The sequence below is a fragment of the Bacillus sp. UMB0728 genome (genome assembly GCF_002858875.1).
GTDB lineage: Bacteria > Bacillota > Bacilli > Bacillales > Cytobacillaceae > Bacillus_AB > Bacillus_AB infantis.
This window is the reverse complement of sequence record NZ_PKLA01000002.1, coordinates 1-42,747: the sequence shown is the minus strand read 5'-3', so window position 1 is coordinate 42,747 and position 42,747 is coordinate 1. Positions and strand designations below refer to the sequence as shown.

The 42,747-nt window shown below is 48.3% G+C and carries 38 protein-coding genes and 1 rRNA gene; 10 read left to right on the top strand and 29 right to left on the bottom strand.

Annotation, left to right across the window (positions count from 1 at the left end):
* Positions 1 to 128 precede the first annotated feature (128 nt).
* From CYJ37_RS05890 to CYJ37_RS05805, 17 genes are all read right to left on the bottom strand, one after another.
* Entirely contained in the window at positions 129 to 2,666 is a 2,538-nt protein-coding gene (locus tag CYJ37_RS05890; protein ID WP_101548495.1) for an ABC transporter permease, read from the bottom strand.
* Positions 2,663 to 3,346, bottom strand: coding sequence for an ABC transporter ATP-binding protein (locus CYJ37_RS05885; protein ID WP_009794707.1), 684 nt, complete (start codon positions 3,344 to 3,346; stop codon positions 2,663 to 2,665). Before CYJ37_RS05885 ends, CYJ37_RS05890 begins: the two co-directional genes overlap by 4 nt.
* Before the next feature lie 86 nt (positions 3,347 to 3,432).
* Positions 3,433 to 4,434 (bottom strand): sensor histidine kinase, encoded by a 1,002-nt coding sequence (locus CYJ37_RS05880; protein ID WP_009794708.1) that lies wholly within the window; start codon positions 4,432 to 4,434, stop codon positions 3,433 to 3,435.
* Position 4,435: 1 nt separating this feature from the next.
* A complete protein-coding gene (locus CYJ37_RS05875; RefSeq protein ID WP_022544624.1) occupies positions 4,436 to 5,113 on the bottom strand; it encodes a response regulator transcription factor in 678 nt (225 codons plus the stop codon).
* A 397-nt stretch (positions 5,114 to 5,510) separates the two neighbouring features.
* The gene (locus tag CYJ37_RS05865) at positions 5,511 to 6,803 is read right to left on the bottom strand and encodes an adenylosuccinate synthase (RefSeq protein ID WP_009791711.1); all 1,293 of its coding nucleotides are present in this window, start codon (positions 6,801 to 6,803) and stop codon (positions 5,511 to 5,513) included.
* Positions 6,804 to 7,023: 220 nt separating this feature from the next.
* Positions 7,024 to 8,388, bottom strand: a complete 1,365-nt coding sequence (gene dnaB / locus CYJ37_RS05860) for a replicative DNA helicase (RefSeq protein WP_009791712.1) — start codon at positions 8,386 to 8,388, stop codon at positions 7,024 to 7,026.
* A 180-nt stretch (positions 8,389 to 8,568) separates the two neighbouring features.
* Positions 8,569 to 9,018, bottom strand: a complete 450-nt coding sequence (rplI, locus tag CYJ37_RS05855) for a 50S ribosomal protein L9 (RefSeq protein ID WP_009791713.1) — start codon at positions 9,016 to 9,018, stop codon at positions 8,569 to 8,571.
* On the bottom strand, positions 9,015 to 10,988 hold the full coding sequence (locus tag CYJ37_RS05850; protein WP_009791714.1) for a DHH family phosphoesterase: 1,974 nt from the start codon (positions 10,986 to 10,988) through the stop codon (positions 9,015 to 9,017). Before CYJ37_RS05850 ends, rplI begins: the two co-directional genes overlap by 4 nt.
* Positions 10,989 to 11,010: 22 nt before the next feature.
* The gene (locus CYJ37_RS05845) at positions 11,011 to 11,952 is read right to left on the bottom strand and encodes a YybS family protein (protein ID WP_101548493.1); all 942 of its coding nucleotides are present in this window, start codon (positions 11,950 to 11,952) and stop codon (positions 11,011 to 11,013) included.
* A 390-nt stretch (positions 11,953 to 12,342) separates the two neighbouring features.
* Positions 12,343 to 12,588, bottom strand: a complete 246-nt coding sequence (gene rpsR / locus CYJ37_RS05840; protein ID WP_009796290.1) for a 30S ribosomal protein S18 — start codon at positions 12,586 to 12,588, stop codon at positions 12,343 to 12,345.
* 52 nt (positions 12,589 to 12,640) lie between these two features.
* Positions 12,641 to 13,162 (bottom strand): single-stranded DNA-binding protein, encoded by a 522-nt coding sequence (ssb, locus tag CYJ37_RS05835; RefSeq protein WP_022544627.1) that lies wholly within the window; start codon positions 13,160 to 13,162, stop codon positions 12,641 to 12,643.
* A gap of 44 nt (positions 13,163 to 13,206) precedes the next feature.
* Complete coding sequence (rpsF, locus tag CYJ37_RS05830) at positions 13,207 to 13,494, bottom strand: 30S ribosomal protein S6 (protein ID WP_009796293.1); 288 nt, start codon at positions 13,492 to 13,494, stop codon at positions 13,207 to 13,209.
* A 179-nt stretch (positions 13,495 to 13,673) separates the two neighbouring features.
* Positions 13,674 to 14,831 carry a glycosyltransferase family 4 protein gene (locus tag CYJ37_RS05825; protein ID WP_101548491.1) on the bottom strand — a complete coding sequence of 386 codons (1,158 nt, stop codon included), beginning with the start codon at positions 14,829 to 14,831 and terminating at the stop codon, positions 13,674 to 13,676.
* Between the two features lie 12 nt (positions 14,832 to 14,843).
* A complete protein-coding gene (locus tag CYJ37_RS05820; RefSeq protein WP_101548490.1) occupies positions 14,844 to 15,374 on the bottom strand; it encodes a phosphatase PAP2 family protein in 531 nt (176 codons plus the stop codon).
* Between the two features lie 632 nt (positions 15,375 to 16,006).
* Positions 16,007 to 17,107, bottom strand: a complete 1,101-nt coding sequence (gene ychF, locus CYJ37_RS05815; protein WP_009796296.1) for a redox-regulated ATPase YchF — start codon at positions 17,105 to 17,107, stop codon at positions 16,007 to 16,009.
* Positions 17,108 to 17,272: 165 nt separating this feature from the next.
* Entirely contained in the window at positions 17,273 to 17,470 is a 198-nt protein-coding gene (locus CYJ37_RS05810) for a DUF951 domain-containing protein (RefSeq protein WP_022544631.1), read from the bottom strand.
* Between the two features lie 12 nt (positions 17,471 to 17,482).
* Positions 17,483 to 18,373 carry a mechanosensitive ion channel family protein gene (locus CYJ37_RS05805; protein WP_009796299.1) on the bottom strand — a complete coding sequence of 297 codons (891 nt, stop codon included), beginning with the start codon at positions 18,371 to 18,373 and terminating at the stop codon, positions 17,483 to 17,485.
* 439 nt (positions 18,374 to 18,812) lie between these two features.
* Here CYJ37_RS05805 and yyaC point away from each other — a divergent pair, with 439 nt between their 5' ends.
* The gene (gene yyaC / locus CYJ37_RS05800) at positions 18,813 to 19,451 is read left to right on the top strand and encodes a spore protease YyaC (protein ID WP_009796300.1); all 639 of its coding nucleotides are present in this window, start codon (positions 18,813 to 18,815) and stop codon (positions 19,449 to 19,451) included.
* Between the two features lie 37 nt (positions 19,452 to 19,488).
* On the opposite strand, the gene CYJ37_RS05795 is transcribed toward yyaC, so the two are convergent.
* The 12 genes from CYJ37_RS05795 to rpmH form a co-directional block, all read right to left on the bottom strand.
* Positions 19,489 to 20,202, bottom strand: a complete 714-nt coding sequence (locus tag CYJ37_RS05795; RefSeq protein ID WP_009796301.1) for a DUF554 domain-containing protein — start codon at positions 20,200 to 20,202, stop codon at positions 19,489 to 19,491.
* 63 nt (positions 20,203 to 20,265) lie between these two features.
* Entirely contained in the window at positions 20,266 to 21,123 is an 858-nt protein-coding gene (locus tag CYJ37_RS05790) for a ParB/RepB/Spo0J family partition protein (RefSeq protein WP_009796302.1), read from the bottom strand.
* Positions 21,116 to 21,877: a ParA family protein gene (locus CYJ37_RS05785; protein WP_009796303.1), complete on the bottom strand. Its 762-nt coding sequence runs from the start codon at positions 21,875 to 21,877 to the stop codon at positions 21,116 to 21,118. The genes CYJ37_RS05790 and CYJ37_RS05785 overlap by 8 nt, the downstream gene beginning before the upstream one ends.
* A gap of 178 nt (positions 21,878 to 22,055) precedes the next feature.
* Positions 22,056 to 22,613: a DUF4256 domain-containing protein gene (locus CYJ37_RS05780; RefSeq protein WP_101548488.1), complete on the bottom strand. Its 558-nt coding sequence runs from the start codon at positions 22,611 to 22,613 to the stop codon at positions 22,056 to 22,058.
* A gap of 110 nt (positions 22,614 to 22,723) precedes the next feature.
* The gene (gene noc / locus CYJ37_RS05775) at positions 22,724 to 23,602 is read right to left on the bottom strand and encodes a nucleoid occlusion protein (RefSeq protein ID WP_101548487.1); all 879 of its coding nucleotides are present in this window, start codon (positions 23,600 to 23,602) and stop codon (positions 22,724 to 22,726) included.
* Between the two features lie 177 nt (positions 23,603 to 23,779).
* Positions 23,780 to 24,496, bottom strand: a complete 717-nt coding sequence (gene rsmG / locus CYJ37_RS05770; RefSeq protein WP_101548485.1) for a 16S rRNA (guanine(527)-N(7))-methyltransferase RsmG — start codon at positions 24,494 to 24,496, stop codon at positions 23,780 to 23,782.
* Between the two features lie 26 nt (positions 24,497 to 24,522).
* Positions 24,523 to 26,412 carry a tRNA uridine-5-carboxymethylaminomethyl(34) synthesis enzyme MnmG gene (gene mnmG / locus CYJ37_RS05765; protein ID WP_009796307.1) on the bottom strand — a complete coding sequence of 630 codons (1,890 nt, stop codon included), beginning with the start codon at positions 26,410 to 26,412 and terminating at the stop codon, positions 24,523 to 24,525.
* 47 nt (positions 26,413 to 26,459) lie between these two features.
* A complete protein-coding gene (mnmE, locus tag CYJ37_RS05760; RefSeq protein WP_101548483.1) occupies positions 26,460 to 27,845 on the bottom strand; it encodes a tRNA uridine-5-carboxymethylaminomethyl(34) synthesis GTPase MnmE in 1,386 nt (461 codons plus the stop codon).
* A gap of 466 nt (positions 27,846 to 28,311) precedes the next feature.
* Positions 28,312 to 28,932 (bottom strand): RNA-binding cell elongation regulator Jag/EloR, encoded by a 621-nt coding sequence (gene jag / locus CYJ37_RS05755; RefSeq protein ID WP_009796309.1) that lies wholly within the window; start codon positions 28,930 to 28,932, stop codon positions 28,312 to 28,314.
* Positions 28,929 to 29,705 (bottom strand): YidC family membrane integrase SpoIIIJ, encoded by a 777-nt coding sequence (gene spoIIIJ / locus CYJ37_RS05750; RefSeq protein WP_022544633.1) that lies wholly within the window; start codon positions 29,703 to 29,705, stop codon positions 28,929 to 28,931. Before spoIIIJ ends, jag begins: the two co-directional genes overlap by 4 nt.
* A 200-nt stretch (positions 29,706 to 29,905) precedes the next feature.
* Positions 29,906 to 30,280, bottom strand: a complete 375-nt coding sequence (rnpA, locus tag CYJ37_RS05745) for a ribonuclease P protein component (RefSeq protein ID WP_009796312.1) — start codon at positions 30,278 to 30,280, stop codon at positions 29,906 to 29,908.
* A gap of 194 nt (positions 30,281 to 30,474) precedes the next feature.
* Positions 30,475 to 30,609: a 50S ribosomal protein L34 gene (rpmH, locus tag CYJ37_RS05740; protein ID WP_009796313.1), complete on the bottom strand. Its 135-nt coding sequence runs from the start codon at positions 30,607 to 30,609 to the stop codon at positions 30,475 to 30,477.
* A gap of 694 nt (positions 30,610 to 31,303) precedes the next feature.
* Between rpmH and dnaA the strand changes: the two genes are divergently transcribed.
* From dnaA to CYJ37_RS05695, 9 genes are all read left to right on the top strand, one after another.
* Positions 31,304 to 32,650: a chromosomal replication initiator protein DnaA gene (dnaA, locus tag CYJ37_RS05735; protein WP_022543190.1), complete on the top strand. Its 1,347-nt coding sequence runs from the start codon at positions 31,304 to 31,306 to the stop codon at positions 32,648 to 32,650.
* Positions 32,651 to 32,833: 183 nt separating this feature from the next.
* Positions 32,834 to 33,970, top strand: a complete 1,137-nt coding sequence (gene dnaN, locus CYJ37_RS05730; RefSeq protein ID WP_101548481.1) for a DNA polymerase III subunit beta — start codon at positions 32,834 to 32,836, stop codon at positions 33,968 to 33,970.
* A 278-nt stretch (positions 33,971 to 34,248) separates the two neighbouring features.
* Positions 34,249 to 34,461, top strand: coding sequence for a S4 domain-containing protein YaaA (yaaA, locus tag CYJ37_RS05725; RefSeq protein ID WP_009791670.1), 213 nt, complete (start codon positions 34,249 to 34,251; stop codon positions 34,459 to 34,461).
* A gap of 25 nt (positions 34,462 to 34,486) precedes the next feature.
* Complete coding sequence (gene recF, locus CYJ37_RS05720; RefSeq protein ID WP_101548480.1) at positions 34,487 to 35,605, top strand: DNA replication/repair protein RecF; 1,119 nt, start codon at positions 34,487 to 34,489, stop codon at positions 35,603 to 35,605.
* Positions 35,606 to 35,614: 9 nt separating this feature from the next.
* Positions 35,615 to 35,860, top strand: coding sequence for an extracellular matrix regulator RemB (gene remB, locus CYJ37_RS05715; protein WP_009791668.1), 246 nt, complete (start codon positions 35,615 to 35,617; stop codon positions 35,858 to 35,860).
* Between the two features lie 114 nt (positions 35,861 to 35,974).
* Entirely contained in the window at positions 35,975 to 37,897 is a 1,923-nt protein-coding gene (gene gyrB, locus CYJ37_RS05710; RefSeq protein ID WP_101548478.1) for a DNA topoisomerase (ATP-hydrolyzing) subunit B, read from the top strand.
* Positions 37,898 to 38,125: 228 nt separating this feature from the next.
* The gene (gyrA, locus tag CYJ37_RS05705) at positions 38,126 to 40,669 is read left to right on the top strand and encodes a DNA gyrase subunit A (protein ID WP_101548476.1); all 2,544 of its coding nucleotides are present in this window, start codon (positions 38,126 to 38,128) and stop codon (positions 40,667 to 40,669) included.
* Positions 40,670 to 40,759: 90 nt separating this feature from the next.
* Positions 40,760 to 41,848, top strand: a complete 1,089-nt coding sequence (locus tag CYJ37_RS05700) for an HD-GYP domain-containing protein (RefSeq protein ID WP_308302644.1) — start codon at positions 40,760 to 40,762, stop codon at positions 41,846 to 41,848.
* Between the two features lie 322 nt (positions 41,849 to 42,170).
* Positions 42,171 to 42,747, top strand: a 16S ribosomal RNA gene (locus CYJ37_RS05695); the annotation flags it as partial.

Here is a 42,747-nt window from a genome sequence, read left to right as displayed (position 1 = left end):
TCTAAAACTATTGCAACTTATTTTTTAAAAAATATTTTGCAAGCTAGAATGCCGCCTCTATCTGTATACCATTCTCAGCTGAAAGCAAACATATGCCTCTCCTTTTTGCACTGGAGAGGCATATATTTTTAGATATTTTCCTGCTTCAGGCCATCAATAATGTTCTGCTTTTTCACCTTTTGAATCGAGTAAAGCATGGCGGCGCTCACGATGATGAAAATCGCAGCGATGGCGATCAGAACACTTATCCATGGTACGGCGAATGAGTATTGGAATGTATTCTGCAATGACCAATACATGAGCAGCATAACACCGAGTGAGATCGGAAGCCCGTACAGCAGGGCCTTGAGTCCATAAAAGATGCTTTCATAGTTGATCATTTTATTAAAGCCCTTCGGTGTCATCCCGATTGATCTCAGCATGGCGAACTCCCTGCCCCTGAGCGCAATGCTCGTTGAAATGGTGTTAAAGATATTCGCTATTGAAATGGCGGAAATCAGCGTGATGAAGCCGTAGGTGAAAACTGACATGAACGTTACCATCTGTTCATCCCGTTCACGGTTTTGATAGACATTCTGGATCATAAGATTTTCTGACTCGATCTGATCAAGCTGATCCTGCATTTCTTCAGGCTTTGAGCTGTCCAGGAACAAGGAATAAGAAGTCTCTGCACTATTCTGCTTCAGCTGTTCGAACTGCTTCTGAGGCATCAGGAGATGAACTTCATAATTGCCTAGCGGCAGGATGCCCATCGGCGCCTCTACAGCAGCAAAGCCGATTTCAAGGGATTGAAATGGACTGTTCTCCTCTGGGAGATACAGATCCAGCTTATCTCCAGGCTTTCCGTTGATTCCGCCAGTTTCAATCTTTTTCCCCGTCTGTACGTCTTCGTACACAAATTTATTAAGGATGATTACTTTATCCTGGAGCTCATTCACATCGGCTCCGATCTTATTAGCATATGTTTTAAAGCTCTTCTCATCTATTCCATGCAGCACGAGAGAATAAGGATATTTCCCACCCTGGAGCATATCTTCATAATATTCCTGCGCCTTCACTTCATCCGGCAGCTCTGACTCATTGATCCATGTTGAAAAATAGGCCTCCTCCATTAAGGAAGCATCACTCACATAATTTAGATTCATATAAGGTTCAAGGGCTGCCTGATCTTCAGAACTGTATATCTGTACATCATAGTTATAGTTCACCTGTGTCATCGTAATCGACTGCTTCAGGTTTGCAGTAAAATAGGAAACTGCCAGGAAAAGAACAATCGTGATAACCAGCGAGAACACTGTCACTTGATATCTTCTTTTATTCCGTTTCAGATTCTTCAAACCAATTTCTGCTTCAAGGCCGAAGATTTTCCTGACCAATCTGGACGTTTTTACCGCTTTGCCGGTCAGCTTCACATCCTGGCTCTGCCTGATGGCGTCGATGGCAGAGACCTTTGAAGCCTTCCTCGCCGGCATATAGGTGGAGATGAAAATCGTCAGAATCGAGATCAGGCAAGAAAGCAGGATGGACATGGGTGTCACGGTTAAGGTCAGTCCATCGTCTATCCCCAGGGTATCGCCAAAGGTCCGATTCATTACCAGAAAGGTTGCAAAGATGCCGCCGATTCCTGCCAGCAGTCCAAGCGGGATGGATATCACCCCGATTACCGCCCCTTCAAAGAAGACAGAATTCCGTTTTTGTGTTTTGGTCGCACCGACACTGGATAACATTCCGAGATGGCGGGCCCTCTCGGAGACGCTGATGGCAAATGAATTATAGATCAGGGATACCGAACCGATGATAATAATTAATATGATAATGGCTGCAAGAGAATAAAGCGTGATAGCCAGATTATCACTATCGGTCACCCCATAATAACGAAGCAGTTCGCTATTGAAGCTGACTTTAGTAATTCCATTTTTTTCGGCCAGCTCTTTGGCATGCTCGTAGAGCGACCGGTTCACCTTTTTCACCGTTACACCGATATCAGCTGCTCCGCCCTTAAAGGGATCCTGCTCCATATAGCTAACGATTGTGTAGCCGGGTGCGGAGTATGGCTCCCATTCCGGACGCTCCATCGTACCGACAATTGTAAAGATGCCTTCCTCTTTTTTGCTTAATGTTTCAATTACTTCTGTTTCATCGTACTGCAGATAATCCCCCTGGCCAAAAGAGCGGTCATCATTTGGGATATGCCGGTCCCCAATTTCAAGAGTGATTTCATCGCCTATTTGGTAATTCTGCTTTTCCACGATTTCTTTTGGAAAAAGGACTTCGTTCTCCTTTTTTGGAAGGCGCCCTTCACTCAATTCAACAGGGAAGTGCTCCATTCCCTCTGAATCGAATTCCTTGATAAAAAGATAAGGCCTATTTTTATTGGAGGGATTTTCAAGCGATGAATATCCCCTGTCCCTTGTGAAAAACAGCTTTTCCGTCTGCTCGTCCTTTCGTATCGCTTCCATCTGGCTTTCTGACACATCACGGTAGATGACATGCCAATCCCCGGAATTCTGGATAGCTTCCTGCTTCATCATCCCGAGGAAGGAGACAAACAGGGTGGAAACCGCCGAAACCATGGCGACTGAGATGATGACGCCGATAATCGTGACAAGTGTCCTTCTCCTGTTCTTTTTCAAATGCCGCAATGTCAGCTTGTTTATGATATTCATGGCCGGATGACCTCATTTTTCGCAACCTTACCGTCTTCAATGGAAATGACCCGGTCAGCCTGCATCGCGATCCGCTCATCATGGGTGATAACAATCAGTGTCTGCTTATAAGTTTTATTGAACATTTTTAAAAGCTCCATGATTTCACCGCTGTTTCGGCTGTCCAGGTTCCCGGTCGGCTCGTCAGCAAGCATGATGGCCGGACGGCTGATAAGGGCACGGCCGATGGACACGCGCTGCTGCTGCCCGCCGGACAGCTGGTTTGGAAGATGGGACAGGCGATTCTGCAGTCCAAGGATCCCGACAATTTCTTCAAGCTGCCCCCGGTCGACCTTCTGGCCGTCAAGCAGCATTGGGAGCGTGATATTTTCCTCAACACTCAAGATCGGGATCAGATTGTAAAATTGGTAAATCAGTCCGATCTGCCTTCTCCTGAAGATGGCGAGCTGTGTTTCATTCAGTTTGTAAATATCAGTGTTATCGACCAGCACACGGCCTCCTGTAGGGCGGTCCACCCCGCCGAGCATATGAAGGAGGGTCGATTTCCCGGATCCCGATGGGCCGATGATCGCGACAAATTCTCCTTTATTGACACTAAAAGATACGTCATCCAATGCCTTTACAGCAGTATCTCCGCTTCCGTACACTTTAGACAGATTCTCAATTTTCAAGATTTCCATGCTAGAGCCTCCAATGATTTGATAGGTTCAGTATATCTGGCGAAAATGACTCTAGCGTGACTCTAAAGTGACAGTTTAGTCATCTGCTAAATGACCTGGTGGTAAAACTTCAGCGTAAATCTTGTTCCGACACCCTTTTTACTGGCCACTTCAATATCTCCGCCCTGCCTTTTCATGATCCCGTATGCCATGGCCAGCCCAATGCCAACGCTGTCTTCCGAGGCATTCTTGCCCCGGTAAAAGCGCTTGAAAATGTAGGGAAGATCTTCTTTTAGGATGCCCTTGCCATTATCCTCGATAATAATTTCGGTGAGGAGCGGATTTTGGCTGCAGCTGATGCTGATACGCCCTTTTTCACTGGAATGTTCGATGCTGTTTTTAATGATATTGATCAATGCTTCCTTCGTCCAATTATGATCGCCGGTGAAGAAGACGCCCTCTGCCCCTCTGACCTGAAGCTCCTGTTCTTTGAGCTCGATGGGAATCAGAAGCGGCTCAACAGCCTCCTTGATCAGCTGCGGGACATTCACTCTTTCTGTTTTAAAAAGGGCAGTGCCAGCGTCAATTTTTGAAAGCTTCAAAAGGGAGGAAACCAGCCATTCGATTCTTTCCAGCTGCACCTGAATGCGGCGGGTAAACTCTTTTCGCTTATCATCCGCAAGCGACATATCACTCAGCAGGTCTGACATGACCATCATCGAGGTAAGCGGGGTCTTCAATTGATGTGATATATCTGAAATCGCATCTGTCAGCTTCGTTTTATCTTCCTGCAGGAGGGCGCCCTGCTCTGAGAGCCTGATGGTCACCTTATAGATCTCCGATTTCAGAATGCTGAGTTCGCCCTCATGATTATCCCGGACATCGAGCATATAATCTCCGCTGCTGATCCTCCTTAGATAGCGTGAAAGCTTTTCAATCTCACGGTAGCGCCAGGAAGTGAAAATTAAAAAGGCAGCTAAAAGGAGGATAGAGGCCGTCCCTGCTGCCAGGGCTGCCTGCCAGGATAAAAGGGAGGATAGCAGCACACATAGAACTGCAAGGCCGATGCTTGTGAACAAAAAGGTCCTGAATTCTTTGTTCCGCAGCATCTCAGTCGCCTGCCTTATAGCCGAGACCGCGGACGGTCTTGATGATGGAAGGCTTTTGCGGATCGTCCTCGAGCTTTTCCCTTAGCCGCTTTATGTAGACGGTCAGTGTATTATCGTTCACAAAATCGCCGGCAACGTCCCAGATTTTATCGAGCAGCTGGCTCCTCGTCAGCACCTGCCCTTTATGGTTCGCAAAGATCAGGAGGAGGCGGTACTCCAGGGCCGTCAGCTGGATCTCTTCTCCATGCTTATAGACCTTCCCTTCGCCGGTATGAACCGTGATTGCCTGGAAGGTGACAGTCTGCCTGTCCTGCTTATCATAGCGGCGCAGCACCGACCTGATGCGCGACAGCAGCTCGCGGACCCGGAATGGCTTCGTGATATAATCATCAGCCCCCATATCCAGTCCCATCACGACATTCACTTCTTCATCCATTGCCGTGAGAAAAATGACAGGCAGATCGCTCTGCTTTTTCACAAGTGAGCACAAATCATACCCGCTTCCATCCGGCAGCCCCAGATCAAACAGGCAAAGATCAATCTCATCCAGCTTCGTCCTGATCAATTCCCGCGCCCCCGCGGCATCATGGCATACGAATGTACCATATTTCTCATTCTGCAAAGAATACTCCAGCCCCGCCGCTATCGTCCGATCATCCTCAACAACCAGAATGTTCATACTATCCCCCCTGACAAAATCTTCTTATGTATGCTAATCATAGGGGAAAATAGATTGGTTCGTCAAAATGTGGGTAGAGTGATAGCGTCCATATGTGGTCTGTTCGTTTCCGTTCCAGGCACTTCGCTTTCCGCGGGGCGACGCTGAGCCTCCTCACCGCTCCGCGTCTGCGGGTTCTCAGCATTGCCGCTGCAATCCCGCAGGATGTTGAATCCTCTTCCCCGAAATCACATCGCACGAAGAAAATGCGTATGCATTTTATGAGGAGTCTACGTGCCTTCCACTCCAATAAACAGAGGCTCCTGAAATTTTTAATTACTCTTAACAAAAAAGATCTGAATGTCCCCATCCTAAACCTTTCCATGAAAAAAAGCCCCCATAAAGAGGGCTTCAACTATTAATTCTGGCGCCAAGGGCTCATGACAACATTTGTCTGTGAGCGGTCCGGACCGACAGAGAAGATGGACAATGGAATGCCTGTCAGCTGGGCAACTCTTTCGAGGTAGTGGCGGGCATTGGCCGGAAGCTCATCCAGCGACTTGCAGCCAGTGATGTCCTCAGTCCAGCCTGGGAGCTCTTCATACACAGGCTCACATTCAGCAAGCACCTTCAGGCTCGCCGGGAATTCTTCGATCACTTCGCCTTTATAGCGGTAAGCAACACAGATTTTCAGCGTTTCGATGCCTGTCAGAACATCAATAGAGTTCAGGGACAGATCAGTGATGCCGCTGACCCTGCGGGCGTGGCGGACAACAACACTGTCAAACCAGCCGACACGTCGTGCACGGCCCGTAGTTGTACCATACTCGCGGCCAACCTCGCGGATCCTATTGCCGATCTCATTATCAAGCTCAGTCGGGAACGGTCCGTCACCGACACGTGTTGTGTAGGCTTTGGATACGCCGACAACATGCTTGATTTTCGTGGGGCCGACTCCTGAACCGATCGTTACGCCGCCCGCAACCGGGTTGGAAGAAGTAACAAACGGGTATGTCCCCTGGTCGATATCGAGCATAACGCCCTGTGCTCCTTCAAACAGAACACGGCGGCCTTCATCAAGGGCATCGTTCAGCACAACAGACGTGTCGCACACATACTGCTTGATCTGCTGGCCATACTCATAATACTCTTCAAGAATATCCTCAAGCTTGAAGCCTTCTGTTTCATAGAAGCGCTCCAGCAGGCGGTTCTTTTCTTCAAGATTGCGCTGCAGCTTCTCTTCAAACACTTCACGGTCAAGAAGGTCGGCGATGCGGATGCCGTTGCGGGCAGCTTTATCCATGTACGCAGGCCCGATGCCCTTCTTTGTGGTGCCGATCTTGTTGGCGCCTTTTCTTTCCTCTTCCACTTCATCCAGCTTCAGGTGGTAAGGGAGAATCACATGCGCGCGGTTTGAGATGCGCAGATTGTCGGTTGTGATATTTCTTTCATGCAGATACGCAAGCTCCTTGAGCAGGGCTTTCGGATCTACAACCATGCCGTTTCCAATGACACAGTTTTTCTCTTTATAAAAAATTCCGGATGGAATCAAATGAAGCTTGTATGTCTCTCCGCCAAACTTGATGGTATGGCCGGCATTATTTCCTCCCTGGTAGCGGGCAATCACTTCAGCATTTTCTGAAAGGAAGTCTGTAATCTTTCCTTTTCCTTCATCTCCCCATTGAGTTCCAACTACAACGACTGATGACATTTATAAAGCACCTCCAAAGAGTGTAAATATGTATCCGTTCTTCAAACAACTCTAATTTTACCAAGGGAAAGCGATAAAAGTCAATGAAACACGAACATTTTTAAAGAAATCATAAAAATACGTTCGTAAAAATTTCTGTAGGCTATCCTTTAGTTTTTGCATATGAGGAAGGTCCTATTCTTTTTTCCACAGAAAAAAGCCGCAGTACAGAACTGCGGCTTTACGCACCAGGCGGCATGCCTGAGTCATCGAACCTCTTCTCGAGATTGACGAATTTATTATATTCCTTCACGAACGCCAGCTGGACAGTACCGACCGGGCCGTTACGCTGCTTGGCAATAATGATTTCAATGATGTTCTTGTCTTCTGATTCTTTATCATAATAATCGTCACGGTACAGGAATGCCACAATATCGGCATCCTGCTCGATGCTTCCCGATTCACGGATGTCGGACATCATCGGGCGCTTATCCTGGCGCTGCTCCACTCCACGGGAGAGCTGGGACAGGGCGATGACAGGAACCTGGAGCTCACGGGCGAGCGCCTTCAGGGAACGGGAAATTTCCGATACTTCCTGCTGTCGGTTCTCGCCGGAGCGGCCGCTTCCTAAGATTAGCTGCAGATAGTCGATCAGGATCATGCCAAGGCCGTGCTCCTGCTTCAGGCGGCGGCACTTTGAACGGATTTCGGTGATCCTTACACCCGGCGTGTCATCGATGAAGATTCCTGCGTTTGAGAGGCTTCCCATCGCCATCGTCAGCTTGCCCCAGTCATCATCTGTCAGTGAGCCGGTCCTGAGCCTTTGGGCGTCAATATTGCCTTCAGCGCAGAGCATACGCATAACAAGCTGCTCTGCACCCATCTCAAGACTGAAAATCGCGATGTTTTCATTAGTTTTGGTGGCAACATTCTGCGCGATATTCAGGGCAAAGGCTGTTTTACCAACCGATGGACGGGCGCCCACAATGATCAGGTCATTCCGCTGGAAACCGGCAGTCATTTTATCCAATTCGGCGAATCCCGTTGGAATCCCCGTGATATCCCCTTTGCGGTTGTGCATGACTTCAATATTATCGTAGGTGCGCACAAGCACATCTTTAATATTATGAAAGGCGCCGGCATTTTTGCGCTGGGCCACCTCAAGAATGTTCTTTTCCGCCTCGCCGAGCAGGACTTCAACCTCGTCCTCACGGGAATAGCCGTCCTGGGCGATGCCTGTCGCCGTCCGGATCAATCTTCTGAGAAGCGATTTCTCCTCGACGATCCGCGCATAATATTCAATATTGGCCGCTGTCGGCACAGAGCCTGCCAATTCACTCAGGTAGCTGACGCCTCCTGTATCCTCCAGCAGCTTGGCAGCTGCCAGCTCCTCGGTTACAGTGACAAGGTCAACAGCCTTTCCTTCGTCATTCAGCTTAAGCATCATGTTGTAAATTTTCTGGTGGGCTGCCCGGTAGAAATCTTCCGGGATCAGCATCTCAGATGCCAGCGTCAAAGATGCCGGCTCCAGGAAAATGGCACCGAGCACAGCCTGCTCCGCTTCTATATTCTGCGGGGGCAGCCTGTCTGCAAACAGATCACTCATCTATTCCAACTCCCTCTTAATGCCTATCTATCTTTATATCTATTAAAAATCTATGCAAAAATCCATTGAATTCACAAAAAAGGCCGATTAAGCAGGAAAAATGTGATCAGCTTGGCACCGACCACATTTCTCTCAACTCTTATATTTTAACATGTTTATCTGTAAATGGAACTTCCAAAATTAGTTTACTTCTTTTACATGGACATTCAATGTAGCAGTTACTTCAGTATGAAGCTTTACAGGAACCTTTGTATAGCCGAGCGTGCGGATCGCATCGCTGAGCTCGATTTTGCGCTTGTCAATCTTGATGCCGTTCTTTTTATTAAGCTCTTCAGCAATCTGCTTGCTTGTGATGGAGCCGAACAATCTTCCGCCTTCACCTGATTTTGCTGAAAATTCTACTGTAATCTTTTCAAGTTTTTCTTTAAGCTCTTTCGCTTCTTCCAGTTCATTGGCAGCAACTTTTTCTTCTTTCTTTTTCTGTGCGCTCAGTGTGCTGATATTCGCCTGATTCGCTTCAATGGCAAGCCCCTGCTTCAGCAGGAAGTTGTGGGCATAGCCGTCAGCCACGTTTTTGACTTCACCTTTTTTTCCTTTTCCTTTAACATCTTTTAAGAAAATGACTTTCATTCTTTCCGTCTCCCTTCAAAGTAATCATCTATAGCCTGATGAAGGCGCTCTTCCGCCTCATCGACTGTTATGTCTGTCAGCTGTGTTGCTGCATTCGTGAGATGCCCTCCGCCCTCAAGGCTTTCCATGATGATCTGGACATTCACATCGCCGAGCGAGCGGGCGCTGATGCCAACCAGATTATCTGCCCGTTTGGAGATAACAAAAGAAGCATCGATCCCATCCATTGTCAGGAGGGTGTCGGCAGTCTGGGCAATCAGCACCTGATCGAATGTCTGGTCAGGGTTCCCCTTTGCAATCGCCAGCCCTTCCCGGTATAGGGATACTGTCTCAATCAGCTTGGCCCGCTTCACATAGGTGTCGACATCCTCCTTGAGGAACTTCTGGACAAGGACGGTATCCGCTCCCTGGCCGCGCAGATAGGAGGCGGCATCAAAGGTTCGGGCACCGGTCCTGAGCGTAAAGCTTTTCGTATCGACAATGATCCCGGCAAGAAGGGCGGTGGCTTCGAGCATTTCGATCCGGCCTTTCTTTGGCTGGTATTCAAGCAGCTCGGTGACAAGTTCCGCTGTCGAGGATGCATACGGCTCCATATAGACGAGCAGCGGATTCTTGATGAATTCCTCACCGCGCCTGTGGTGGTCAATGACCACCACATGATCAATCTTGCTGAGCAGCCGCTCCTCGATGACAAGGGACGGCTTATGGGTATCCACCACAACAAGCAAGGTATCATCCGTCGCAATCTCAAGCGCCTCCTCAGGGCTGATAAAGCGCGAGAAGAGGGACTCATTCTTGCGGATTTCCTTCATCATCCGCTGGACGCCTGTATCGATATCCTGGAAGTTCATGACCACATACCCTTCACACTGGTTCATCTCAGCTACCTTCAGGATGCCGATCGAAGCGCCTACAGCGTCCATATCCGGGCTTTTATGGCCCATGATGATCACTTTATCGCTTTCAGTGATCAATTCCTTCAATGCGTGGGAAATCACCCTTGCACGGACCCTCGTCCTTTTTTCAACAGGATTGGTCTTGCCGCCGAAGAATTTGACTTTCCCATTCGGCTGCTTGATGGCCACCTGGTCGCCGCCCCTGCCGAGGGCAAGGTCAAGGCTTGACTGTGCCAGCGAACCGAGCTCTGGCAGTGAAGAGACACCGGAGCCGACGCCAATGCTTAAGGTGAGCGGGACATTTTGGGTCGAGCTTGTTTCCCGGACGTCGTCGAGGATCGTGAACTTTCCTCTTTCAAGCAGCTGGAGGATGTTTTCATTGAACACCGCGATGAAGCGCTCAGACGAAATCCTTTTCAGGAAGACGCCATTGTCCGTCGCCCACTTATTCAGGAGGGAGGTGACAAGATTGTTGAGGCTGCTTCTCGTCTGGTCGTCCATCCCCTGTGTCAGCTCATCATAGTTATCTAAGAAGATGATGGCCAGTACGGTCCTTTCATCTTCATACAGCTTTTCAATTTCCGTCTGCTCGGTCACGTCAAAGAAATACAGGAGCCGTTCATCCGGCTTATGTATGACCCTGAATTTCCGTTCGTGGAGGGTGATGATCTCAGACTCCACCTCTTGCTTGATCAAAGGGACGAGTGTTTCTGCTGCATCATAAAGCGATCTTCCGACCAGTGTATCTTCATCAAAGCAGGAAGCAAGGAATGGGTTGGTCCATTCGATATACAGCTCTTCATTGAAGAGCATGATCCCGATCGGCATTTCCATCAAGGCTTCTTCGCCTACTTTTTTGACACGGTATGAGAGTGTTGATATATACTCTTCTGTTTCCCGGCGCTGGCGGTAGTCTATCATAAAAATGAAATAGAATGGCAGCACAATCAGCAGCACACCTGCCAGGCCAAGGATCCAGTTGTAATATGCCAATATCCCAAGGACCACCACTGTTATTCCCATCAGCCAATAAAGCGGATAGCGGATGGATCGCTTTTCTAAATACGATGGCATGTTTTCAGCTCCTACAGTAGTGTCAGACTTTTTCTTTTAACCATTTTTTCAAATTGAATCCTAAGTCAATTATACCTAATATCCTGATAATATAAAGGAGAAAAGGCAGGATGAAGCTCAGGACGGCGGCTATGACCGGCACGGCCTTTGGATAGCCTTTTATGTGGCAGAAATAAAAGACGAGCGAGAGCCCCTGCACAATCATAAGCAGCTGCAGGATAAAACTCAGATTTATAAACGCATCAAAAAGGACTGTCCCTTCCTCCGGCTTCAGAAGGAGGGCCGCAATGATGGTGATCAGATAATACCAGAGTACACTCTTCGGGAGGGACAGATTCCGGAACTGGCCCCATTTTTCCATATTCACGCCAAACCGCTTCACGATTGGAAGGGATACTGCCTGGAGGATCAGGACATTGATAAATGATGCCATAATCAGCAGGCTCGGAATGAGTGTCTCGGTCAATTCAATGCCGCTGTAAAGCTGATCCTTCATCTTTTCATCGAGCGGCTGGCCGAGATTTTCCATCAAAGACACAATCTTATCGACAGACTGCTTTAAGATATCAAACGATTCTTTTATCACATTCAGCTCAAAAAACTGGACCGCGATCCCGTATTGGGCAACCAGCAGGATCAGGAAGGCAAGTGAGCTTGCCATATACGTGCTGAACCGCGACTTTTTCTCCCGGATAAAATCCCCAATTACAGTTCCCGTTATACCATAGAGCAGCGCAAGCGGAATCGCCAGTATCGTCCCGACAATCAGCGAAATGAGGATGCCCCCTGTCAAAAAGACCAGCGAGCTTTTGCGGTCATTCGTTGCAGCAAATAAGATAAACGGCGCTGCTAAAAACAGATTTGTGACAACCCCCAGGACAGGGACGTAAAGGGTCAGCAGCATCAGGACAGCAAACACTGCCAGCATGACTGCACCCGAAGTCAACTTATGGACATTCTTCACTGCTTCACCTCTCAAATTCTCTTTATACTAAGCTGCATCCAGCAGCAGGTCAAAGACATATTCCTATTACTATTTTATCGGGTATGAAGGCTTGGTTCAACCTTTCGAAATGCGGAGGGTGCTTGCTCAGCCCCGACAAGCATAACACGCGGAAGAATAAAAGGCGTTCTTTGCCTTTAATTCCTAAGTGGCTTATGACTCGAGGGGCTAGGCTTTGAAGCTGGACAATCGAAATGCGGAGGATCCTTTATAAAGGAACGCAGACTAAAAACGCCACATCCTGCGGCAGCGTCTGCATGACCCGAATCCTGTGGGCATCAAAGATCCAAAACAATCTTCTATGTATGAAAAAAGAAGGACACCCATAAGGCGCCCTTCTTTTATTATATATTATTCACCTGAAACGTAAGGCAGTAATGCCATGATACGCGCACGCTTGATAGCAACAGTCAATTTACGTTGGTATTTAGCGTTTGTACCAGTTACACGGCGAGGTAAAATTTTACCGCGCTCAGAGATGAATTTTTTCAGAAGATCTACATCTTTGTAGTCGATGTGAGTGATTCCGTTTGCTGTGAAGTAGCAAACTTTACGGCGCTTTGCACGTCCGCCTCTGCGTCCTCCTCCAAATGCCATGTCATTTCCCTCCTTTTGGTTTTAGTATCGTGTACCCGTCCAATCAAGGAGATCAGAATGGCAGATCGTCATCAGAGATGTCGATTTGTCCATCATTTGCGAATGGATCTTCATCCACGCGCGTATATCCTTGATTGCGGTTATTGTTTTGTCGCTGATTCTGATCATTATTTCCATATGGGAAATCCTGTTCTCTTGAAGGACCGCCATAGTTTCCGTCATTACGGCCGCCGCTAGGGGCACCGCCTGAAGCATTTCTCGGCTCCAGGAACTGAACGCTGTCTGCCATTACTTCTGTAACGTAGACGCGCTTGCCGTCCTGTCCCTCATAGCTGCGGGTCTGAAGGCGTCCATCAACGCCGGCAAGGCTTCCTTTTTTGAGGAAGTTTGCTACGTTTTCAGCTGGACGGCGCCAGATCACACAGTTGATGAAGTCAGCTTCCCTTTCTCCCTGCTGATTCGTAAAAGTACGGTTAACAGCAAGTGTGAAGGAAGCAACGGGCACTCCATTTGGCGTGTACCTTAACTCAGGATCTTTCGTTAAACGTCCGACAAGAACAACTCGGTTCATCATCAGAATCAACTCCTTCCTTATTTAAAACTGTTCTATTTCAAGTCTTACTTTTCGTCTTTAACAACCATGTGGCGGATGATATCTTCGCTGATTTTAGCAAGGCGAGTGAACTCGTCCACTGCAGCAGCTTCCGCATTCAGGTGGATCAACTGGTAGTAGCCATCACGGAAATCGTTGATTTCGTAAGCCAGGCGGCGTTTGCCCCAGTCTTTTGATTCAGTCAGTTCCGCACCATTATCAGTCAGGATAGAGTTAAAACGCTCAACTAGAGCCTTTTTAGCCTCATCTTCAATGTTTGGACGGATGACGTACATGATTTCGTACTTTCTCATCTCATTACACCTCCTTTTGGTCTAAGCGGCCCATTCGGGCAAGGAGTAACTATTCATTACTCACAAGTTGAAATTATAGCATATATCCGGAAGGAAAGCAATTATCCCTTCCAAAAAGAAAAAACCTCATTCCGAGGTATATTCATCATATCATATTCAATTGGACAATATCCATTCTTTTATCCCAAATTCCGGAAGCGGTATTCGCCCTCAAATGCAATCTCTTTATATTCTGCCAGCAGCTGGTCCATGATTTTATCCCATGACTGCCGTTCGGCATAGCTCCTCGCTTCCCGGGACATGCTGGCGAGCTTTACGGGATCTCCAAGCAGCTCTTGTATTGCACTCGCAAATTCCCCGCTGCTGCCTGCCGGGCAAATCCGGCCGGTCCTGCCTTCCGAGATGATTTCCGCAGGACCGCCTTTGTCTGCCACAATGGCAGGGGTACCGGAAGAGAGGGCTTCAAGGACCACATTCCCGAATGTTTCTGTAGGAGAGGGGAAGACGAGCAAATCGGCTGCTGCATATAGGCCGGCCAGCTCTTCGCCTGTGACATATCCGGTCATTGTCACATTGCCCCTGCCGGCAGATTCCTTTGCGAATGGCTGGAACTCAGGTCCGTCGCCGACGATCAGCCAGTGCACCCGCTCCCGGATTTCTTCCGGGAGGCTTCCCATTGTCTTCAGCAAGGTGCCAAGATCCTTTTCGGGTGCAAGCCGGCCTGCATATAAGAGGATATGAGGCTCCCTGATTCCAAATTTCTTCCTGGCTGCGTCCTTATCTCGATCAGGATGAAACAGCCGGCTGTCAACTCCGCGTGTCCAAAGCGATACAGACTGCAGCCCCTGGGCTTCAAGGATTGTTTTCGTATCTTTTGACGGCACGAATATGCGCTGGAAGGAACGGTGGAACCATTTCATATATTTCCAGAATAGGGGGGAGAGCCATTGGCATTTATAAAGCTTTAAGTATTGATCAAAATGGGTGTGGTAGGAGCCGGTGATCGGGATGCCCAGCTTTTTTGCCGCATGGATTCCATAAAGCCCCATTGTCAGCGGAGTGGCTATATGAACGATATCGGGAGAAAACTTCTGCAGCCTTTCCGTTATTTTGCGGGGATTGGCCACAGCCGTTCTGCATTCAGGGTAGAAAAAGAAAGGAATGCTCAGAAACTCAGCCGCGTTCGGATAGGATATTCCCTCAGCGGGTCCCGGTATAAAAAGCATATACTCTATATCCCGCTTCTCAAGATGGTCTGTGAGCCGCTTCAGCGTGTTAGCCACCCCATTGATCTGGGGATAAAAGGTATCAGAAAAAATCGCCACCTTCACTCTCATTCCTCCTCAATATTAAAATGACTGGGCAATGGCTGCGAAGAAGATGCCTGCACTTGCGCCAAGCAGAGATCCTGCTGCAATATCGGTAGGATAATGGACGCCAAGCACAACCCTTGAAAGGGCGACAAGACCGGCAGCTGCCAATAAAGCGGGAGCGAATGGAGGGAAAAGAATGCTGTAGGGAACTGCCAGGGAAAAGGCGGCTGTTGAATGCCCTGACGGAAAAGAATGATCTTTGAAACGAAATCCATGCACACGGACGCCGGGAAGCACCTGAAAGGGGCGGATCCTCTTAACGGCCCGCTTGATCAGGACTGCGGCAAGATGGCTTGCTGCAAGGGAAAGTGACGCAGCTGCTGCCGGCCTGAAAAGGGAAGGGGGGCCCGCCAGCATAAGAACCAGCTGCAGGACAACCGTAAACCGCGCACCGCCCAAATGGGTCAACATTTGAAAGAAACGGATGAAAGCTGCCTCTGATCTGCTGTTGCAATATTGAAACCACAGCTCATCCTGCCTTCGAATCCAGGCTCTAGCACGGCTCATCACACATCCTCCTTTAGCGCTTTCTTCTACTTCATTGTAAAAAGAATGTGTAACAGCCATTTGAATCCCATGTAAATTTATTGTTAATCAGCCTTGAAAGGCGGAGGGCGCTTGCTCAGTCCCGACACTCGAGGGGCTAGCGCCCGGAGCTGTACCATTGAAAGGCGGATGGGGGTGTTCAGCCACGGCATGCTATGAGGCACTCTGACACTCCCCAGCCCCTCACAGAATGCCTCAAAACTCCTACATGAAGCATTCTGGCACACCTCAACCTCTCACAGAGTACCTCAAAACCCCTACATGAGGCACTCTGGCACTCCTCAAGCCCTCACAGAGTTCCTCAAAACTCCTACATGAAGCATTCTGGCACACCTCAGCCCCTCACAGAATGCCTCAAAACTCCTACATGAAGCATTCTGGCACACCTCAACCTCTCACAGAGTACCTCAAAACCCCTACATGAAGCACTCTGATACTCCTCAAGCCCTCACAGAGTTCCTCAAAACTCCTACATGAGGCACACTGACACTCCTCAGCCCCTCACAGAGTGCCTCAAAATTCAACGCCCCCTGCATCTTCCCCAGTCAAACAAAAAAAAAGCCCCCAAAAGCGGGAGCCTCTCATCATACTTATTACACATTAAAGCGGAAATGAATGATATCTCCGTCTTTAACAATATACTCTTTTCCTTCAAGACGGACCTTTCCTGCTTCTTTCGCAGCTGCCATGGTCTTAGCTTCCAGCAGGTCATCATAGTGGACAGTTTCTGCCCTGATGAAGCCTCTTTCAAAGTCTGTATGGATGATGCCGGCACACTGAGGCGCCTTCATGCCCTTGCGGAACGTCCATGCACGGACTTCCTGCACTCCTGCCGTGAAATAAGTGGCAAGGTCCAGCAGGTGGTAAGCAGAACGGATCAGCTGGTCAAGACCGGATTCCTCGATGCCAAGCTCTTCAAGGAACATTTGCTTTTCTTCGCCTTCAAGCTCGGCGATTTCAGATTCGATTTTCGCACAGACAACAATCACTTCCGCATTGTCTTTCTCTGCAAAATCCCTGACGCTCTGGACGTATTCGTTTGAAGAAGGATCTGCTACATCATCTTCCCCCACATTTGCTACATACAGGACAGGCTTGATTGTCAGGAGGTGAAGGTTCTTGGCAATTTTATGCTGCTCTTCTGTGAACTCCACAGTGCGGGCAGGCTTGTCTGACTCGAACGCATCCTTGAGCAATTCGAGGACTTCAAGTTCTGCCACAGCTTCCTTATCCTTCTGTTTTGCCATTTTGCCGACGCGGGCAATGCGCTTCTCAACAGATTCCAGGTCAGCAAGGATCAGCTCCAGGTTGATGGTTTCAATATCGGAAATCGGATCGACCTTTCCGGATACGTGTGTGATATTGTCATCAGCAAAGCAGCGGACAACCTGGCAGATTGCATCCACTTCACGGATATGCGAAAGGAATTTATTCCCTAGGCCTTCCCCTTTGCTGGCGCCCTTTACGATTCCGGCGATGTCTGTGAATTCAAATGTTGTCGGTACAGTTTTCTTCGGCTGAACAAGCTCTGTCAGCTTGTTCAGGCGGTGGTCAGGAACCTCAACAATTCCCACATTCGGGTCAATCGTACAAAACGGATAGTTGGCAGACTCCGCACCTGCCTGTGTTATTGCATTAAATAATGTAGATTTACCAACGTTCGGCAAGCCTACAATCCCAGCTGTTAATGCCATGCCAGTCACTCCTCAACTTTTATTTCAGCATCTATTTCAAAAACGGTGAAATCTATTTTTATAAGGCTGTTTCTCGTTTTCATAAAATTGGACAAGCCTCCCACAATTATAGAGATTTGCCGGGCAAAAGACAAGTCCATCCCCTTCCAGAAAAAAGAAGCATGACTATTCTTCATGCTTCACGAGGATTTTCTTCATTTTCCGGCTGAATTCTTTTCGTGGGATCATGACGCTGTGCGAGCAGCCCTCGCATTTAATGCGGATATCCATGCCGAGGCGGATGATTTTCCAGCGGTTGGCCCCGCACGGATGGGCTTTTTTCATCTCTACTACATCATTCAGGCCATATTCTTTAGGTTCCATGCTATTTTCCTCCTATGCTTTTCCCGTGCTTTTTTCAGGCTTTTCTTCCTGGCGCGAATACATGACCAGGCGCGGGAAAGGAATTTCGATGCCATGTGCATCGAGGGCCATCTTGATTTCCTTCCTCAACTGACGGGCGATAAAGAAATGCTTCATCGGCATTGTCTCTGCCGTCACCCGGATAACCACATCTGATGCCGCCAGGTTTTGGATGCCCAATATTTCGGGCGTCTTGACCATATCTTCATATTTTTCAGGCAGGGTTTCCAGGAGGTCCTTAAGCACCTGCTCAGCCTTCTGGATATCCCCCTCATACGCAATGCTCACATCCACAAACGCGACGCTGTTATGAAGGGAGAAATTGGTCACCTGGACGATGCTCCCGTTCGGCAGGATGTGAAGCTCACCTGTCCAGCTCTTAATTTTTGTTGTCCGGAGGCCGATTTCCTCTACGGTTCCTTCGAATTGGTCGACCCTGATATAGTCTCCGACCGAAAATTGGTCTTCAAATATGATGAAAAAGCCGGTGATGATATCCTTCACAAGGTTCTGAGCGCCGAAGCCGACCGCAAGCCCCACAATCCCGGCACCTGCAAGGAGGGCACCCACATCAATCGTCAAGGTCGAGAGAATCATCATAATCATGATGAAAGACACCACATACGTCAGGATATTTTCAAGCAGTTTGACCAGTGTAGCCTCCCGGCGGTGGCTGATCCGCAGCGGCGAGTGGCTCCGCACGGCAAAGACCTTTCGGATGGCCGCCCGGCCGATTCTGATGATCAGGCTTGATACAATCAAAATTGCAATGATCTTCAAAAATCCAAGGCCAATGGCACTCCACATATTTTCATCGGACAGCTGATCCTTAATTCCCTGAAGCATTTTTTCTGTAGAAGTCATGGTTTCACCCGCTTACTTTTAGTGAATTATATAAGAAAATCGCCAGCGCCTTAATGAAGGACTCGAAATAAGTATGCCGCGGCGTGCAAAAACGTCTGCAAGATTCCGCCTCAAGCTTGTACCTCAAGGCCATAGGCGCAGCTGCAGCGAGCAGCCGAAATTCAAAATAATACTTTCTTATCTTATAAAATTAAATCCATTTTAACAATTTGCAAGAATTTTTTACAGTCTGACATGTGAGTGCCTTCCCAGAAATTCATTCTTTTCCTATAAACCTTCCCCGCCTGCACAAGTGCCTTTAACCCATTAAAGGATCGTACGGACAGTCAGTAAGCATACCAACATATGATTCTCTGTTTATCTTTTTACTGATGCAGGTATGTATAGATTACAAAATTTTTCCGTATACTGTTACTACCATAATGAGGGAGTGGAACCAATGAACTTAAGAACGAACTTATTTGAAAAAAAGGCCAGCAGTGCCCGCGTTGCCCATGATGAACAGGATGCTGCAAACAAGCTGGCCGCTGAACTCTTAAATTTCATGCCCCCAGGCATCGGTGTACGCCCTGTCGTTTTTGTCTGCATCGGCACTGACCGCTCTACCGGAGATTCATTGGGTCCGCTTGTCGGCACACTTCTGGAAGAAAAGGCTGTGGCTCCCTTTCATGTATACGGAACGCTGGATGATCCGATCCATGCCGTTAATCTGGAGGAAAAACTGAAGGAAATCAAAGAATCGCATGTACGTCCCTATATTATCGGAATTGACGCATGCCTTGGCCGACTGAAAAGCGTAGGCGTTATCCAGGTCGGATCCGGCCCGGTCAAGCCTGGAGCCGGCGTGAATAAAGAGCTGCCTGAGGTAGGCGATATGCATATCACCGGAATTGTGAATGTGAGCGGATTTATGGAATTCTTCGTTCTGCAGAATACGAGGCTGAATCTTGTGCTGAGGATGGCGAAGACGATTGCTGCCGGAATCCACGAAGCGAGCCTGAATGCAAGATTTAAGCATGCATGGCCGCGCATCAGCTGGGATCTGGGAACAGCTGAACAGGCAAAGCTGAATCAGTAGAGAAGGGGATGGACAGACAAATGCCGTCCACCCTCTGTCAAACAAGCTGCTGGTAAAAATAGATCGATGTGACGATAACAGCCGTCACAAGGATGCCGGGCAGGAGATTGGCCACCCTGATCTTCGTCAATCCTGTCAGGTTAAGCCCGATCGCAAAGATCATCACCCCGCCTGCCGCTGTCATTTCTAGAATGAACTGGTCCATCAATGCCTGAGGAACAAACCGGTCGATCTGGGTTGCAAAGAGGGCAATCAGCCCTTCATAAAGGACGACTGGGATAGCTGAAAAGATGACGCCGATTCCAAGAGTAGTGGTCAAAATCAGCGCCGTAAAGCCGTCGATGATCGATTTGGTATACAGAACATCATGGTCGCCGCGGATGCCGCTGTCCAATGCCCCGATGATGGCCATCGCTCCGATCACAAAAATGAGGGTTGCTGTCACAAAGCCTTGTGAAATGCTGCCCTGTCCATTTGACCCAATCTTTCTCTCCAGCCAATTGCCGACTGCATTGAGTTTATCCTCAAGCCCAAGCCACTCGCCGAGCACAGCCCCAAGCACAAGACTCAGGATAACAATCAGGAAATTTTCACTTTTGAAGCCCATCTGCAGTCCAAGGACGATGACTGCCAGTCCAATCGCATACATGACGGTGCCTTTCATGCTTTCCGGGATGCGGTGGAGCAGCTTGCCGAGAAGCGTGCCGATGACAATCAGCAGCCCATTCACTAAAGTGCCTAATAAAAACATTGCATTTCACCTTTATCTGTATAGTAGTTTATGAAAAAAGAAGAAAAAGCCATCCATGATGGCTTACGAACGTTCTTGGTCCAATATTTGTAAAATCCGGTCCAAATCGTCTTTTGAAAAAAATTCGATCTCAATTTTGCCTTTGTTCTGGTTCTTATTCTGCTTGATGCTGACCGGGGTTCCGAACCGCTCCCGCAAGGAGGTTTCCTGAGCTTTTATAAAAACATCCTTCGGCTGCTTCACTTTTTTTGTTTCACGTGGAACAAGCTCATTCAGATGATGGATCAGCTGTTCAAGCTGGCGGACATTGAGCCCTTCCTTTATCGCGCGGTCAGCTGTTGCCTGAACCTTTTCCTTCTGCCTGAGGCCCAGAAGTGCACGGCCATGGCCCATTGTGATCTTGCCGCTTGAAATCAGTTCCTGTATTTTCGGAGGGAGGGACAAGAGCCTGATATGATTGGCAATATGCGGCCTGCTTTTCCCCAATCTTTTCGCAAGCTCTTCCTGTGTCATCTTCAGCTTCTCGATCAGCTGCTGATAGGCAGCCGCTTCTTCCATCGGAGTGAGATCCTCGCGCTGCAGGTTCTCAAGGATGGCCAGCTCCATCATCTGCTTTTCGGTCAATTCCCTGATGACCGATGGCACTTTTTCCAGGCCGGCTTCCCTGGCAGCCCGGCAGCGGCGTTCACCTGCAACGATTTCAAAGCCTTTGATGCTTTTTCTCAGGATGACCGGCTGAAGGATGCCATGCTCCCGGATCGACTGCTTCAGCTCTTCAATTGCTGCTTCGTCAAATATTTTTCTGGGCTGATAAGGATTCGGACGGATTTCCGAGAGCCTGATCTCCTGGATCGTTTCCTCTGAATCTGCCTCGGCGTTCGAGAAGAAAGCATTCAGCCCTTTTCCCAGACCTTTAGCCATTCGAAATCACTTCCTTTGCCAAATCTAGATACACTTCAGCTCCCCGGGATTTCGCATCATAGATGATGATCGGTTCCCCGTGGCTCGGCGCTTCACTTAATCGGACATTGCGCGGAATGATCGTTTTATAGACTTTATCCTGGAAGTATTTCTTTACCTCTTCAATCACCTGTATACCCAGATTGGTCCTGGCATCAAGCATTGTCAGAAGCACACCCTCGATTTTCAGGTCATGGTTCAGATGCTTCTGGACAAGGCGGACCGTATTTAAAAGCTGGCTGAGCCCTTCGAGTGCATAATACTCACATTGGACCGGTATCAGGACGGCATCGGAAGCCGTCAGGGAGTTGATGGTCAGAAGACCGAGGGAAGGCGGGCAGTCGATGATGATATAATCGAAATCCTTTTTCACTTCTTCAAGGGCCCTTTTGAGTCTCACTTCCCGGGAAATAGTCGGAACCAGTTCAATTTCCGCCCCTGCGAGCTGAATGGTCGCAGGAATAGCATATAAATTCTCGACAGCCGTCGGCTTGATCACTTTCAGCGCTTCAACATCATCGACGAGAACATCGTAAATGCACTGGTCCACATCAGCTTTTTCTATACCGATCCCGCTTGTCGCATTGCCCTGCGGATCAATATCGACCAGCAGCACTTTCTTGCCTATGTATGCCAAGCAGGCTCCCAAATTCACAGAGGTCGTCGTCTTTCCGACTCCTCCTTTTTGATTCGCAATCGCAATAATTTTCCCCACGGTGCCACCTACCTTATTCCTCTAAACAATGATATCTATTCTATTCATAATCTATTCAATCAGAAAAAAGCTTACTAGAGTCACGACTTCTATTTTATCATGAATGGAATATGATGTTAGGTTTTTTCTTAAAATTCCCACAGATTGAAGAGAAATGAATATTTTACCTGCTGCAGGCTCAGACTTTCAGCCTGCCCCGGAAGCCTCTCGCAGCATAGTACGAATCAGCGCCATTGTGATAGACGAACACCTGATTATAACGGCGGTCACAGAAAAGGGCGCCGCCAAGCTCCCTGACTTCAGCAGGAGTCTGCACCCAGGAGGATGTTTTCAGGTCAAAGCTTCCGAGCTTCTGAAGCTCCCGGTACTGATCTTCCGTCAAAAGCTCGATGCCTATCTCGGCAGCCAGGTCCATTGCACTGTTTTCAGGCTTATGTTTCTTCCTGGACTCAAGCGCTTCACGGTCGTAACAGACGCTGCGGCGGCCTTTCGGGCTTTCCGCTGAACAATCACAGAATATGTATTCACCACTTTTTTCATCATAAGCAACAACATCCGGCTCCCCGCCGGTCACTTCCATTTCATTGAGCGTCCAGAGCTTATCAGTATGTTCAGCCAGTTTCGCCTCCACTTGAGCCCAATCAAGATTCTGATGGCGCTCCATATTTTTCTCAAAACGGTCCTTCAATGTGCCCAGCAATTCTTCCCTTTGTTCTGAAGACAGGTCCTTGTTCATGCTTTTTTCCTCCTTAACATTGTGTTGTGATAATAATGAAAAACGCACTGCGGATTCCGGTGTGAAATACAGTGCGTTTTGTCTACTTATTTAGTGTGTCTCACAATCTATCATTTCTTTTTAGGAATCTTGATCGTGAACTGGTAGAATTCCTCAAATTCTTCTTCTTCGGAATCAAGATTGATGCCGCTGTCTGAAACCATATTGAGGGACTGGCGGATGGTATTGACCGCTATCCGCATGTCCTTGCTGAAAGCCTTCCGTTTCGGCTTCGGCTTGTTTTCGCTCTGCTCGAGCAGCTTGACGACTCGTTCTTCCGTCTGTTTGACATTGAGGCTTTTCTCAATGATTTCTTCCAGAAGCTTGACCTGCTTTTCCGGATTCTTCAGCGGAATGAGGGAGCGGGCATGGCGCTCTGTGATCTGCTTGCCCAATAACGCTTCCTGGACCTGTTCCGGAAGCTTGAGGAGCCTGAGCTTATTCGCTACAGTGGACTGTCCTTTGCCAAGCCGCTGCGCCAGGGCCTCCTGGGTCAGATTATGGAGCTCAAGCAGCTTTCCATAAGCAACCGCTTCCTCTATCGGTGAAAGCTCCTCACGCTGGAGATTTTCAATCAGGGCGACAGAAGCAGTCTCAGTGTCGCTGAGATTCTTGACAATCGCAGGCACCTCATCCCAGCCCAGTTTATTCATTGCCCGCCATCTGCGTTCGCCGGCAATGATCTCGAATTTGCCGTCATCGAATTCCCTGACAACAATCGGCTGGATGATCCCGTGCGTATGGATCGTACGGGACAATTCCTCGATTTTCTCGTCATCAAATACCGTTCTCGGCTGAAAACGGTTCGGCACAATCTGTCCGATCGGAATTTTCCTGACTTCTTCCCTGTTAGTCGGTTCTTCTTCTATATTTAACTGTTCATCAGCTTTTTCGATTTCTTGTTCTTCCTTTTCGCCTAGGCCAAAAAAGCGTGAGAAAGAATGCTTCATCACCCTGCACCACCTTTACGAAACTCCCTATTACATATTCTCCTAAAAAACGGGAACTCCTGCACCTCAGATAAACAATCTTCCGACAGGAGACGCGTTTTTATCGATGAGAATATGGATATATAACAACAGCTGCTATTAAAAATTATGCCATAAATCCGGGACAAAAGTAACTAATTATTCAATTGGGCTCTTATTAGGGGTGCCCGGTTTTCTTGGGAATTTCTTTGGTGCCGGCTTCTCTTTCCGGATCACAAAGATATTCCGCTCGCTTTCTTCTTCCGGTAAAAGGAAGGAGTGGGAATTCTCCAATTTGCCGCCAAGCATCGTAATCGCTTTCTTGCCTGCAGCCAGTTCATCCTGGGCGCTGGCCCCTTTCATGGCCACAAAATGGCCGCCAACCTTGGCAAGGGGAAGGCAAAGCTCAGTCAGCACCGACATTCTGGCAACAGCCCTGGCTGTCACAACATCAAATGCTTCCCTGTATTCCTTGTTCTGTCCGAAGGTTTCCGCCCGGTCATGGACGAAACGGACGTTTTCAAGGCCAAGCTTTCCTGCAAGATGCTCCAGGAAATTGATCCGTTTATTCAATGAATCAACGATCGTCACGCTGATTTCCGGGAATGCAATTTTGATCGGAAGGCTCGGGAAACCCGCTCCTGCACCTACATCGCAAATATGTAAGGGCTTGGAGAAATCAAAATAAAAGGCAGCGGAAACAGAGTCATAGAAGTGCTTCAGATAGACTTCAGGCTTGTCTGTTATAGCTGTCAGGTTCATTTTTTCATTCCACTCAACCAATGTTTCATAATAAATATTGTATTGATCAATCTGCCTTGGAGAAAGGGAAATCCCTTTCTCCTCCAGCATCTTGATGAATTGTTCAGTATTCATTGCCCATTCCTTTCCTGCAGCTGTAATTAGTTGTTGGAAACCCTGGCGACCCTTCCTTGCTCAAGATATACAAGCAGGATGGAGATATCGGCAGGATTGACGCCGGATATCCGGGAAGCCTGCGCAATGGACAGCGGACGTACTTCCTTCAGCTTTTGGCGGGCCTCTGAAGCAAGTCCGTTGATCGCATCATAATCGATATTTTCCGGCACCTTTTTGTTTTCCATCTTCTTCAGACGCTCGACCTGCTGCAGGGATTTTTCGATATAACCTTCATACTTCAGCTGGATTTCGACCTGTTCTGTCACATCAAAGTCCAAATCTGCGTCGGCAGGCGCCGCAAGCTTGATATGCTCATACGACATTTCCGGGCGCTTAAGCAGGTCTGAAGCACGGATTCCGTCCTTCAGCTCGCTTCCGCCCTGGTTTTTGATCATTTCCTGTACTTCGGCAGAAGGCTTGATGATGATGGAACGCAGCCTTTCTTTTTCCGCTTCGATCGCCTGTTTTTTCTCTGTGAAGCGTCCGTATCTTTCATCGCTGATCAGGCCGATCTTATGGCCTGCATCCGTCAGGCGCAGATCGGCATTATCGTGGCGGAGAAGCAGCCTGTATTCCGCACGGGAAGTCAGGAGGCGGTAAGGCTCATTCGTCCCTTTTGTGACAAGATCATCGATCAGCACACCGATATAGGCATCAGAGCGGCTGAGGATAAGCTCTTCCTTGCCAAGCGCGTTCAGGCCGGCATTGATTCCTGCCATAAGCCCCTGTCCCGCTGCTTCCTCATATCCGGAGGTTCCATTAATCTGCCCGGCGGTATAAAGATTCTTGACCTTCTTCGTTTCCAATGTCGGCCAAAGCTGGGTCGGAACAATGCTGTCATACTCAATCGCATAGCCGGCACGCATCATCTGGACATTTTCAAGGCCTGGAATTGTGCGGAGGATCTTCTGCTGCACATCCTCCGGCAGGCTTGTGGAAAGCCCCTGCACATAAACTTCCTGCGTATTCCGGCCTTCAGGCTCTAGGAAGATCTGATGGCGCGGCTTGTCATTGAAGCGGACCACCTTATCTTCGATGGAAGGGCAATAGCGAGGCCCGGTTCCTTTGATCATGCCTGAATACATCGGCGAACGGTGCAGATTATCGTCGATCAGACTATGCGTTGTTTCATTTGTATAGGTAAGCCAGCATGGCAGCTGGTCTGTGATATATTTAGTCGTTTCATATGAGAACGCCCGCGGCACATCATCGCCGGGCTGGATCTCTGTCTTGCTGTAATCAATCGTATGGCTGTTCACGCGCGGAGGCGTCCCGGTCTTGAACCGGACCATATCGAAGCCAAGCTCCTGCAGATGCTCCGAAAGCTTAATGGACGGCTGCTGATTATTCGGGCCGCTGGAATATTTCAATTCGCCGAGAATGATTTCCCCGCGCAGGAAGGTCCCGGTGGTAATGACGACCGTCTTCGCGCTGTATGCCGCGCCGGTCATCGTTACAACACCTTTGCAGACGCCGTCTTCCACGATCAGTTTTTCAACCATGCCCTGCAACAGTGTGATATTCGGTTCGTTTTCGATCGTTTTCTTCATTTCATGCTGATAAGTGAATTTATCGGCCTGCGCCCTGAGCGCACGTACAGCCGGCCCTTTTCCTGTATTCAGCATCCTCATCTGGATATGGGTTTTATCGATATTTTTGCCCATTTCACCGCCGAGGGCATCTATTTCCCTGACGACGATCCCTTTTGCCGGACCTCCGACTGAAGGGTTGCACGGCATAAAAGCAACCATATCAAGATTGATGGTCACCATAAGTGTCTTGGCGCCGAGCCGCCCCGCAGCCAGGCCGGCCTCGACTCCTGCATGTCCTGCACCGATAACAATGACATCATAATTGCCTGCATCATACTGCATGTTTCCTGCTGCCTCCTTCTTTCCAGGCTGTTTTCCCGCCTGCCGGATTATTTCCCAAGGCAAAATTGGGAGAAAAGCTGATCGATCAAGCTGTCATGGACACTTTCTCCGATAATCTCGCCCAAAAGCTCCCAAGTTCTAGTCAAATCTATCTGAATAATATCAATTGGCGTTCCAAAATCTACTCCGTTCAGTGCTTCCTCAATGCTGTTCAGGGCCTGGTTGAGCAAAGCGATATGGCGGGTATTGGACACATAAGTCATATCGCCCGCTTCAATGCTGCCGGCGAAGAACAGCGAAGAAATGCTTTCCTCCAGTTCATCGACGCCCTGGTCCTCAAGGAGGGAGGTCGTCACAAGCCTATGCCCGGCCGCAAGCTCGCGCACACGCTCCATATCGATTTGCTGCGGAAGATCGGTTTTATTGACGATGACGATAACATCCATGTCCTCTACCACTTTGAAGAGATTTTCATCTTCCTGCGACAGCTCATCTGAATAGTTGACGACCAGCAGAATCAGATCGGCCTCCTTCAGCACCTGTCGCGATCTTTCCACACCGATCCGCTCGACAATATCCTCTGTCTCCCGGATGCCGGCAGTATCAAGGAGCCTCAAAGGAACTCCCCTGACGTTTACATACTCTTCTATTACATCACGGGTTGTACCCGGTATATCCGTTACAATCGCCTTGTTTTCATGCACAAGGCTGTTGAGCAGGGACGATTTCCCGACATTCGGCCTCCCGACAATCACTGTCGACAGTCCTTCACGGAGAATTTTCCCCTGCTCTGAAGTCTTCAAGAGCTTCTCAATCTCTCCTTTAACGAAGCCGGCCTTCTCGAGCAGAAGCTGATGGGTCATTTCTTCGACATCATCATACTCCGGATAGTCGATATTGACCTCGATATGGGCCAATGTTTCAAGGATCTCCTGCCGCAGCCTTTTTACCAGCTTGGAAAGTCGCCCTTCCATCTGGCCAAGCGCCACATTCATCGCCCGGTCTGTTTTGGCCCGGATCAGATCCATCACCGCTTCTGCCTGGGAAAGGTCGATCCGTCCGTTCAGGAACGCCCTCTTTGTGAATTCACCAGGCTCGGCGAGGCGGGCACCATGATTCAGCACGAGCTGCAGCACCCGGTTGACTGACACAATCCCGCCATGGCAGTTAATCTCAACCACATCTTCCTTTGTGAAGGTTTTTGGCCCCTTCATCACCGATACCATGACTTCCTCTGCCACCTGGCCGGTTTTCGGATCGATGATATGGCCGTAATGGATCGTATGGGAAGCGGCATCACTTATGCGTTTTCCTCCAACTCCCCTGTATAGCTTGTCTGCAATGGAGAATGCCTCATCACCGCTCAGCCGGACAATGGCGATTGCGCCTTCCCCCATCGGAGTGGATATCGCTGCAATTGTATCTAGCTCCACCCTGCTGCCACCTCATTTCCTGTTTTCTATCTATATAATTAAAACGAATATTTTAAGCCCCAAATAACTAGAATAGCACAAGAGCCTTTGATTAAAAAGATTATTTGCTCAAGCCTGTCCCGCTTATCCACAAGCTTCCCGATTCTCTATACATTATTATGCTCTATTTTAACTTATCCACATGTGAATAACAATAAAACCAGACGCAAATATCGCCGTACATGTTATCCACAGCATAAATGGCTGAAGAGGCTGCCACATCATTGCCTGATATTCAGGAATGGGTTATGACTCGGTGTTCCGGCCGCTGGACAGAAAAGCTGAAGCAGCCGTTCCTCTATTAAAGAACCTCTGACCCCGCACAAGAAATATATGCATTCTACTTCGGAATCATTGACCGCATTCCTTTGCCAATCATTTTTTTTCCATAAAAAAAGCCCTATCCAGTCGGATAAGGCTCCATCGGCTATTTCACCGGTGATATGACAATATGGCGGTTGGGATCGGCTCCGCTTGAGTACGTTTTAACTTTCCGCGTACCGGCCAGTGCCGCATGAATGATTTTTCTTTCGTAGGAAGGCATCGGTTCAAGCGCCACATCCTTGCCGGTTTTGACTGCCTTTTGGGCAAGCCGCTGGGCAAGCTGAATGAGCGTATCATTCCGGCGCTTCCGGTAGTCCTCGGCATCAAGGACCACATTCAGATAAGAATCGGAAGACTTATTGACGACAAGCTGGGTCAGATACTGGAGCGAGTTCAGGGTCTGGCCCCTTTTTCCGATGAAAAGGGCAATTTTTTCGCCGGACAGGATAAGCTCTGCCTCTTTCCCTTCCCTGCGCACTTCCACTTCAACGGGTGCCCCCATTTTCTCGCCGATATTTTTTAAAAATTGGACGGCTTCTTCAATCGGATCCGGCTTAAGAACTGCCCTTACAACGGCAGGCCTGGAACCGAAAATCCCGAAAAAACCTTTTTTTCCTTCTTCAACAATGCTGATTTCCGTGCGGTCTCTTGTTGTCTGCAATTGAGCTAAAGCGGATTCTACTGCTGCTTCGACGGATTGTCCTGTAGCAGTCACTTCTTTCACTTCTTTGCTCCTCCCGCATTTCCGGCAGCTGCTTTTTTCAGATCCGGACCTTTGATGAAATATGTCTGGACAATCATAAAGATGTTACCGACAACCCAGTATAATGACAGGGCTGCAGGGAAATTGATCGCAAATACGATGATCATGACCGGCATGATCCAGAGCATCATGGCCATCTGCGGATTCTGGTTGGCAGTCCCCGCCATCATGATCTTCTGCTGGATGAAAGTCGTTGCGCCGGCAATCAGCGGCAGCAGGTAAATCGGATCCGGAGAACCGAGATCAAACCAAAGGAAGTCATGGTTCGCAATTTCGCGTGTGCGTGAAATGGCATGATAGAAACCGATCAGGATCGGCATCTGAACGATGAGCGGGAAACAGCCTGCCAGCGGGTTGACGCCATGCTGCTGGAAAAGAGCCATGGTTTCCTGCTGCAGCTTTTGCTGTGTCTTCTGGTCTTTACTGCTGTATTTCTCTCTCAGCTTCTGCATTTCAGGCTGGAGGGCCTGCATGGCCTTCGAGCTTTTTGTCTGCTTGATCATCAGCGGCAGAATCAAAAGGCGGATGATCAGGGTCACCACGATGATGGCAAGCCCATAGCTGCCCCCGAGCGTTTCAGCTACTTTTACGATGAACATAGAAAGCGGGTAAACAATATACTCATTCCAAAAGCCTTCACTTTCAGAGGTAATCGGCTTATTGACTTCAGTACATCCCGTCAAAAGAGCCATTAGGAAAATCAATCCGAATACAAGAAATATTCGCTTCTTCAACGTTTATCCTCCCTTGCTGCTTTTCATATTTATTATAAGAAAAACCAGGTGCAACTCCCGGCCTTGGGCGGCAGATCCAAACCCTGGCTGCCTGTATGCTTCTTTTCTATAGGCCTGTCCGTCCCGGCTGCAGGACAATATAGGCGCTACGGTGATATTCTACCATTTTTCAGGCGCAAGCGCTTTAAAATTCATGAACTTTATTCAGGCTTTTGCCGGTCCCGATGGTGCCCGGGCCCCCGAAGGACCTTGCCGACTTTCAGGACGTGGGAGAGACTGTTTTTGATCTCATGGAATCCCATATCGGCCACAGGCTTCCTGGCGATGATGACATAGTCATACTCATTATGTATGGAAGCATCCAGCTCATGAAATGCCTGGCGGACATATCTTTTGATTTGGTTCCGGACCACTGCATTGCCGATCTTTTTGCTGACGGAAAGGCCGATGCGGAAGTGCTCCTGCCCCGTTTTCTTCAATGCATATATAACAAATTGACGGTTAGCAAATGACTTTCCTTTTTTAAAGGCTTCCTGAAATTCTTTATTCTTTTTGACTCTGAACTCTTTTTTCATGCCATTTACTCCTCAATCTTAGAAAGCTCTGTCATTCATCCTTTAAGGAAAAGAGCGGGCAGGCAGCCTATCGGCAGCCTGCCGCAATCCAAAAAGGATCCCTTTACCTTTATAACCACAACCGGCCCCTTCTATAAGAAGCCGGATCCATTATCTTTTCAAAAAGGAAAAAAGACCACTGACGTTTCAGTGGCCTAAGCAGATAATACTTTTCTTCCCTTTTGACGGCGGCGCGCTAAAACCTTGCGTCCGTTTGCACTGCTCATACGAGAGCGGAAACCATGAACTTTGCTTCTTTTTCTTTTGTTCGGTTGGAACGTTCTTTTCATTATATTACACCTCCCTGAGGATAACAGTAAAAGACAGTCTTATTGATTATACAAAGATACCCGAATAATTGTCAACTCTTCATTCCGTTTTCCATGATCGAAAAAGCCTTCCGGCATCATTTATATCATTAAGTCTGCATATCGTCTGTTTGATTGTCCGTCCAGAAGATCCGGACGTCCATTTTGCTACCTTTGAAATTTTACCTTTTTTCCGACTGAATGTCACGACCCTTTTTTAAATTAGCTGCTGTTAAATTTTCCTGCTTCCTGCTTTTAACGGCTTTTGTGGATAAATTTTCGACAAGATTTTCACTATCCACAGGGGATATGACAAGTTTTTAACAGACTAACTGCTTGTGGACAATTAATATGCACAGGAATCCGGCTTTGTGGATAAAGCATTAAAAACCATTGCATGGCTTACTATTATTTGATATTATAGTTGTGTTTTCACACTTAATAAATATTGTGCATAACTTCCTTATCCACAGATTGTGGATAACATGTGGACAGGTTATTCAGAGGCTTTGATGAACTTTGTCCACAATCCGGGGAAAATGTCGAAATCCCGAATTGTTTCCTTATTATATATTTATCCACACAAACAGTTTCGTATATAGATCCATAAGGGTTGTACAACTTGTATAACCCATCGTTCTGCTGGACGAAACTAACAGAAAAGGAGGGATACCTGTTGGAAAACATTGCGGATCTTTGGAATAATGCTCTGGCCAATATCGAAAAAAAAATCAGCAAGCCAAGCTTTGACACATGGCTGAAATCGACCAAGGCACATTCTCTCCAGGGAGACCTGCTCATCATCACGGCACCGAATGAGTTTGCGCGCGATTGGCTGGAAGAACGCTATTCGCAGCTGATTTCCGGAATTCTCTACGATATAACGGGAGAGGAACTGGGGGTTAAATTCATTATTCCGCAGAACCAGGGCGAAGAAGAGGTTGATCTTCCGGTCCCGCCGAAAAAAGGGAAAAAGGATGATGACCAGCCTGAACTTCCCTTGAATATGCTCAATCCCAAATACACCTTTGATACCTTTGTCATCGGCTCCGGCAACCGCTTTGCCCACGCCGCTTCACTGGCAGTAGCCGAAGCGCCTGCCAAAGCTTATAACCCGCTGTTCATCTACGGGGGAGTCGGACTTGGAAAAACCCACCTTATGCATGCGATCGGCCATTATGTACAAGATCATAATCCAGCTGCTAAAGTGGTTTATTTGTCTTCCGAGAAATTTACGAATGAGTTCATCAACAGCATCCGCGACAACAAAGCTGTCGATTTCCGCAATAAATATCGAAATGTCGATGTTCTCTTAATTGACGATATTCAGTTCCTGGCCGGAAAAGAACAGACCCAGGAAGAATTTTTCCATACATTCAATACACTTCATGAAGAAAGCAAGCAGATTGTCATTTCCAGTGACCGGCCTCCAAAAGAGATTCCGACACTTGAAGACCGTCTCCGCTCCCGGTTTGAATGGGGGCTCATCACGGATATCACACCGCCGGACCTGGAAACAAGGATTGCGATCCTGCGAAAGAAAGCAAAAGCTGAAGGGCTTGATATCCCGAACGAAGTCATGCTATATATTGCCAATCAGATCGATTCAAATATCCGGGAACTCGAAGGTGCACTTATACGCGTAGTAGCTTATTCTTCTTTAATCAATAAGGATATCAACGCCGATCTGGCAGCAGAAGCATTGAGGGACATCATCCCAAGCTCCAAGCCGAAGGTCATCACAATTCATGAGATCCAGAAAACGGTCGGGGAGCATTACAGTGTAAAACTTGAGGATTTCAAGGCAAAGAAGAGGACAAAGTCTGTTGCTTTCCCGCGGCAGATTGCGATGTACCTCTCCAGGGAGCTGACTGATTTCTCTCTCCCTAAAATTGGCGAGGAATTCGGCGGGCGCGACCATACAACCGTGATTCATGCCCATGAGAAGATTTCAAAGCTTCTCCAGACAGATCCGCAGCTCCAGAAGCAGCTGAAGGAATTGAATGAGCTGTTGAAAGTTTAGAAGAAATGTGAATAACTTTTTATACTTTGCACACAGTCTGTCCACATGTGGATAGGCTGTGTTTCCTTTCAAAAATAGAGTTATCCACATACTAACAGGCCCTACTAGTACTATTACTATCTTTTAAAACAAAATATATATATATTCAGCCAGTAAAAAAATATGCCAATCCGGAGGATAAAAATGAAATTTCAAATTCAGCGCGATTCATTAGTCCAAAGTGTCCAGGATGTCATGAAAGCCGTGACAAGCAGAACGACGATCCCGATCCTAACAGGAATAAAAATTGTCGCCTCAGAGGAAGGGGTTACCTTAACAGGGAGCGACTCCGATATATCCATTGAATCTTTCATCCCGAAAGAATCCGATGGCAATGAAATTGTAGAAATCTCAAGAACCGGCTCCATCGTACTGCAGGCAAAGTTTTTCAGTGAAATCGTAAAAAAGCTGCCGACAGACAAAGTCGAGATTGACGTGCAAAACCACCTGCAGACCGTAATCCGCTCGGGCAAATCTGAATTTAACCTGAACGGCCTGGATGCTGAAGAGTATCCGCATCTGCCGCAGCTGTCTGAAGAGAAGATCTTCCGCATCCCAACCGACCTCTTGAAGGCGATGGTCCGCCAGACAGTCTTTGCAGTGTCCACCTCAGAAACACGCCCTATCTTGACAGGTGTAAACTGGAAGGTGGAGGATGCCGAGCTGACCTGTATTGCAACAGACAGCCACAGGCTTGCGCTAAGGAAAGCGAAGGTCGAAACAGAAGCAAACGAATCCTACAATGTAGTCATTCCAGGCAAAAGCCTGAGCGAGCTGAGCAAGATCCTCGATGACAATAATGACCTGATCGATATCGTTATTACAGAAAATCAGGTGCTCTTCAAAGCTGAAAATCTTTTATTCTTCTCAAGGCTGCTTGAAGGGAACTATCCTGACACTACAAGACTGATCCCGAACGAAAGCAAAACGGAGATTGGCGTGCAGACGAAGGAATTCCTGCAGGCGATCGACCGTGCTTCCCTGCTGGCAAGGGAAGGGAGAAACAATGTCGTGAAATTCTCTACCATCGAGGATGGTGTGGTTGAAATATCCTCCAACACGCCGGAGATCGGGAAAGTAGTGGAAGAAGTGCAAAGCCAGTTCGTAGAGGGAGAAGATTTGAAGATTTCCTTCAGTGCGAAATATATGATGGATGCCTTGAAGGCCCTCGAAGGAACTGAAATCAAGGTCAGCTTCACAGGAGCGATGAGGCCGTTCGTCATCCGCCCGATGAATGATGAATCAATCCTCCAGCTGATCCTGCCGGTAAGAACCTATTAAAGCCGGCGCTTCCTGCATAGCACCCGCGAAAAAACTGCCTTGACGGCGGTTTTTTTGCTTTGGCAGAGAATCGGGCACCAGTAACTGGCACATAAAAATTTCCTCTTTTCTTTGTAAATGGTGCGATTTTTTAGTAAAATAAAGTATTGGGAAAGAATCGGACAGACTGTAATTCTTCCCTTCAGAACTCTCCGGAACTCTATGTCCGGGATCACGCTTTAAAATAATTTCCGGACGTCTTTTAGGAGCATGGCTGGAAAAATGAAAGAGTGGATCAAATGACGGATATCCAAATTTCAACGGAATATATCACGCTGGGCCAGTTCCTCCAGGTGGCCGATCTTATCCAGACCGGCGGAATGGCGAAATGGTTCCTGGGTGAATATGAAGTGTTTGTTAATGATGAACAGGATCAAAGGCGGGGAAGGAAGCTCCGTTCCGGCGACAAGGTGGAAATACCGGGCATCGGCGCCTTCCGGGTTACAGAGTAGCAGATGCTAAAAGGATGTATGGCCTATGTTTATTGAGCAGTTGCTCTTAAGGAATTACCGGAACTATGAATCGCTCGAGGTTCAGTTTGAAGATAAAGTGAATGTCATAATCGGCCAGAATGCCCAGGGCAAGACGAATGTCATGGAGTCCATCTATGTGCTGGCAATGGCGAAGTCCCACCGGACATCAAATGATAAAGAACTTATACGGTGGGATGAGGATTATGCTAAAATAGAAGGAAGGGTCCGCAAAAATCATGGACCTTTGCCGATGCAGCTCGTCATTTCCAAAAAAGGGAAAAAGGCGAAGTGCAATCATATTGAGCAGCAGAGATTGAGCCAATATGTCGGCAATATGAATGTAGTGATGTTTGCCCCTGAGGATCTCCACCTTGTCAAAGGGAGCCCCCAGGTCAGACGCCGCTTTATTGATATGGAAATCGGCCAGGTATCGCCGGTTTATTTGCACGATGTCGGCCAATACAATAAAATCCTCCAGCAGCGGAACCACTATCTGAAGCTTTTGCAGACAAGGAAGCAGACCGATCAGGCGATGCTGGAAATTCTGACGGAGCAGTTCATTGAGATGGCAGCACGGATCGTGGCAAAGCGCTTCGAATTCCTTAAGCTCCTCCAAAAATGGGCAATGCCGATCCATGAAGGCATATCCAGGGGCCTTGAGACCCTGAAGATTGAGTATAAGCCGTCTGCCGATGTATCAGATGGCATGGAATTGTCGAAAATGATAGAGGTATACCAGGAAAAATTTGAAAAAGTCAGAGGCCGTGAAATCGACCGGGGAGTCACCATGTTTGGCCCACACCGGGATGATCTTGCTTTTTATGTAAACGGCAGGGATGTTCAGACATTCGGCTCCCAGGGCCAGCAGCGGACGACCGCCCTTTCTCTGAAATTGGCGGAGATCGAGCTGATCCACTCTGAAATCGGCGAGTACCCTATTCTTCTGCTTGATGATGTACTGTCAGAGCTGGATGATTACAGGCAGTCCCATCTGCTGAACACGATTCAGGGTAAGGTGCAGACCTTTGTGACGACAACAAGCGTCGATGGGATCGACCATCAGACCCTGAAAGAGGCAGCTGCATTCGAGGTGGAGGCAGGTACGCTGAAAAAAATCCAGTGAGGTGATCGTGTGTACGTCCATATAGGAGAAGACATTCTTGTCAGAACAAGGGATATTATCGCCATCATTGACAAACAAAGCGTCAGCTCATCCAAATACATTGAAGAGTTCCTTCAGCAGCACGACCAGGTCGTCAACCTCTCCAAAGGATCCTTCAAGTCTATCGTAGTCACTGGCGATAAAGTCTATTATTCCCCCCTAGCCTCCGGAACATTGAAGAAACGCTCTTATAAATTGACTGTTCAGGAATTTTAAAAATATCAACTTGGAAGCGGGGCACTGTGCCTGGCAGCTATTTCAGGTTTTCTTATAAATTTTTCACTGTAAAGCGAGTAATGCAAATGGAAAGTGTAGGTGATCGATGTGTCAATGGAGGAAAAGGCTATTCAGGAGCAATCGTATGATGAGAATCAGATACAGGTTCTGGAAGGGCTCGAAGCAGTCCGGAAGCGTCCGGGGATGTATATCGGTTCAACAAGCAGCAAAGGGTTGCACCATCTAGTCTGGGAAATCGTTGATAACAGTATAGATGAAGCCCTGGCCGGATATTGTTCAGAAATCAATGTCATCATTGAAAAAGATAACAGCATCACGGTAGTGGATGACGGGCGCGGAATTCCGGTCGGCATCCATGAGAAGATGGGCCGCCCGGCAGTCGAGGTCATCATGACCGTCCTGCACGCCGGCGGTAAATTCGGCGGCGGCGGATACAAAGTTTCCGGCGGTCTGCACGGTGTTGGTGCCTCTGTCGTAAATGCCCTGTCAACAGAGCTTGAGGTATTTGTCCGCCGTGACGGCAAGCTCCACTATCAGAAGTTCGAACGCGGTGTCCCTGCTGCCGATCTGAAAGTCATCGGGGAAGCAGAAGAAACCGGGACAACAATCCACTTCAAGCCGGATGGCGAAATCTTCACCGAAACGCTTGAATATGAATTTGAGATACTGGCAAACCGGATCCGGGAGCTGGCCTTCCTGAACCGCGGACTGAAAATCACGATTGAAGACAAGCGCGCAGAAAATAAGAAGAGCGAGTACTTCTATGAGGGCGGCATCAAGTCCTATGTTGAACATCTCAACAGGACAAAGGAAGTCCTCCATGAAGAGCCGATCTATATTGAAGGCGAAAAGGAAGGCATCACAGTCGAGGTTGCCATCCAGTATAATGACGGCTTTACGGGCAATATTTATTCTTATGCCAACAACATCCACACATACGAAGGCGGAACCCACGAGTCAGGCTTCAAGACGGCCCTGACCAGGGTGATCAATGATTATGCCAGGAAAAATGGCATCTTCAAAGACAGCGACGCCAATCTGTCCGGCGAGGATGTCCGTGAAGGGCTTACCGCCATCGTCTCGATCAAGCATCCGGATCCCCAGTTCGAGGGACAGACAAAAACGAAGCTTGGCAACTCTGAAGTAAGGACGGTCACTGACACGTTCTTCTCAGACCATTTTGAAAAATTCCTGATGGAAAACCCGCAGGTTGCCCGGAAGGTTGTAGAAAAAGGGCTGATGGCTGCAAGGGCGAGGCTTGCTGCGAAAAAAGCCCGCGAGCTGACGAGAAGAAAGAGTGCACTGGAGGTATCAAGCCTGCCGGGTAAATTGGCAGACTGCTCTTCAAAGGACCCTTCCATCAGTGAACTGTATATCGTTGAGGGTGACTCTGCCGGCGGTTCCGCCAAGCAGGGCCGTGACCGCCACTTCCAGGCCATCCTTCCTTTGAGAGGGAAAATCCTCAATGTTGAAAAAGCCCGTCTGGACAAGATCCTCTCCAATAACGAGGTCCGGGCCATCATAACGGCTGCCGGTACAGGAATTGGCGATGACTTTGAAATTTCCAAGGCACGCTATCATAAAATTGTCATCATGACCGATGCAGACGTCGACGGTGCCCATATCCGCACACTGCTGCTGACGTTCTTCTACCGCTATATGAGGCAGATCATCGAAGCAGGCTATATCTATATTGCCCAGCCGCCGCTCTATAAGGTGCAGCAGGGCAAGCGGGTGGAATATGCCTATAATGACAAACAGCTTGATCAGATCTTCGAAGAGCTTCCGAAAGCTCCGAAACCGAATATCCAGCGATACAAAGGTCTTGGGGAAATGAATCCTGAGCAGCTGTGGGAAACAACCATGGACCCGGGCACAAGGACGCTCCTTCAGGTCAGCCTTGAAGATGCGATAGAAGCCGATGAAACATTTGAAATCCTTATGGGCGACAAAGTTGAACCGCGCAGGCAGTTCATCGAGGACAACGCGGTTTACGTTAAAAACCTCGACATCTAGTTTTCAGTACAGGATAGAATGACGCCCTCTATCCTGCTTTTTATATACTGGCTCTTTTTCCGGCAGATTATGATATATGCCGGGGAGTCCTTTTTTCCAAAGATGCAGCCCAGTCCTCCTTCGGGATCTGCGGCCGCATATGAACTTCGATAAAAGTTATGGCACCAGGCGCCGTCGGCTCTATTGAGCTGAAACGCCTTGCGATGTTCCTATAAGGAGGTACCTTCTATGGCTGAGACGCCTAGTTCCCGTGTAACAGAAATAAATATAAGCCAGGAAATGAGGTCTTCGTTTCTTGACTATGCCATGAGTGTAATTGTCTCAAGGGCGCTGCCGGATGTCCGCGATGGATTGAAGCCGGTGCACCGCCGTATTTTATACGCGATGCACGACCTTGGCATGCACTCAGACAAGCCTTATAAAAAATCTGCCAGGATCGTCGGCGATGTTATAGGTAAATACCATCCGCACGGCGACTCTGCCGTATACGAAACAATGGTCCGGATGGCGCAGGACTTCAACTACCGCTATATGCTCGTCGATGGACACGGCAACTTCGGTTCAGTCGATGGCGATGCTGCAGCGGCAATGCGTTATACAGAATCCCGGATGTCCAAGATTTCCATGGAGCTTCTACGTGACATCAATAAAGATACGATCGATTATCAGGATAACTATGACGGCGAAGAAAGAGAGCCGGTTGTGCTTCCTGCCAGGTTCCCTAACCTGCTTGTGAACGGAACCACCGGGATTGCCGTAGGAATGGCAACCAACATCCCTCCGCATCAGCTCGGGGAAATTATTGACGGCGTACTGGCATTAAGCCAGGAGCCTGATATCACCATCCAGGAGCTGATGGAAATCATCCCGGGCCCCGACTTCCCTACAGCAGGTATGATCCTTGGCCGCAGCGGGATCCGCAAGGCTTACGAAACAGGCCGCGGTTCCATCACGCTTCGGGCAAAGGTGGATATCGAGACGAAATCGAACGGCAAAGAGACAATCATCGTCCATGAAATTCCTTATCAGGTCAATAAAGCAAGGCTCATCGAAAAAATCGCCGAGCTTGTCCGCGACAAAAAGGTCGACGGCATCACTGACTTAAGGGATGAGTCCGACCGGAACGGGATGAGGATTGTCATTGAGGTCAGGAAGGATGCAAATGCAAGTGTCATCCTTAACAATTTATATAAGCTGACTGCCCTCCAGACGAGCTTCGGCATCAATATGCTCGCACTTGTCGACGGCCAGCCGAAGGTTTTGAACCTGAAGCAATGCCTGAAATATTATCTGGACCACCAGCAGGTAGTCATCCGCCGCAGGACGGAATTTGAGCTGAGAAAAGCCCAGGCAAGGGCTCATATCCTTGAAGGCCTGCGCATCGCGCTTGACCATCTGGATGAAGTCATCAGCCTGATCCGCAGCTCTCAGACAACTGAGATTGCCAGAGAAGGGCTCATGACTCAATTCGAATTGTCCGATAAGCAGGCACAGGCCATTCTCGATATGCGGCTTCAGCGCCTGACAGGCCTGGAGCGCGAGAAGATCGAAGATGAGTATCAAAGCCTTGTTAAATTGATTGCCGAGCTTGAGGCAATCCTTGCAGACGAGGAAAAGGTGCTTGAAATCATCCGCGAAGAGCTTACAGAAATCAAAGAGCGCTTTAATGATGAGCGCCGCACTGAAATCGTATCCGGCGGTATCGAACAGATAGAGGACGAAGACCTGATCCCGCGTGAAAACATTGTCATCACACTCACGCATAACGGATATGTCAAGCGCCTGCCTGTATCGACCTACCGGGCCCAAAAGCGTGGAGGCCGCGGAATCCAGGGCATGGGAACCAATGAGGATGATTTTGTGGAGCACCTGATCACAACATCCACCCATAATACCCTCCTTTTCTTCACGAACAAAGGGAAGGTATACCGTGCCAAAGGATACGAGATTCCTGAATTCAGCCGTACGGCCAAAGGAATCCCGATCATCAACCTGCTTGGCATCAATAAAGATGAGTGGGTAAATGCCGTAATTCCGGTTGAAGAGTTTGTGGATGAATGGTTCCTGTTCTTCACAACGAAAGAAGGGATCTCCAAGCGTTCCCCGCTTACGTCATTCGGCAATATCCGCAACAACGGCCTGATCGCATTGAACCTGCGTGAAGGAGATGAACTGATTTCCGTCCGCCTCACAGATGGCAGCAAGGAAATCATCATCGGCACGAAAAACGGCCAGCTGATCCGTTTCCCTGAAACGGATGTCAGATCAATGGGCCGTACCGCCACAGGCGTCAAAGGAATCTCCCTGGACAGCGATGATGAAGTGGTTGGAATGGAAGTGCTCGAGGAAAACTCAGAGATCCTCATGGTCACAAAGAAAGGCTATGGAAAAAGGACCCCTGAGATGGAATACCGTGTCCAGGGCAGAGGCGGAAAAGGAATCAAGACAGGCAATATCACGGATAAGAACGGAACAATAGTGGCTGTCAAAGTGGTCACAGGCGAAGAAGACATCATGCTGATCACAACAGGCGGCGTGCTCATCCGCATGGCAGTCGGAGATATATCTACGATGGGCCGGAACACACAAGGTGTAAGGCTGATCCGCATCAATGACAATGAAGGCGAATATGTCGCAACAGTCGCCAAGGTCGAAAAAGAAGAAGAAAAGCTTGAAGAGGCCCTGGCTGAAGAAGAAAATCTGGAATCTGAAACTCCTGCAGAAAATGCAGAAGAAACTGCAGAAGCTCCATCCGAAGATGAAACTGAATAAGCAAGAATTGAGGGGAACACAAATTTTGTGTTCCTCTTTTTTGGCAAAATAAAGTAAAATAGTAAAAAAGACTTAATTGGGGTGCAGCTTGTGCGTGTAAATCTAAATGACCTGCAAGAAGGATGCATACTGGCTGAGGATATCTTCAGCCTGACAAACCGTCCGATCATCAAAAAGAAAACAGTCCTGACAGCAGAATTGCTTGAAGTAATGAAGGCATTTTTCATCGATGATGCCGCAGTGGAGAAGACTCTCTCTGATGGCATGCCGTTTCAGCCTTATGGAATGGGGGCGGATGAGGAAAAGGACAGCAGCCCATCGAGCCATATGAACACCTCTCTCAAGGGTGCTGACTTGTTCCTAAGGTCTGTTCAGGGCTTTAAAAAGGAATTCACTGCCTGGCAGTCAGGCATGCAAATAGACATTTCGAAAATTCGAAGCATCCTGATTCCGCTTATTGAAGCTACGGAAGCCAATCCGGCAGAGCTGTTTTCGCTTTATCACTTTTCCACCAAAGCCGACTACCTTTATCAGCATCCGATTGCTGTGGGACTTTTAAGTGCTTTTATCGGAAAAAAACTCAACTACAGCAAGGGGGACATTGTCCAGATTGCACTGGCCGGCTGCCTTGCTGACTGCGGGATGGCAAAAATAAGCCCTGCTATCATCAATAAAAGGACTTCATTGACCCAAAGCGAATTCAATGAAATCAAAAATCACTGTGCTTACAGCTATAAGATGATCCAAAACCTGCCGCTCTTAAGGGAGAGCACCAAGGTTGCCGTCTTCCAGCATCATGAACGGCTGGATGGCAGCGGATATCCATTCGGGGAATCAGATAAAATTCACCCGATTGCCAAAATCATCGCAGTTGCCGACACCTTTCATGCCATGACCTCTGAAAGGCAGTACCGCCTCAAGCGTTCACCCTTTAAAGTGCTTGAAATGATGATGCAGGATGATTTCGGGAAATATGACCTCCAGGCCATCCATGCATTGGGATCAGGACTCATCACCTTCTCTATCGGAAGCAGGGTCAGGCTTTCAGATGGAAGAAGAGCTGAAATACTCTTTATTGAAGAACAGCATCCGACGCGGCCGATGATTAAAATCATTGCAACGGATGAAATCCTCCGCCTGGAAAGCAGCAGACATCTATATATTGAGGAAATTTTATAGCAGCCGGCATATGCCGGCTTTTGTTTTTAGATAGAAAATGAACGGCTGAACTGAAAAAGATAAAAAGGGTCCCGGGAAATTAAGATTAATAGAAATCAAAAAAGTCCTTGTAAAGGACCTGATATCCTGCTATAATCAATCAAGTCAGCAAATCACGTTTGATGGCATGCTGAAAAACACTTTAAAAAAGTGTTGACGGCAACTGATTAAAATGTTATTATAGTTAAGTCGCTTCAGGGCGATAGAGATTGTTCTTTGAAAACTGAACGAACAAAAACGTCAACGTTAATCTTGATTTTTTATCAGAGCTAAATCTTACTCTTATATGGAGAGTTTGATCCTGGCTCAGGACGAACGCTGGCGGCGTGCCTAATACATGCAAGTCGAGCGGACGGATGGGAGCTTGCTCCCTGAAGTCAGCGGCGGACGGGTGAGTAACACGTGGGCAACCTGCCTGTAAGACTGGGATAACTTCGGGAAACCGGAGCTAATACCGGATAATGCATAACCTCTCATGAGGCTATGCTGAAAGATGGTTTCGGCTATCACTTACAGATGGGCCCGCGGCGCATTAGCTAGTTGGTGAGGTAACGGCTCACCAAGGCAACGATGCGTAGCCGACCTGAGAGGGTGATCGGCCACACTGGGACTGAGACACGGCCCAGACTCCTACGGGAGGCAGCAGTAGGGAATCTTCCGCAATGGACGAAAGTCTGACGGAGCAACGCCGCGTGAGTGATGAAGATTTTCGGATCGTAAAACTCTGTTGTTAGGGAAGAACAAGTGCCGGAGTAACTGCCGGCGCCTTGACGGTACCTAACCAGAAAGCCACGGCTAACTACGTGCCAGCAGCCGCGGTAATACGTAGGTGGCAAGCGTTGTCCGGAATTATTGGGCGT

Bases quoted from the DNA above. Each gene is read 5' to 3' on its own strand.
- rpsF (WP_009796293.1), bottom strand. From the start codon at position 13,494: ATGAGAAAGTACGAAATCATGTACGTCATCCGTCCAAACATTGAAGAT.
- CYJ37_RS05825 (WP_101548491.1), bottom strand. From the start codon at position 14,831: ATGAGAGTGAAGGTGGCGATTTTTTCTGATACCTTTTATCCCCAGATC.
- ssb (WP_022544627.1), bottom strand. From the start codon at position 13,162: ATGATGAACCGAGTTGTTCTTGTCGGACGTTTAACGAAAGATCCTGAG.
- CYJ37_RS05880 (WP_009794708.1), bottom strand. From the start codon at position 4,434: ATGCTGCGGAACAAAGAATTCAGGACCTTTTTGTTCACAAGCATCGGC.
- CYJ37_RS05820 (WP_101548490.1), bottom strand. From the start codon at position 15,374: ATGAGCCGTGCTAGAGCCTGGATTCGAAGGCAGGATGAGCTGTGGTTT.
- CYJ37_RS05780 (WP_101548488.1), bottom strand. From the start codon at position 22,613: ATGAACAAGGACCTGTCTTCAGAACAAAGGGAAGAATTGCTGGGCACA.
- gyrB (WP_101548478.1), top strand. From the start codon at position 35,975: ATGGAGGAAAAGGCTATTCAGGAGCAATCGTATGATGAGAATCAGATA.
- mnmG (WP_009796307.1), bottom strand. From the start codon at position 26,412: ATGCAGTATGATGCAGGCAATTATGATGTCATTGTTATCGGTGCAGGA.
- CYJ37_RS05875 (WP_022544624.1), bottom strand. From the start codon at position 5,113: ATGAACATTCTGGTTGTTGAGGATGATCGGACGATAGCGGCGGGGCTG.
- CYJ37_RS05810 (WP_022544631.1), bottom strand. From the start codon at position 17,470: ATGGAACCTAAAGAATATGGCCTGAATGATGTAGTAGAGATGAAAAAA.
- noc (WP_101548487.1), bottom strand. From the start codon at position 23,602: ATGAAGCATTCTTTCTCACGCTTTTTTGGCCTAGGCGAAAAGGAAGAA.
- CYJ37_RS05865 (WP_009791711.1), bottom strand. From the start codon at position 6,803: ATGTCATCAGTCGTTGTAGTTGGAACTCAATGGGGAGATGAAGGAAAA.
- CYJ37_RS05850 (WP_009791714.1), bottom strand. From the start codon at position 10,988: ATGCCATCGTATTTAGAAAAGCGATCCATCCGCTATCCGCTTTATTGG.
- rpsR (WP_009796290.1), bottom strand. From the start codon at position 12,588: ATGGCATTTGGAGGAGGACGCAGAGGCGGACGTGCAAAGCGCCGTAAA.
- recF (WP_101548480.1), top strand. From the start codon at position 34,487: ATGTTTATTGAGCAGTTGCTCTTAAGGAATTACCGGAACTATGAATCG.
- yaaA (WP_009791670.1), top strand. From the start codon at position 34,249: ATGACGGATATCCAAATTTCAACGGAATATATCACGCTGGGCCAGTTC.
- rsmG (WP_101548485.1), bottom strand. From the start codon at position 24,496: ATGAATACTGAACAATTCATCAAGATGCTGGAGGAGAAAGGGATTTCC.
- rpmH (WP_009796313.1), bottom strand. From the start codon at position 30,609: ATGAAAAGAACGTTCCAACCGAACAAAAGAAAAAGAAGCAAAGTTCAT.
- dnaB (WP_009791712.1), bottom strand. From the start codon at position 8,388: ATGAGTGATCTGTTTGCAGACAGGCTGCCCCCGCAGAATATAGAAGCG.
- CYJ37_RS05890 (WP_101548495.1), bottom strand. From the start codon at position 2,666: ATGAATATCATAAACAAGCTGACATTGCGGCATTTGAAAAAGAACAGG.
- gyrA (WP_101548476.1), top strand. From the start codon at position 38,126: ATGGCTGAGACGCCTAGTTCCCGTGTAACAGAAATAAATATAAGCCAG.
- CYJ37_RS05885 (WP_009794707.1), bottom strand. From the start codon at position 3,346: ATGGAAATCTTGAAAATTGAGAATCTGTCTAAAGTGTACGGAAGCGGA.
- CYJ37_RS05805 (WP_009796299.1), bottom strand. From the start codon at position 18,373: ATGACTTCTACAGAAAAAATGCTTCAGGGAATTAAGGATCAGCTGTCC.
- rplI (WP_009791713.1), bottom strand. From the start codon at position 9,018: ATGAAAGTCATTTTCTTAAAAGATGTTAAAGGAAAAGGAAAAAAAGGT.
- yyaC (WP_009796300.1), top strand. From the start codon at position 18,813: ATGAACTTAAGAACGAACTTATTTGAAAAAAAGGCCAGCAGTGCCCGC.
- dnaN (WP_101548481.1), top strand. From the start codon at position 32,834: ATGAAATTTCAAATTCAGCGCGATTCATTAGTCCAAAGTGTCCAGGAT.
- CYJ37_RS05790 (WP_009796302.1), bottom strand. From the start codon at position 21,123: ATGGCTAAAGGTCTGGGAAAAGGGCTGAATGCTTTCTTCTCGAACGCC.
- ychF (WP_009796296.1), bottom strand. From the start codon at position 17,107: ATGGCATTAACAGCTGGGATTGTAGGCTTGCCGAACGTTGGTAAATCT.
- CYJ37_RS05795 (WP_009796301.1), bottom strand. From the start codon at position 20,202: ATGTTTTTATTAGGCACTTTAGTGAATGGGCTGCTGATTGTCATCGGC.
- rnpA (WP_009796312.1), bottom strand. From the start codon at position 30,280: ATGAAAAAAGAGTTCAGAGTCAAAAAGAATAAAGAATTTCAGGAAGCC.